Source organism: Domibacillus sp. PGB-M46, assembly GCF_022668875.1.
Taxonomy (GTDB): domain Bacteria; phylum Bacillota; class Bacilli; order Bacillales; family Domibacillaceae; genus Domibacillus.
Map to the genome: position 1 here is coordinate 1 of NZ_JAKGCR010000012.1, position 57,671 is coordinate 57,671.

At 40.9% G+C, this 57,671-nt stretch carries 50 protein-coding genes and 2 pseudogenes; 28 read left to right on the forward strand and 24 right to left on the reverse strand.

The window, feature by feature from the left end:
- Nucleotides 1–155: 155 nt before the first annotated feature.
- From L2D08_RS14310 to L2D08_RS14325, 4 genes are all read left to right on the forward strand, one after another.
- Nucleotides 156–1,283: a tyrosine-type recombinase/integrase gene (locus L2D08_RS14310; protein ID WP_242234536.1), complete on the forward strand. Its 1,128-nt coding sequence runs from the start codon at nt 156–158 to the stop codon at nt 1,281–1,283.
- Nucleotides 1,284–1,340: 57 nt separating this feature from the next.
- A complete protein-coding gene (locus tag L2D08_RS14315) occupies nt 1,341–1,685 on the forward strand; it encodes a hypothetical protein (protein WP_242234696.1) in 345 nt (114 codons plus the stop codon).
- Nucleotides 1,686–2,867: 1,182 nt separating this feature from the next.
- A complete protein-coding gene (locus L2D08_RS14320) occupies nt 2,868–4,577 on the forward strand; it encodes a methyl-accepting chemotaxis protein (RefSeq protein WP_242234537.1) in 1,710 nt (569 codons plus the stop codon).
- 250 nt (nt 4,578–4,827) lie between these two features.
- Nucleotides 4,828–5,907 carry an RNA-guided endonuclease InsQ/TnpB family protein gene (locus L2D08_RS14325; RefSeq protein ID WP_242234538.1) on the forward strand — a complete coding sequence of 360 codons (1,080 nt, stop codon included), beginning with the start codon at nt 4,828–4,830 and terminating at the stop codon, nt 5,905–5,907.
- Nucleotides 5,908–6,213: 306 nt separating this feature from the next.
- Here L2D08_RS14325 and L2D08_RS14330 read toward each other — a convergent pair whose 3' ends face one another.
- The 3 genes from L2D08_RS14330 to L2D08_RS14340 all read right to left on the reverse strand — a co-directional run bounded on the left by L2D08_RS14330 (nt 6,214) and on the right by L2D08_RS14340 (nt 7,647).
- Nucleotides 6,214–6,852 carry a hypothetical protein gene (locus tag L2D08_RS14330; protein ID WP_242234539.1) on the reverse strand — a complete coding sequence of 213 codons (639 nt, stop codon included), beginning with the start codon at nt 6,850–6,852 and terminating at the stop codon, nt 6,214–6,216.
- A 187-nt stretch (nt 6,853–7,039) separates the two neighbouring features.
- The gene (locus L2D08_RS14335) at nt 7,040–7,270 is read right to left on the reverse strand and encodes a hypothetical protein (RefSeq protein ID WP_242234540.1); all 231 of its coding nucleotides are present in this window, start codon (nt 7,268–7,270) and stop codon (nt 7,040–7,042) included.
- A gap of 35 nt (nt 7,271–7,305) precedes the next feature.
- Complete coding sequence (locus L2D08_RS14340; RefSeq protein WP_242234541.1) at nt 7,306–7,647, reverse strand: hypothetical protein; 342 nt, start codon at nt 7,645–7,647, stop codon at nt 7,306–7,308.
- Nucleotides 7,648–8,423: 776 nt separating this feature from the next.
- Here L2D08_RS14340 and L2D08_RS14350 point away from each other — a divergent pair.
- The 5 genes from L2D08_RS14350 (at nt 8,424) to L2D08_RS14370 (ending at nt 15,562) form a co-directional block, all read left to right on the forward strand.
- Nucleotides 8,424–10,115, forward strand: coding sequence for a methyl-accepting chemotaxis protein (locus L2D08_RS14350; protein WP_242234542.1), 1,692 nt, complete (start codon nt 8,424–8,426; stop codon nt 10,113–10,115).
- Nucleotides 10,116–10,477: 362 nt separating this feature from the next.
- A complete protein-coding gene (locus L2D08_RS14355) occupies nt 10,478–10,699 on the forward strand; it encodes a hypothetical protein (RefSeq protein WP_242234545.1) in 222 nt (73 codons plus the stop codon).
- An 88-nt stretch (nt 10,700–10,787) separates the two neighbouring features.
- A complete protein-coding gene (locus L2D08_RS14360; protein WP_242234547.1) occupies nt 10,788–10,985 on the forward strand; it encodes a hypothetical protein in 198 nt (65 codons plus the stop codon).
- A 141-nt stretch (nt 10,986–11,126) separates the two neighbouring features.
- The gene (locus L2D08_RS14365) at nt 11,127–13,175 is read left to right on the forward strand and encodes a PAS domain S-box protein (protein ID WP_242234549.1); all 2,049 of its coding nucleotides are present in this window, start codon (nt 11,127–11,129) and stop codon (nt 13,173–13,175) included.
- 488 nt (nt 13,176–13,663) lie between these two features.
- Entirely contained in the window at nt 13,664–15,562 is a 1,899-nt protein-coding gene (locus L2D08_RS14370; RefSeq protein ID WP_242234551.1) for a putative bifunctional diguanylate cyclase/phosphodiesterase, read from the forward strand.
- An 89-nt stretch (nt 15,563–15,651) separates the two neighbouring features.
- On the opposite strand, the gene L2D08_RS14375 is transcribed toward L2D08_RS14370, so the two are convergent.
- Complete coding sequence (locus L2D08_RS14375) at nt 15,652–16,554, reverse strand: AraC family transcriptional regulator (protein ID WP_242234554.1); 903 nt, start codon at nt 16,552–16,554, stop codon at nt 15,652–15,654.
- Nucleotides 16,555–16,744: 190 nt separating this feature from the next.
- Here L2D08_RS14375 and L2D08_RS14380 point away from each other — a divergent pair, with 190 nt between their 5' ends.
- Nucleotides 16,745–17,725 (forward strand): aldo/keto reductase, encoded by a 981-nt coding sequence (locus L2D08_RS14380; RefSeq protein WP_242234555.1) that lies wholly within the window; start codon nt 16,745–16,747, stop codon nt 17,723–17,725.
- Nucleotides 17,726–18,232: 507 nt separating this feature from the next.
- Nucleotides 18,233–19,918: a methyl-accepting chemotaxis protein gene (locus tag L2D08_RS14385; RefSeq protein ID WP_242234557.1), complete on the forward strand. Its 1,686-nt coding sequence runs from the start codon at nt 18,233–18,235 to the stop codon at nt 19,916–19,918.
- 144 nt (nt 19,919–20,062) lie between these two features.
- Here L2D08_RS14385 and L2D08_RS14390 read toward each other — a convergent pair whose 3' ends face one another.
- On the reverse strand, nt 20,063–20,311 hold the full coding sequence (locus L2D08_RS14390) for a diguanylate cyclase (RefSeq protein ID WP_255821975.1): 249 nt from the start codon (nt 20,309–20,311) through the stop codon (nt 20,063–20,065).
- Nucleotides 20,312–20,336: 25 nt separating this feature from the next.
- Nucleotides 20,337–21,209 carry a hypothetical protein gene (locus tag L2D08_RS14395; protein ID WP_242234560.1) on the reverse strand — a complete coding sequence of 291 codons (873 nt, stop codon included), beginning with the start codon at nt 21,207–21,209 and terminating at the stop codon, nt 20,337–20,339.
- Between the two features lie 323 nt (nt 21,210–21,532).
- Between L2D08_RS14395 and L2D08_RS14400 the strand changes: the two genes are divergently transcribed.
- A complete protein-coding gene (locus L2D08_RS14400; protein ID WP_242234561.1) occupies nt 21,533–22,096 on the forward strand; it encodes a hypothetical protein in 564 nt (187 codons plus the stop codon).
- Nucleotides 22,097–22,178: 82 nt separating this feature from the next.
- Here L2D08_RS14400 and L2D08_RS14405 read toward each other — a convergent pair whose 3' ends face one another.
- From L2D08_RS14405 to L2D08_RS14420, 4 genes and pseudogenes are all read right to left on the reverse strand, one after another.
- Nucleotides 22,179–25,832 carry a multicopper oxidase domain-containing protein gene (locus L2D08_RS14405; RefSeq protein ID WP_242234563.1) on the reverse strand — a complete coding sequence of 1,218 codons (3,654 nt, stop codon included), beginning with the start codon at nt 25,830–25,832 and terminating at the stop codon, nt 22,179–22,181.
- 14 nt (nt 25,833–25,846) lie between these two features.
- Complete coding sequence (locus tag L2D08_RS14410; protein WP_242234565.1) at nt 25,847–26,143, reverse strand: hypothetical protein; 297 nt, start codon at nt 26,141–26,143, stop codon at nt 25,847–25,849.
- 26 nt (nt 26,144–26,169) lie between these two features.
- Complete coding sequence (locus L2D08_RS24285; protein ID WP_309241363.1) at nt 26,170–26,607, reverse strand: hypothetical protein; 438 nt, start codon at nt 26,605–26,607, stop codon at nt 26,170–26,172.
- A gap of 808 nt (nt 26,608–27,415) precedes the next feature.
- Nucleotides 27,416–27,766: pseudogene (locus L2D08_RS14420) on the reverse strand (undecaprenyl-phosphate alpha-N-acetylglucosaminyl 1-phosphate transferase); the annotation flags it as partial.
- 506 nt (nt 27,767–28,272) lie between these two features.
- Between L2D08_RS14420 and L2D08_RS14425 the strand changes: the two are divergent.
- Entirely contained in the window at nt 28,273–29,628 is a 1,356-nt protein-coding gene (locus L2D08_RS14425; protein ID WP_242234567.1) for an arsenic transporter, read from the forward strand.
- Between the two features lie 181 nt (nt 29,629–29,809).
- On the opposite strand, the gene L2D08_RS14430 is transcribed toward L2D08_RS14425, so the two are convergent.
- Nucleotides 29,810–30,073, reverse strand: coding sequence for a zinc ribbon domain-containing protein (locus L2D08_RS14430; RefSeq protein WP_309241366.1), 264 nt, complete (start codon nt 30,071–30,073; stop codon nt 29,810–29,812).
- Between L2D08_RS14430 and L2D08_RS14435 the strand changes: the two genes are divergently transcribed.
- The 4 genes from L2D08_RS14435 to L2D08_RS14450 all read left to right on the forward strand — a co-directional run bounded on the left by L2D08_RS14435 (nt 30,017) and on the right by L2D08_RS14450 (nt 33,962).
- The gene (locus L2D08_RS14435; RefSeq protein ID WP_255821976.1) at nt 30,017–30,610 is read left to right on the forward strand and encodes an LLM class flavin-dependent oxidoreductase; all 594 of its coding nucleotides are present in this window, start codon (nt 30,017–30,019) and stop codon (nt 30,608–30,610) included. The genes L2D08_RS14430 and L2D08_RS14435 overlap by 57 nt on opposite strands.
- A 269-nt stretch (nt 30,611–30,879) precedes the next feature.
- Entirely contained in the window at nt 30,880–31,305 is a 426-nt protein-coding gene (locus tag L2D08_RS14440; protein WP_242234570.1) for a MarR family winged helix-turn-helix transcriptional regulator, read from the forward strand.
- Between the two features lie 919 nt (nt 31,306–32,224).
- Nucleotides 32,225–32,422, forward strand: a complete 198-nt coding sequence (locus L2D08_RS14445; RefSeq protein ID WP_242234572.1) for a hypothetical protein — start codon at nt 32,225–32,227, stop codon at nt 32,420–32,422.
- 103 nt (nt 32,423–32,525) lie between these two features.
- Nucleotides 32,526–33,962, forward strand: a complete 1,437-nt coding sequence (locus L2D08_RS14450) for a DHA2 family efflux MFS transporter permease subunit (protein WP_242234574.1) — start codon at nt 32,526–32,528, stop codon at nt 33,960–33,962.
- A gap of 156 nt (nt 33,963–34,118) precedes the next feature.
- Here the strand turns inward: L2D08_RS14450 and L2D08_RS24290 are convergent, their stop codons facing one another.
- Nucleotides 34,119–34,301, reverse strand: coding sequence for a LexA family protein (locus tag L2D08_RS24290; RefSeq protein ID WP_242234576.1), 183 nt, complete (start codon nt 34,299–34,301; stop codon nt 34,119–34,121).
- A gap of 1,712 nt (nt 34,302–36,013) precedes the next feature.
- On the opposite strand from L2D08_RS24290, the gene L2D08_RS14460 reads away from it, so the two are divergent.
- Entirely contained in the window at nt 36,014–36,211 is a 198-nt protein-coding gene (locus tag L2D08_RS14460) for a hypothetical protein (RefSeq protein ID WP_242234578.1), read from the forward strand.
- Between the two features lie 147 nt (nt 36,212–36,358).
- Here the strand turns inward: L2D08_RS14460 and L2D08_RS14465 are convergent.
- Nucleotides 36,359–36,568, reverse strand: a pseudogene (locus L2D08_RS14465) (KGG domain-containing protein); the annotation flags it as partial.
- 221 nt (nt 36,569–36,789) lie between these two features.
- Between L2D08_RS14465 and L2D08_RS14470 the strand changes: the two are divergent.
- Nucleotides 36,790–36,927, forward strand: coding sequence for a hypothetical protein (locus L2D08_RS14470; RefSeq protein WP_242234581.1), 138 nt, complete (start codon nt 36,790–36,792; stop codon nt 36,925–36,927).
- Nucleotides 36,928–37,100: 173 nt separating this feature from the next.
- Nucleotides 37,101–37,505, forward strand: coding sequence for a YndM family protein (locus L2D08_RS14475; RefSeq protein WP_242234584.1), 405 nt, complete (start codon nt 37,101–37,103; stop codon nt 37,503–37,505).
- Nucleotides 37,506–37,692: 187 nt separating this feature from the next.
- Here the strand turns inward: L2D08_RS14475 and tnpB (L2D08_RS14480) are convergent, their stop codons facing one another.
- Entirely contained in the window at nt 37,693–38,625 is a 933-nt protein-coding gene (gene tnpB, locus L2D08_RS14480; protein ID WP_242234587.1) for an IS200/IS605 family element RNA-guided endonuclease TnpB, read from the reverse strand.
- Nucleotides 38,603–38,908, reverse strand: a complete 306-nt coding sequence (locus L2D08_RS14485) for a helix-turn-helix domain-containing protein (protein WP_242234589.1) — start codon at nt 38,906–38,908, stop codon at nt 38,603–38,605. The genes tnpB (L2D08_RS14480) and L2D08_RS14485 overlap by 23 nt, the downstream gene beginning before the upstream one ends.
- Nucleotides 38,909–39,180: 272 nt before the next feature.
- Here L2D08_RS14485 and L2D08_RS14490 point away from each other — a divergent pair, with 272 nt between their 5' ends.
- The 3 genes from L2D08_RS14490 to L2D08_RS14500 all read left to right on the forward strand — a co-directional run bounded on the left by L2D08_RS14490 (nt 39,181) and on the right by L2D08_RS14500 (nt 42,411).
- Nucleotides 39,181–39,600, forward strand: a complete 420-nt coding sequence (locus tag L2D08_RS14490; protein WP_242234590.1) for a FixH family protein — start codon at nt 39,181–39,183, stop codon at nt 39,598–39,600.
- A gap of 146 nt (nt 39,601–39,746) precedes the next feature.
- Complete coding sequence (locus L2D08_RS14495) at nt 39,747–40,313, forward strand: hypothetical protein (protein WP_242234592.1); 567 nt, start codon at nt 39,747–39,749, stop codon at nt 40,311–40,313.
- Between the two features lie 1,231 nt (nt 40,314–41,544).
- Nucleotides 41,545–42,411: a cation diffusion facilitator family transporter gene (locus L2D08_RS14500; RefSeq protein WP_242234594.1), complete on the forward strand. Its 867-nt coding sequence runs from the start codon at nt 41,545–41,547 to the stop codon at nt 42,409–42,411.
- 195 nt (nt 42,412–42,606) lie between these two features.
- On the opposite strand, the gene L2D08_RS14505 is transcribed toward L2D08_RS14500, so the two are convergent.
- The 4 genes from L2D08_RS14505 to L2D08_RS14520 form a co-directional block, all read right to left on the reverse strand.
- Nucleotides 42,607–46,254 carry a multicopper oxidase domain-containing protein gene (locus L2D08_RS14505; protein WP_242234595.1) on the reverse strand — a complete coding sequence of 1,216 codons (3,648 nt, stop codon included), beginning with the start codon at nt 46,252–46,254 and terminating at the stop codon, nt 42,607–42,609.
- 15 nt (nt 46,255–46,269) lie between these two features.
- Nucleotides 46,270–46,566, reverse strand: coding sequence for a hypothetical protein (locus L2D08_RS14510; RefSeq protein WP_242234597.1), 297 nt, complete (start codon nt 46,564–46,566; stop codon nt 46,270–46,272).
- 860 nt (nt 46,567–47,426) lie between these two features.
- Entirely contained in the window at nt 47,427–47,678 is a 252-nt protein-coding gene (locus tag L2D08_RS14515) for a LexA family protein (RefSeq protein ID WP_242234599.1), read from the reverse strand.
- Nucleotides 47,671–47,892: a WYL domain-containing protein gene (locus L2D08_RS14520; protein ID WP_242234601.1), complete on the reverse strand. Its 222-nt coding sequence runs from the start codon at nt 47,890–47,892 to the stop codon at nt 47,671–47,673. Before L2D08_RS14520 ends, L2D08_RS14515 begins: the two co-directional genes overlap by 8 nt.
- A 188-nt stretch (nt 47,893–48,080) precedes the next feature.
- On the opposite strand from L2D08_RS14520, the gene L2D08_RS14525 reads away from it, so the two are divergent.
- The gene (locus tag L2D08_RS14525; RefSeq protein ID WP_242234604.1) at nt 48,081–48,452 is read left to right on the forward strand and encodes a YolD-like family protein; all 372 of its coding nucleotides are present in this window, start codon (nt 48,081–48,083) and stop codon (nt 48,450–48,452) included.
- Nucleotides 48,436–49,725, forward strand: coding sequence for a Y-family DNA polymerase (locus L2D08_RS14530; RefSeq protein WP_242234606.1), 1,290 nt, complete (start codon nt 48,436–48,438; stop codon nt 49,723–49,725). The genes L2D08_RS14525 and L2D08_RS14530 overlap by 17 nt, the downstream gene beginning before the upstream one ends.
- A gap of 530 nt (nt 49,726–50,255) precedes the next feature.
- On the opposite strand, the gene L2D08_RS14535 is transcribed toward L2D08_RS14530, so the two are convergent.
- On the reverse strand, nt 50,256–51,347 hold the full coding sequence (locus L2D08_RS14535; RefSeq protein WP_242234608.1) for an NAD(P)/FAD-dependent oxidoreductase: 1,092 nt from the start codon (nt 51,345–51,347) through the stop codon (nt 50,256–50,258).
- Nucleotides 51,348–51,797: 450 nt separating this feature from the next.
- On the opposite strand from L2D08_RS14535, the gene L2D08_RS14540 reads away from it, so the two are divergent.
- Nucleotides 51,798–51,989 carry a hypothetical protein gene (locus L2D08_RS14540; protein ID WP_242234610.1) on the forward strand — a complete coding sequence of 64 codons (192 nt, stop codon included), beginning with the start codon at nt 51,798–51,800 and terminating at the stop codon, nt 51,987–51,989.
- A gap of 205 nt (nt 51,990–52,194) precedes the next feature.
- Nucleotides 52,195–52,470, forward strand: a complete 276-nt coding sequence (locus L2D08_RS14545; protein ID WP_242234612.1) for a DUF1871 family protein — start codon at nt 52,195–52,197, stop codon at nt 52,468–52,470.
- Between the two features lie 78 nt (nt 52,471–52,548).
- Here the strand turns inward: L2D08_RS14545 and L2D08_RS14550 are convergent, their stop codons facing one another.
- Together L2D08_RS14550 and L2D08_RS14555 are read right to left on the reverse strand one after the other, a co-directional pair.
- Nucleotides 52,549–53,337 (reverse strand): PAS domain S-box protein, encoded by a 789-nt coding sequence (locus L2D08_RS14550; protein ID WP_242234614.1) that lies wholly within the window; start codon nt 53,335–53,337, stop codon nt 52,549–52,551.
- Nucleotides 53,338–53,777: 440 nt separating this feature from the next.
- The gene (locus tag L2D08_RS14555; protein ID WP_242234616.1) at nt 53,778–53,978 is read right to left on the reverse strand and encodes a cold-shock protein; all 201 of its coding nucleotides are present in this window, start codon (nt 53,976–53,978) and stop codon (nt 53,778–53,780) included.
- A 394-nt stretch (nt 53,979–54,372) separates the two neighbouring features.
- Between L2D08_RS14555 and sda the strand changes: the two genes are divergently transcribed.
- Nucleotides 54,373–54,468, forward strand: a complete 96-nt coding sequence (gene sda / locus L2D08_RS24485; protein WP_375337588.1) for a sporulation histidine kinase inhibitor Sda — start codon at nt 54,373–54,375, stop codon at nt 54,466–54,468.
- A gap of 298 nt (nt 54,469–54,766) precedes the next feature.
- Here the strand turns inward: sda and tnpB (L2D08_RS14560) are convergent, their stop codons facing one another.
- Both tnpB (L2D08_RS14560) and L2D08_RS14565 read right to left on the reverse strand, forming a co-directional pair.
- Nucleotides 54,767–55,981, reverse strand: coding sequence for an IS200/IS605 family element RNA-guided endonuclease TnpB (tnpB, locus tag L2D08_RS14560; protein WP_242234618.1), 1,215 nt, complete (start codon nt 55,979–55,981; stop codon nt 54,767–54,769).
- Between the two features lie 374 nt (nt 55,982–56,355).
- Nucleotides 56,356–57,444 (reverse strand): GerAB/ArcD/ProY family transporter, encoded by a 1,089-nt coding sequence (locus L2D08_RS14565; RefSeq protein ID WP_242234620.1) that lies wholly within the window; start codon nt 57,442–57,444, stop codon nt 56,356–56,358.
- Nucleotides 57,445–57,671: the final 227 nt, after the last annotated feature.

Below are 57,671 nucleotides of genomic sequence, written 5' to 3' on the forward strand. Positions count from 1 at the left end.
GAATTTAAGTTTTTAAAATAAAGTTTGTATATACATATTATTGAATAATATTGATTTAAATAAAAATGCAAATAAGTGCGGTAAAAGACGCTGTAGAGTTTAAAAAAGAGTAAAAAGAAGAAATACATAAAATGAGGGCAGGGAGGAGAAGCAGTATGTTTGAGCTGACGAAAAACAACCAGCCGCTTTTTCCAGCAAATAAGATGGAGACAGCCGGCCAGCTGCTAGAACGAATCGAACAGGCAGAAAAAGAAAAGGAAGATCCGTTTTTTTATTTTGATGATAGGGATGTGCTTCATTATTACTTATATCGCAGTATCAATTTGAATAAGGAAGCGGAGCGTTCAGACCGGACCATTAAAGAGTATGAAAGGGAGCTGTCCCAGCTGATTGAGAACATGTTGCAGTTTCCAGAGGAAATCGGGCTCGATATAGAGCAGATTGAAGAAGGTTCGTTATTTAAAAGCCTGTCACCAAGGCATTTGCGGCGTTATCAGACCTGGCTTGCCGAAGAGAGCCCGCGGGTGCAAACAAAAGGCCCTTATTCAGCAGCGACTCTTGCGCGTAAAACGACCATCCTTAAGAGTTTCTTTCGTTTTTTGCACGAGAATCGCTATCTCAATCAGCCGATTCACCAAGGACTGCGTCCGGCAACTGTCCGTAAAGATGACCGGCCTAATCGAGACTTAGGCCCAAAGGAAGTCATTCAGCTCCTCGACTACTATAGGGACCGTAATAGGATTATGTTTACTTTGATTCATGTTCTGGTAGGAACCGGTATGCGGAATGATGAATTATGCCAATTGAAGGTATCGGACGTCCGTTTTGATCCAATCCTCGGAGGCTTTTATCTGCATGTAATTGGAAAGGGAAATAAACAGCGGGATATTCCGCTTCGGGAAAAAGTGATGGACAGTATTGTGCTGTACCGGAAAACACGGCTTCTGCCGGCAGACTTCCCAAGCGACAGCGATGAGCCGCTATTCCCGAACAGCCGGTGGAAAGCATTCCGCCCGTCTTACTTTGCGACCATGTTAGGAGACGAAATTGAGAAGGTGCCGATCCTATCCATTCAGGCACGAAAAAAGAGAATTACGCCACACGAATTCAGACATAGCTTTGCGATTATCAGCTATATGAATAACAGCGATGTGTATGCCATTATGCGCGCACTTGGCCACGAGAAAATCGAAACCACGATGATCTATCTTCAAAAGATTATGGAGCGGGAACAGCACGTGGTTCACCAATGGAAAGATGACGCGCTAGGAAAGTATATATAATAGAAGAAACTCGGTAAAAACAGCAAGTATTTTTAATTAAAAGGACGGTAAAAGGTGATGGAATGTTGCTGTGAACAAAATAATACCGACGAGTTGAAAATTGAAGGTGATATGAGTAGCGATCCTTTCTGGTGCAGCCGTTGTGGCTGTAATCTGGATTTAGATGAAATATCTCTTTCAGCTGAGTTAAAAGAAGAACTGTCTGAATGGATGGCTAACTACGGCAGCTGGATTAATTGGAACACTGATAAATTAGTTCCAAATGGAATTGCGCTTGAGGATAAACATAATAAGCAGGGGATGAAGTTGGCTGAGAAAGCAAAGAAAGAGCTTGCAGGAAAATACAAAATCAGGTTCATACCTTCAACATCAGCAAGAATGTATGCTAGATTCGATCGCTAATGGGCTTCAACTTAATTCAGACAATGTGATCTGTTTATAGAAGATTATGGAGCGGGAAAAGCATGTCGTTCACTAATGGAAAGATATGCTTTGGGACGGTATATATAATAGAAGAAACTCGGTAAAAGAGACAGTAGTTTTGTATTTATCCACAGAACGGATCCTCTTTTGTGCGGTATTTTTTCAACCCGGGAAACTATCTCGCTTGGCATAAAATTAGGCATAAAAGCTATAAGTAATCAGCTTGACTACCGTTTTTACAATTATGTCGTATGCCAATACTATTTATACAAAAAGACAATGCTTTAGAATAGTATATATAATAGAAGAAACTCGGCAAATTTGATGCTGATTATAGATTGAAATAGACGATAATTTTGCGGAAATGAATATGCATTACCCCTCTGGTTAAATGGATTATATATTCGTTTTTTTGAGTGCTATAGAAAAAAGCACTAATTTATTACAATTTCTTTGGCTAGTAATAGCATGAAGAAACAGCGTTGTAACTTCATCTGGTCGAACAAGCTGCCAAGTCTCATGCGATGATCGTTGTCATTAGCCATTTATTTAAAGAAATGGCTGTAAACTAAGGCTGCTGTTAAAGTGCGATTCAGTTGAGTTATCTTTTCCCCAATTGTTATTAAAGTAGAATACCTCCTGATCCTATACATTGCATTAAATAAGACTTCTACTTATAAGCAATTTCTACGATTTATTCTGCCAGTGGGCTTAAGAAGCAAAAATTGTATTGATTTACAGCAAACATGGCTTGAATGGTGTCCTGGTTTTTTTACTTTATTGATTTTTTACTTCATTTTATAACATTAAGCAGAACTAAAGTCAGAGAGTACAAATATTCATTTGCAAATGGAAAAGGAAAAACATCGACTGAATTTTCGAGTCGGTGTTTTTCCTTTGTATACAGATATGTATAGTCAAATTGAAAATCCGTCTTCTTGCATGTTAAAAAAATAGAAATGCACAAATTCTAAAAGAGGGAACTAGAAACTATAGGTAAAAACACCTGCTTTTTTTAATAAAAATAGTAGATTTCCTTTTTGAAAATAAGTAAAATGTATATATGTTATAGGTAAATAAGTCCTGGTTAACTTGTTTTTACACGGATTTATTTGTGACAAAAGATATAAGTTAAATTTTTTATAGGGTAAGGAGAAAATAATGTTTAGTAGTCTAAAATGGGAAAACATTAGGATTGGTTGGAAATACGGGATTGCTTTTGGTATAACTCTTCTTTTATTTGTGATATCCGTTTTGATTGTATTCTTTCAACTAGAGGATGTAAGCCACTCTATTGATGATGTGGACAAAGAGGCAACACGTTCAGTTGACTTTACTTTAATGGCGTCTACCATTCGGGGGAAAGATATCCGAATTGCTGATTATATTTATCTGCAAGACGAAAACTCCATCAATGAATTTAAAGATCGAATGGAGCAAGTCACAGAACTGGAGACTAAGTTAGAGCCGCAGCTGTCTACCGATAAACAAAAGGAATTATTTGAAACGGTGAAAGCCAATAACCAGGAAATTAATCAGTTGTTTTTAGAACAAATTGTGCCGGCCATTGAAAAAAAAGAACATCAAAAAGTTAGGGAACTTAGGATTCAAACACAAGGCCTGCTTGATAGCACTGTTGAAGATTTAACAGAAGTCCGGACAGCTTCTTATGAAGAGAGAGTACGTGCAATTAAAAGTGCCAATAATGCTCTCCACAATTCAGTAATAATTTTAATCGTCTCAATTATTGCATCTATCCTTCTAGGCAGTTTTCTGATCATTATAGTGAGCAGAATGATCATTAAGAATCTGAAAAAAGTTGTAAGCCTGGCAACACAAGTCTCTGAAGGAAACTTGAGCGCAGACAATCTGGACTATAAGGGAAATGATGAAATCGGACAACTCAGCACAGCTGTTAATAAAATGAGCAGTAACTTAAGAAACATGGTTAACGAAATGGTACGGGTTTCAGACAGCGTAAGCAGTCAAAGTGAGGAATTATCCCAATCTTCCAAAGAAGTACAGCAGGGCAGCGAGCAGATCGCTTCCACTGTTCAAGAGCTCGCAGCTGGAGCGGAGCAGCAGGCTTCCTCAGTAGGCAGTATTTCTGAAGTGGTAACCAGTCAAAATGAGGATATAAAAAGTGCCAGAACAAGTGGGGAGCAGATAGAACAAAAGTCTTCTGGGGTTTTACGCTTAACCGAAGACGGGGTTGCATTGATGAAAAACTCAATGAACCAAATGAATATGATTGACGGTATTGTAAAAGAGTCCGTAGAAAAGGTAAATGGTCTTGCCAAACGATCACTCGATATATCTAAGCTAGTAGATGTTATTCAGAATGTTGCTAACCAAACGAATTTGCTGGCATTAAATGCGGCTATAGAAGCAGCGAGAGCTGGAGAGCACGGAAAAGGTTTTGCGGTTGTGGCAGATGAAGTTCGTAATCTAGCGGAACAAGTATCGGCTTCCGTAGGAGAAATTACTCAAATTGTAGGGAACATCCAATTAGAATCAAGAACAGTAACCGGTATACTGGAAGAAGGATATGATCAGGTTAGAAACGGAATAGAACAGGTAAATCTTTCAGGTGCAAAATTTAATGAAATTAATGAAGCAGTTCAAATCATGGGCAATGAGATCAGCGCAATTTCTACAGTCTTACAGAGAGTTTCAAATAACAGCATAACTGTCAGCCAGTCAGTAGAAAACATTGCTTCAATTTCCGAGGAAGCAGCGGCAGGACTTGAGCAAACATCCGCTTCCGTACAGCAAAGCAACAGCTCGATGGAGGAGGTTTCAGCAAGTGCAGACCTGCTTGCTCAACATGCTGAAACATTGAATGACTTGGTACGGAAGTTTAAATTATAATCGAACACATATAAGAAAAGGAAGAAGGCATAGTCTTTTTCCTTTTTTATTTTTTGGAATGCCATTTACAGACTTTCCAAGCGGGAAAGCCCACTTCTTCAGAGGTGGGATGAGAGCGGGGTCGAACCAGGCATGTCTTCAGACATGTCAAAGGTTCGATTTTTTATTTTTTCCAATTTTAGCATTTGCATATGGAACATACATTTGGTATGCTTGTTCCATGGAAGGAAATTGGAAAGGAGGCTTAAAAGTGGGAACTATTTCATTAAGATTGGAGCTAATGAAACCAACGGAAACAAAGAAACAGATGTATAAAAAAATGGCCGAATTAAATACTTCTTTTTCAAACTGGCTGCTAAGTTATGAAGAACTGTCTAAAGCAACGTCCAAGGTCTACAAGCTTTTTTCGCAAGAAAAACTGCCTTCGGCAGTAGTGAATCAAACCATCCGTGAAGTGAAATCCAAGAAAAAGAATCAAAAAGCAAAAACGTTTCGCCGTTTCTGGTGCGGTTTTAACAATCAAAACCTCGCTATCGAAAAGGAAAATGGTTTATATAAGCTGTCTTTCCCTACATTAGAAAAGAGAATTGGTGTGCCGGTTATCGCAGAAGTATATCAGCAGCACTGGCTGGATAAAATTCTTTCCGGGCAGGCAAAACAAGGAGCCGCTGAGCTGTATGAGAAAAAAGGCAAATGGTATATCTCGCTTTCTATTTCGTTTGAGCCAAAACGAGCTGCTTCTTCATCAAAAGTGATGGGCATCGATGTAGGGCTGAACTATTTAGCTGCTGCCTCGGTTGGTACGAAAACACTCTTCTTTCGCGGAAACAAGGCTGCTTTCATTCGAAGAACATTTTCTTCAAGAAGAAAAAAGTTAGGAAAGCGAAAGCTTCTCTCCGTTATTAAAAAATCGAAAAACAAAGAATCTCAGTGGATGAAAAATCTAAATCATAAAATGAGCCGGCAAATCGTGAATTTTGCTGCAGAGAACGGTGTTCGCTGCATTCGAATGGAAGATTTGACGGGTATTCGCCGTAAAGCAAAATCAAAAAAAGACGCAGGCAGGAATCTGCATTCCTGGGCACATTATCAGCTTCAGCAGTTTATTGAATACAAAGCCAAAATGGCTGGTATTCAAATTGAATATGTGAATCCACATCATACCTCTCAAACATGTAAATGTGGCCATGTAGACAAAAAGAATCGAAAAAGACACACGTTTGCGTGTGCCAAATGTCAGTATACACTTCAAGCCGATGTGAATGCGGCCATTAATATTTCGAAAGCCATCAGCGGCCTTTCAAAAAAGAAAAACAAGCAAGCAGCTTAACCTATTCCTGTGGTAACAGCAGGACCGCCTGTAAGGTACATGTATGCCGAAGGCATATAAAACGAAGCAGGACGGGCTGATGACACCGCCCTTAACTGAAGGCGAGTTCTAAACAGAAATGGACTGGGAACGCGTTCGCACTTCAGAATCCCACCCGTTTCACCGCAAGGTGAAGGGCTTGCGGCTTCAGCCGTAGGAGTGTCAAATAGTTGATAAACAGTTCGTCTCTACTGTAAATTAAATGCCCCGGCCGTCAAAGGCAACCGGAGCATTTTCAACGAATATACCCATTAGTATAACAATTTTTTATTCAACGAGCATATAGCCAATTACTTTATTGGTATTGGGATCAATTAGTATTGGAGGTGTACCAATTACAAGATTCTCCTTATCTTCAAAAGAAACTAATAGTACCTTTGTTCCTTCATAAGTGCTATCAAGCAATTCATAGTTATTGTCAGCAATGGTTTTCGTAACGTTTGCACTTTGCCAGTTCTCTTCAGCCCAATCATCCCAACTTTTTTCTTTTACGAAATCCCAAGCAGATTTCCTTGCATCGTCATAACCATCTTTGTTTATAGTACTCGTATCATCTTGATTATTCGATAACTGTTTATCTTTAGCTTCCTCTGCAAGAATTTGATATTTGTTATCATGTTCTTCAATCAAAAAGATATTGTCTTTTTCATTGACAGAATAAACATCGCTGCCTTCTTCATAAGCATTAGAGCTCCAATTTTCTTTCGGCATAGTGTCTATGTCTAATTGCTTTTTAACTTCACCTACTTTTTCTTTCACAGTGAATGTGTTATCTGTCAAAAGCTCTTGTCCAACATATTCTTTCCCATCGATAATGATGATAGATGCGTAGGCTTCCTCACTACTGTTAGAACAGCCAGAAATGAAAAAAAAGGTACAGAAAATGCTTAAAATCATTCTATTCAATGCGATTCTCCTTCCTGGAAAAGGAACTTTACAATATTTTACCATGAAAAAGCAGCCAGAGTTATTTATGGCTGCTTTTTATTGATGAAACATAATAACATTATGTTGTATTCTATTTTGCTGGCCAATAGCAGACCGAAACTGCTGCTTAAATCAAAAAAGCACACAAAAGTGTGCAAAAGAACTCTTATTCATCTTCTGGCATATCAGGAAACACAATTATTTTCTCACTAAAAAGTAGCTTAGGTCTCAAATTGTAATTTGTATGAAGAAAATCAATCTTATCGTCTTCAAATTGAACAATAGCGATTAGGTCATTGTCATAATCAACAACGGCAACTTTGTCTTCATTGAAATAGACATCATTTTTTTTATACATTTCTATATGCCAACCGTTATTTAAATCAAATTTTTTCACGTTTACTCATCCTTTTATTGTTTGGTCTTTTTTGTTTACCACTCTCTCCATTCTTCAGTAATATCTTCTTCAGATTTTAATCCAGCTATTTTCGCACCTTCCTCGATAAACTCAGCTAATTCCTCTCTTTCCATTGTTTCAATAAAGTAATCATATTTGTCGTTTAATTCATTTAGTCTAATAACAACTTCTTTGACACATTCTAGTATAGCTTCCTCTGTTGGAGTATCTCCAAGTTCTTTTAAACTGCTGATGTAAGAATCCAGAACCTCATTAGTTACATTGATATTTTCATCGGTGAAAATATCATCTTCTTCATCCATTCTTTGTTTCCATTCTAACGTTGGCTTGTTTTGTGTAAGTTCTTCAAAAGTCATAATTTCATCCTCCAAGGATAATTAAATATCTTATTAGTTAGTTTACCGCATTTCTCGTTAAAGTAATCTACCTGATTAGTCAACAGTTCGTCCATACTTTACATTAAACGCCCCGGCTGTCAAAGGAAGCCGGGTCGTTTTCAAAGCTCGTCGTTCAGACTTTAGCAAGGCGTGAAACGATTCGATGGAGGCATTGTCGTTGGGTTGTCCCTTTCCGGGGCATGCCCATGATAATGCCTTTTTCTTTTACTGCCTGCTGATACGTATAGGATGTGTAAACAGAGCTCTTGTCGCTGTACAGGATGCAGCCTTCCGACAAGGAGGGGCAGTTGAACAGTGTATGCATACAGTACAAAGTCTGTATTTTGGCGAATAGGCAACAATGGGGCCACATTAAACAGAGTCCGAATACTTGAGAAATATACAAGAGAGAAGTGCCATTATCTAGATTTTGAATTAAAGAAGTAGCAGGGCATCAACAGTTGCAAATATACACAACCCAGAACATATTTAATGATTTGATTAGATGAATTTAACAAAATGTTCTGTAGAATGGTCACATATTCGGCGTATATCGTTAGTGACTTTTTAACTAGTTATGTTACTATATAATCAGTGTTTTCTGGTTTGTCAAACAAGTCTTTGGTCTTAGTTAAGTTGATTGTAATGTTTGGTTAAACAAGGCTTTAAACTTGAAGACCCCGTGATTTCCAAAGATATTCATACACCGGGGGAGATTTACGAGTTGTTTTTAGAAAATAGAATAGGAGAAAAAAATGAATTTAACCATTAAGCAAAAATTAATTAGCAGTTTTGTAATTGTCTCTCTTGTTTTTAGTTTGGCGTCTTTTTTCTCATACAAAAACATGAAAGAAACGGACGAGGCATACAGCTATTTGATTGAGACAGTTACGGAGCTAGAATCTATTTCCCAGGAGATCGAAACAAATATAGCACTTCAGGTCGGTTATTACCGAGCGTTTATGCTATATGACGATCCGAAATACAAGGATCGGATGAATGAAACAAATGAAATCATTAATAGCTGGATTGAAAAAGGAAAAAATTTGGCCACACTGCAGGAAACAAAAGGCCGGCTTGAAGAAATTGAAGAGACTAACGCTCAATTCCACCAGACAGCCAACGATATTATCGAACGAGCTTCTGTAGATAAGAAAAAGGCATTAGCGGCAGGATTGACAGAGGTTGTTCCAATTAGCAACAAGCTGACGGAAGATACCGATTCTCTAAATGAGTGGCTAAGAGAAGATATCCTGTTACCAAAAACAAAAGAAACGCAGGAGGCTGCCCGTTCAGGTACTCTAGAGGTTTTAGTCATTAGTATGATCGCAACTCTTATCGCGGTATCGAGCGGTGTTGTCATTTCTATTTTACTTTCTCGGCCGATCAACCGTCTGGGTGAGAAAGCAAAACAAGTGGCTGCCGGAAACTTGAATGTTGAAAAATTAAGACTCAAAAGCAAAGATGAAATTTACCATTTAAATCAGTCATTTGAACAGATGACCTCGAGCTTGCGCACTATGATCAGCAGCATTGCCATTAATTCGGATCAGGTAGCAGCTTCTGCGGAACAGCTGCAAGCAAGTGCAGAGCAGTCAAACCAGGCAACAGAAACGGTTGCCTCTGCTATTCAGGAAATTGCGGGCGGTGCAAACATGACCAATCATAAACTTGATAGCAACTCCCAGGCTTTACAGAATGTACTGGAAGGGGCAGTTAAAATTTCAACTAGTTCCGCTGATGTACTTGCTTTATCGAGAAAAACAGCCGAAGAAGCAGAAGAAGGCGGCCAGTTTGTTAATGATAGCTTAAACCAGATGAACTTTATTCATGCGTCAGTCAGCCGGTCAAATGAAATGATTACTTCTCTTTTCGTGCGCTCACAGGAAATCGGCAAAATCCTGGATGTTATTAACGGTATTGCTGGCCAAACCAATCTCCTTGCCTTAAACGCCGCTATTGAGGCAGCCCGGGCTGGGGAGCATGGAAAAGGATTTGCTGTAGTGGCTGATGAAGTACGAAAACTAGCTGAACAGTCACAGCAGTCTACCAAAACCATTGCGGATTTAATCACTGTTATTCAAGCAGATACAAAAGATGCCGTTCAGTTAATGAGTGAGGTAATGACCAACGCAGAAAATGGCGTAAAAGTATCAGAGCGGACGTCCAATAAACTTGTTCAAATTTTGACCAGTACTAAAAATATCACTCCGCTGATTGAGGAAGTAAGCATAACTGTTCAGAAGATGACCGCTAATATTGAAGAAGTTTCAACTTCGGCTAATGAAATTGCAGGGCTGGCTCAGGAAAATGCGGCAAGTTCTCAAGAAGTCTCTGCTTCCACTGAAGAACAGCTTGCGTCTATGGAAGAAATCACTGCTTCTGCACAGATGCTCGCGTCTATGGCGGAAGAATTAAAAGAGACGGTTAACCGGTTTAACGTATAATAATAAGCAACTTCTAACGTATGTGTGCAAAAATTAGAAAATTATCCTGATTTATTCAGCCTGCAGACTTGTTTCTCCAAAGAGAGCGTCTGCAGGTTTTTTGTTCTCTCAAGACTTTGGGCGTGTGATGGGCACAGCCCGTCTCTATGAGCTCGATTATATCGTGAGAAGCAGAGATTGAGACAAAGGAAATTCACTACGTAGCAGAATTAGATTTTGCAGTGGGTGGTCTTTTGTCGATAACGAATTTATTAAGCATTTAATTTCATTGGAAGTATTGTGTCTCTTTTCCCTACATTCAACGTCTTTAGCTTTCCATGCTCCCAGGTTACGTATCTGGATGCCTTTAGAAGTTATCTTGGATGAAGAAATTGTATAATGACCGGGGAATGATGAATTGGCAGGGACTCATCCTAGCCGAGCATACTGAAGTGACGGAAAGAGAAAAAAGCAAACCAATGGAAGCGGACATTCTATTTGATGAACAGCGATTGGAGGAATCCGGCCGGATGATTCACTCACCCCACCTTGAAAGAGAAGTTGTACTTAAGATAAATACCTTTGGTGATCATGACCTGTTATAAGTGAACGGGATTGTCGCGGAATTTTACCGGCTGCCCGGCCAGTATCCATTTGTAAAGCTGAAAGGGTACAGTTCCAGGTTTCGATTAGATGAAATGGTGTCTATTTCATTGGCCGCAGGAAACGATGAAGATGGTGAGGCCTATTGATGATGAGCATCAGCCAAGCAGGGATGTATTTTGCATTGATGTGAAATCCTTCTTTGCCAATGTAGGAGCTGTACCCTGCAGGATTCATCCACTGCGTGCCTATATTATTGTAATCAGCGGCCTGGTTCTGGTGTATTAGATAAAACAGCAATTAGAAAACTCTAAAATGGGGTAAAAAATAAAACAGAACAGTACGATAATAAGCGTATTCGATGGTATATTTCAGATTAATATTTGTCGAAACAAGCATTCTATAACAGTCTGTGGCTAGAGGGGAGAAGTGATCCAATTGTTTTTTCAAGGGGTATTGAATCAGCTTTCTGATATGTTGTTTATTGTGGAGATAGAAGAAAGGACCGTTTTGCGCTATGTCTTTGCTAACCAAACGGGCTGTAACCAATTAGGATTATCACTTAAACAAATAGAAGGAAAAACGATAGGAGAAGTTTTTTACGATCAACCGGAAAGAGAAGCATTGATCTCAGAACAATATAAAAGAGTCATTGAAAAAAGGGAATCAGCAATATACAAGGATCAATTTCCTGGGACAGATGGCGAGACAGTTTATTCAGAAACCCGGCTGGATCCTTTGTTCAATGAAAAAGGAGAGCTTGCCCACATTGTCGCTGTTGTCCGGGATATTACAAAATCCGTTCATCAGCAGGAAGAGCTGTTAAAGAAAAATGACCGGCTGCAAGAAGCAGAGCTTCATTGGCAGTCATTAATCGAAAACAATACGGATGGCGTGTTATTTATAAATAAGGAGAGAGAATTAATTCGCGTTAACCAGGTGTTTCGAAACATGCTGGGCGTTTCAGCAGATATGGAAATGAGGGAACTAAAAGAAACGGCGATTCAGATGTTTGACCCGAAAGAACTGGAGAAAATCTATAGCCTGCGGCAGCTTGTTTTGCAAGGCCACCTACAAGAATATGAATCTTATTTTTTTCAACAAGATGGCCGCCGGGTCGATTTGCAGGTAAAAGAGGTGCCTGTGATCATTAAAGGTGAAATGCAGGGACTTTATACATTTGTAAAGGACATTTCAGAACAAAAACGTACGGAAAAAGAACTGCGTGAAAGTGAGGAGCGGTATCGATCGTTATTTGACTATAATCAAGATGCAGTCTGGTCACTGGACTTAGCAGGGAATTTTATCAGTGTAAATCCTGCTTTTGAAAAAATAATGGGGAGAAGCATAGACATTGCAGGAAAACCGAATTTAAGAGATTTTGAAAAAGAGTTTGTTACCCCTTTTGAAGATGTTCTTCAGCACTACGAAGAAGTCAAGCAGGGCAAAAGCGTAGAATATAATGTATCCTTGTACAGCTTGAATAAAGAAGTAATTCATTTGAGTTTCACAAACGTCCCGATTTATGTGGAAGGAAAGATCATAGGGATCTATGGAATAGGCAAAGACGTGACGGAGGAAGTAACCGCAAAAAAAGCGTTACGGGAAAGCGAAAAGAAGTATCGCTTAATTGCAGAAAATATGAATGACCTGATTGTCGTGTTTAATCTTGAAGGCATTGTTACGTACGCATCGCCTTCTTACCAGCCTGTTTTAGGCGTGAAGCCGGAAGAATATGTAGGGCAGCCCGCTGTTTCCCTTGTTCATGAAGAGGATAGGCTGGAAATTGTATCCCGGTTTGCAGAAGCCGTGGAGCATCAGCGCCCTTATACAGTCGAATTCAGGAAAAAAGGGCGCTCAGGAGAGTGGCTGTATTTTGAAACGGTCTGTATGCCGCTATGGAATGAACAAAGCGTGTTAGAAGGCTTTGTCGGCATTTCCCGTAATATTAATGAACGAAAGTATTACGAAGAAAAACTGGAGCACATGGCTTTTTATGACCCGCTGACAGACGTACCGAACCGCCGCTTATTCGAGAACTTAGCCAATCAAGCTATAAAGGAAGCTGCACGAAGCGGGCAGAGGGCCGGTATTATGTATTTAGACTTGGATAAATTTAAAACGATCAACGATACACTTGGCCACGATGTGGGTGATGAACTGCTCAGGCAATTTACAGACCGGCTGAAAGGCAGCCTGCGTAAAATGGATGTCCTGGCACGAATGGGAGGCGATGAGTTTACCATTCTTTTGCCTAACACGTCTGGAGCCGCTGCCGAAGAGGCTGCCGGCAGGATCCTCCAGACGATTGAGCAGCCTTATCAGGTTAAAGGCCATCTATTCACAACAACATCCAGCATCGGGATTGCCTTTTATCCGCAGCATGGTCAAACAGTGGAAGAGCTGATCCAGCAGGCGGATGAGGCGATGTACAGGGCTAAAAAGGGAGGAAGAAACAGCTTTGTATTAGCTGATTGACCCCAGGCTGGCTATGCTGCAGCTTACAGAAGGCTGGTCTGATATAACCGAAACAGAATTCATAGCAGCATCGGCTATCAGACAACTCAGGTTATCGAGGATCAAATTAGAAGACCAGCTTAAGACTTAATTTTTTGTATTACAGATTGCTGACCCAAACTCATGCTGAAAAGGGCCAAAGCGAATGGATAGAAGAGGCAATACAAAAGCGGCCGCCTGTAAGGGAAATGGCTAAAGCATACGGACAACGCATTTCCATAATTAGATATATTATTGAAAAAATTTCAGTTTCATCCGTCTTCCACCGTCTTAGCCTTATGTTTTTAAATCACAAAGCGTGCATCTAGCGCTGTCATTATTTTAAATCTTTTGCACGGGGAAAACATTTTAAAGAAAAAACTCGACAAGATTTTATAAATTAATTTTGGCAGTGCAGGAACAAGAAAAGATAGTAATGAAAGGTATCTTCTAAAGTGAGGTGGCAGTGTATGCAGCTCTTTCGAAATGCAGAAATCCTTAAATACAGTCTGATTCTGGGAGCAATTACGGCCCTGTATAATATACTAACTAATTTGCATCCCTATTTAATTATATCCGCGACAATTGCGGCGGTTTTAGTTGGCGGCTATTTCGGTGCTGTGATCGGCAAAAACAAACAGCTTCTTGCAGAAAATAAAGCAAAGAAGGCAGAAATCCAGGAAAACTTTGACCAGTTAAAACAGCAGCAAGAAGACTTAAATGCCCTTTTCTACAACCACAGTTCATGGATCTGGTTAATAGATGTAGAAAATCAGATGATGAAAGTATCTGCGGGTATTGAAAGAATGCTGGGGTATGATGCGGAAGAGTTTGAAAAGGACTACGAATTTTGGTTGAAAAAGACCTATCCGGCGGATATAGAAATTGTAAATAAGCATTACGAGCGCCTTTTGAATGGCACTCATTCGGAAGCACAGTGGCGCATTTATCATCAGGACGGCAGGATTATCTGGATCAAGGTGATGGGACATCCCATAAAAAGTGAGAATGGGAAAGTGGTTCGGCTTTTAGGAGTGGCCAACGATTTGACGAAAGCCATTGAAATGGAAAAGCAGCTACAGCAAGTATCCCTTACCGATTTTTTAACAGGATTGCCAAATCGGCTATCCTTTAATAAAAGAATGGAAGAATGGCTGAAAGTGCAAACCGGTAAAGACAGCATGGTTATTCTTTATTTGAACATTGACCGCCTGAAAGTGATCAATGACATGCTTGGCTTTAAAGCAGGGGACCTGGTTCTTCAAATTATCGCTCATCGGCTTCAGGCTATCCTCCGGCCATCTGATTACATTGCCCGGTACGGCGGAGATGAATTTATTATCGCACTGCCGTATACGGAAAAAGCGAACGTGGAAACTTTTGTACACAACATGATGGCACAGCTGGCGCTCCCATTTGAACTAGAAAATCAAGAGATGGATGTAACGGTAAGTGCGGGTATGGTGCTTTTTCCAGAGCACGGTACAACTTTAAATAGTTTGATGTCAAAAGCCGGTGTAGCCCTTCGTCAGGCAAAGCAGCGGGGAAAAAACACAGTGCGGTTTTATGAGTCGGAAGACGAGGCGCTCGTAAAAAGAAAACTTTATATTGAATTAGCGTTAAAAAAGGCGATTGATGCAGATGAATTTGAACTTTATTATCAGCCTAAAATTGATTTATCAACAAAAGAAGTGGCGGGGGTAGAGGCTTTACTTCGATGGGAGCACCCTGCTCTCGGCTTCGTATCTCCTGCAGAGTTTATCCCTATTGCAGAGGAGTCTGGCCAAATGCTTGCTATCGGAAAGTGGGTGGTCCAGGAGGCTGTCAGCCAGGCTCGAAAGTGGGAAGAAGAAGGGAAACCCATTAAGGTTGCCATTAATGTATCAAACCTTCAATTTGAGGATCCCGATTTTCTCAATCATCTTCGCTGTACAATCGAACAGCATGGACTTCCGCCGCATTTACTGGGTGTGGAGCTGACAGAGAGCATGCTTCAAAGTATACACACTATTTCACCTATTTTGTTTGAACTACAGCAAATGGGTATCCACACTTATATTGATGATTTCGGCACAGGTTATTCGTCATTAAGCATGCTGAAAACCCTGCCGATCGATTTCATTAAAATAGATAAATCCTTTATTGATGAAATCACTGATCATTCAGGTTATTCAACGCTTGTCAAAACGATTATTGATATGGGGAAAAGCTTGGGATTTGGTCTTGTAGCGGAAGGAATTGAAACCCAGGGGCAAGCAGATTTTCTCCTGAAGAATGGTTGTACGCTGGGACAAGGATACGTTTTTGCCAAACCGATGTCTGTCCAATCGTTTGAGGAATTTTACAAATTAAAGGAGCCTCTCATGTGAATGGGAGGCTTTTTTCTTAATTTAAAACAAGAATTCCTAATGAATGTAAAAAAGAGACTACCCTTTATACAATAATCGATCAAAGTACATTACACGTAGTTCTCTCTTAATCGGTTTATATCTACTCTAGGTGGAAATCCAAACATTCGGGAATATTCTCGACTGAATTGCGATTGACTTTCGTAGCCAACCTTAAATGCGACATTAGCTATATCTGTTGAATCGGATAATAATAATCGCCTAGCTTCCTGTAATCTCAGTTGTTTTTGAAACTGAATAGGACTCATAGCCGTAACCTCTTTAAAATGTCGATGTAGTGATGAAGCACTCATATTCGCTATTTGGGTAAGCTCTTCAATTCGAAAAGGCTCTTCATAATTATTGACGATATGGTCTATAACCCCTCTTATTCTAGAGCCATTGCTGCCTTCTAATGCCATTTGTTCAAGCGCTTCGCCATGAGGACTTTGTAAAATCCAATAAATAATTTCTTTTTTAAATAATGGAGCAAGGACAGGGATATGTTTTGGATTCTTTAACAAACTAGCTAATCTGAGTACGGCATCTAACAAAGATGGCTCTACTTCGCTCACAAACATGGCCCGTTTCGCGTTCTTTCTCTGGTCAGACTGAATATCTGCTTCATTTAAAACTTCTAAAATTTGGCCCGAAGTAAATTCAAGCTTGAGGGCTAAATAAGGAGATTCTGTTGAGGCCTTGATTACTTGTCCCGTAACTGGCAAATCAACAGATGCCACAATATAATGACCGGCACCATATAAAAAGCGTTCCTCTCCCAATAACATCTCCTTCTCGCCTTGGAGGATAATGCAAAAAGATGGCTCGTTAACTCTTGAAATAGGTTCAGTTATAATAGATTCACGGATGAGAAATAAACTTGGAATAGGGGTGGGATGAACACCATCCTGATTTGAAAAGTGCTCAATGAGCCTGGAAATTTCCCGTTGTTGTTTGGAGGTTTTCTCGGACATGACTTTTTCTCCTTTTTCTGCGTCTTCGATTCATTATACCTGGTATTCATAGTTCGAGTAAGAGAGTCTGAAAGAATTAGGCAAAAACTTAGCAGTAATGTGATAAGGGTTTCTTCATTGTTTATGACATAATTAATTGTAAATAGGCCACGATAAACGCGGCTAATCAATGAAAGAGAGGAAGAATCAAATGGAGTATGTGAAACTTGGTAATACAGGCTTAGACGTATCCCGATTTTGTCTTGGATGTATGGGCTTTGGGGACGCTGACAAGTGGCTTCACCAATGGGTACTTAACGAAGAGGACTCTCGACCCGTTATAAAAAAAGCACTTGAGTTAGGTATTAATTTTTTTGATACAGCAAATGTATACTCCCTTGGCACAAGCGAGGAATATCTTGGACGAGCCCTAAAGGATTATGCGAATCGTGATGAAGTTGTAATAGCAACTAAGGTACACGGACAAATGCATAAAGGTCCAAATGGTTCTGGTCTTTCCCGAAAAGCAATTATGAGTGAAATCGATAACAGTCTTAAGCGGTTGGAAACGGATTATGTAGACCTCTATATTATCCATCGCTGGGATTACAATACCCCTATTGAAGAAACGATGGAAGCATTGCATGACGTGGTGAAAGCCGGAAAAGCAAGATACATTGGTGCTTCTGCCATGTATGCTTGGCAGTTTCAAAAGGCATTACATGTGGCAGAAAAAAATGGTTGGACGAAGTTCGTGTCCATGCAGAACCATTTAAACCTAATCTACCGTGAAGAGGAGCGAGAAATGCTGCCTCTCTGTAAGGAAGAGAAAATCGGCGTTACTCCATATAGCCCTCTTGCATCAGGAAGGTTAACGCGTGACTGGTCAGTAACAACGCATCGTTCCGAGACAGATCAAATTCAAAAATCTAAATACGATGCGACTTCGGACGCTGATCGATTGGTTGTGGAGCGGGTAGCATCCATTGCCGAAAAACACGGTGTCCCTCGCACACACATCGCACTTGCCTGGTTACTACAGAAAGAGCCAGTAACAGCTCCTATTATCGGGGCTACAAAAATATCGCATCTTGAAGATGCTGTAGGTGCATTATCAGTCAAGCTAACACCTGCAGAAATTGCATTCCTTGAAGAGCCATACGTGCCGCATCCAATAGTTGGTCATAATTAATTGTTTTGGTGACATACAAATAAACCCAATTTCCTACAAGGAAATTGGGTTTGTTACATATTATGTGCAGGGATTCGTCTTTTTCTGAGCACGGCCGTCCGGTTCTCAAAAGGGCTGTCACTTTTGACAGTATTTTGAGCAAATTTAAGGTTAATTTTCTCAATAGAGATATAAGAGACTCATCATTTCCTTGTTGGTAATCATGACCTTTTTTCCTACTTATTCAAATATTTATTTTTCAACATTAAATAGTAACAACTTGTCCTTTATACAGTGTATCTTTGGAGTTCAGTTCGAACTAAGATCTTACTTTTAATAGAACCGATCTGGAAATATATCGAAGGTTACTCAATCGGGGAAGACGATATACAAAGTAATTTTCTTTTGTAAAATCTATTTTGTGCATGATAATAAAAGGTTTATTCGACATGGTTCTACAATTTTTTTATTCTCAACATGATACTATATGCATGGGTATTTATATTTATAAATAGGAGAATGAATAGGATGAAAAGCATACGAGGGAAATTATTTTTAGGTTTTGGAACTGTGATTATTTTGGTCGTTTTGATGGGATTAATCATACACAATGTAGTGTCAGAGTTGAATGATGATATCGAAGAAGTAACAGGGGACTTTGTGCTCATTACACATATCGAACAAATGAATTCAAATATTTCACAAAGAATGTCATTAGTTAAGAGCTTGATACTTCACAATGATGAATCTTCTTTAGACTTATATGCCGAATACGCTAAAGAAAACAAAGAAATCCAAGATAATATTGAGAAGGTTTCCGATATTTCAAATAAAGAATTTTTAGATGACTTAATTGATCAAAGTACGGTTTGGGGCAGGGAAATTGATAACACCATTATATCTGCTTTCCAAAACGGACAGCAGGAGGAGGCTTTAAACAAGCTTAGGGAATCATCAGAACCAGAAGCACAGGCAATTATAGCAGGTTTCAAAACGTATTCTGAGGAAATTATCAAGGAAACCCAGGCTGATAAAATTGAAATGGAGGGAGATGGGCGTTATATCGAGAAAGTCATTGCTATATCGGTCATGAGCGTTATTATACTGGCGATTTTAATCAGCTACATAATGTCGCAGCTAATTGTGAAGCCTATTCTGCAGGTAGTAAACGTACACCAAGAACTATCTAAAGGAAATCTTAAGGTAGAAAAACTATCAATTAAGAGTCAAGACGAAGTAGGGGTTTTGGTTCGGTCCGTAAATGAGATGGCTGAAAAGCTTCGGTCTTTAATAAAAATTCTAAAGAATTCTTCAGAAGAAATAGCTGCGTCTTCAGAAGAACTTTCGGCGAGTGTAGACAGTGTGGAATCATCGGCAAAAAATATAACAAACTCCACTGAATATATCTCTGATTCTTCGGAAGAACACATGAAGCAAATACAAGAAGTAGCTGCTGCTATTGAGCAAATATCAGCAAATACTCAGCAAATCGCCGGAAATACGATAGAATTAAAAGCCCTGGCATCGAAAGCAACAGGTTCCTCATTAGAAGGTGAACAAACGGTAAATGATCTTGCTGCTAAGATGAATGATATTCATAAAGTGGTCTTAAATATTTCCCAGTCTATTAAAAGGCTCCACACTCGATCAAGCGAAATTGGGAACATTTCAGGAATTATCTCCAGCATTTCTAACCAAACAAACCTGCTTGCTTTAAATGCGGCGATTGAGGCGGCTAGAGCAGGTGAAAGCGGAAAAGGTTTTGCTGTAGTTGCAGATGAGGTACGAAAATTAGCTGCTGAATCTAACCAGTCAGCTGCACAAATATCTGAATTAATAGGCTCTATACAGGAAGAAGTTGACTACGCTAATCAAGTAATTAAGGAAGGTACAAACCAGGTTGAAGATGGGCTGGAAAGAAGCAGAGAAGCTGAATCGAGGTTCATCGATATTAAAGAATCCATTCAGCATGTTTTTGTAAATATTGAAGCTGTTGCTGCAACGATAGAGCAAGTTGCCTCGGGAGGCAATGCGATTGTTTCAACTGTTGATCAAACAAAGGATTCTATTAAAATGAATGTGGAGCAAACTGAAACTAACTTATCTTCTGTTGAAGAACAATTATCCGTAATAAGTGAGTTAAACCTTTCAGCACGATCATTAACGGACTTGGCAGTTGAATTGCAAGATGAAGTAGGGAAATTTACTATATAAATCGCTAGCCAATCCGTTAGTAATTTGATCCAAAGGCTTCTTTGGGGCCCGTATCCTTCAGGAGTTTAGAGAGTAATCAATGCTAGTAGAAAAGTACAAAATGGCGCCCTCTAAATCGAAGAGGGCGCCTTTTATATTTTAAGACTAACTAACAAACCATCTGTTTCTTCCTGTTTCTTTCGCTTGATAGAGCGCTTTGTCCGCTTTTTCCAATACATGTTCTATTGATTCCTGTTTATATTCCTCTAATCCTACAGTAAGGGTCATTGGTATGGATACGAGTGAGGGTGATTCTACCTGCTTGCGAATACGTTTAATTATGATTATTCCATCTTCTAGAGACGTATTGATAAGAGTCAGCATAAACTCCCTACCTCCGACCCGTGCAACCAAGTCCGAAAAAATGATATGTGGGACATTACGTTATGATAGAATATATCGAATGAAAAGGAATTACTTTTATTTCTTTTTTTACTGTGAGAAGGGTTAGTGATTCCTTATCAACTTCTTGAACAATACCCTGCTCTTTTTTTTCTAAAAGCATAACCGTTATTTTTTTGTCTACTAGATGCAATAAAAAAATAGGTAGTGTCATCTTGAAAAAAAGCTGAATTAATTCAGGAGAAGAGGCTACTGTTTCTCCAAAATTAAATGTAATAGACCTTCGCAAGCAGGGATCAATATTCAGCAATCCCGGTTCATTTGTAGGCTGGGTGAAACGGCTAATAGACTTAATGGAATGAACTTTTGAAAGTGGAATGATAATGTCATTTTCTTTTTTCTTTAATAAAACAAAATCACGGCCAACTAAGTGAACACGTCCATAACATTTTCTAACAAGAGCTTTACTTTTAACAACATGCTTGTTTTTTAGAAATTTTTTACTGCGTTTTATCCTGGTGACTAAGTTCCTCATCATCTTTCTCTTCCAGACTGACTTTTTCCTCTTATTAGATACTTTCCTAACCGTCTTCTTCTCTGTGTCCAATTTTTCTCTTCTGTCTATTACTATCTCCACCCATTGACCGGTTAAGCCTTCGAAGGATCTGACCCGCCCTTCCTTTGGCTGCTTATTAGATAAAGCTAAATTCAGCAATAACTCGTTTGCTCTCTCAATCTTTTCCTCAAGTGCTCGCTGCCGTTCTTCTGGAAGACATGTAGAAGGGGAAGGGAATTTAGGCGTATCTAAACGTTTTGGACAGCATTCTTCAGGGATGCAAAAATCATCATGTGTGCCTGGAGGGATAAACCCCGGACAACAAAAATCTTTGGAATTGTTTTTCCTATTCACTCCATCACCTCCTTTCTGACAGATTAAACTTTTCCTCTTAAATATATAACTTTGGTTTATTACTAGTTTATGTGAACGGTTCATAGATGTTACTTTATGGAAGATTAATAGGCAAGCTTTTATTTGAATTTTCGCTCGAAAGGGGCCATTGCTTATTCAGATATATGGAGTCAGCATAAAATGATGGCAAGCTTATAAAAACAGACAGGCTTAATAAAAGATTGTTTAATATTGAGACTTAGCAAGATATTATTAAAATCTTTTTCCTGTCAAACTGATATAGGCTCAATAAAGTTAATCTTAAAACAAAGGAGGGAAAGATAGTGAGCACACAACATTGTGGCTTCAAAGGCGGCTTTAAACACAATGATTTCGGCTTGCATGATCACCACTTTTTTCACCACCAGCACCATTCATGCGGCTGTAAAGGCTTTAAGCACAATGATTTCGGCCTGCATGATCACCACTTTTTTCACCACCAGCACCATTCATGCAGCTGTAAAGGCTTTAAGCACAATGATTTCGGCCTGCATGATCATCAATTTTTTCACCACCAGCACCATTCATGCGGCGGCTGTAAAGACTTTAAGCACAATGATTTTCTCCATGATCATCACTGTCTGTGCGATGACCGTTTCCGCTTTCGCTTGAGCGGGTTAAGAAGCAGCATGGCGTTTCGTTTCCGGCAGCTGATCGGTGAGCGGGTTAAGGTTGCCCTTGAAGAAGAAAAGATTGTTCAGGGAAAAATTATTTTTGTAGGCAACGATTTTATTGAGATTGTTGTAAAAGTGAAAAAAGAGAAACATAAGCATGAATTTAAGAAAAAAGTGTTCCTTGTCCAATTTGATGAAATCAAGTGGGTAGAACGGCTTGACAATTTCTGCTGACAAGCTGTATGGAAAAAGCGGCATTCCGAGGGAATACCGCTTTTTATAAGGGAAAGAAATAAATCGCCTCGTTGGGTAAATATCAATTCGACAAAGGGGGCAAATGGGGCTGTACTTTGCTGTGAACCCGCATAATTCCCCACATCCCCTGTTCGATATCCCAGCGAATGTTGCCGGCCCGGTACATATAATCACCCGGGTAGTTGTATGTTCCTCCAGCGCCGCCGATTAAGTGCAGATCTTCCGTTACACCTACAACCATATGGCCTGTATATGAATCAATACGGGATTCAGTGTCTCTCGGATCGAATTTCCAGTTGTGTCCGTGAATATGGAAGGTGTGCGCTCTTCTGCGTTCGGAAGGGGTGGTAAGCCGGACAACAACGGGATCACCAGGATACGCTTCAAAAACAGGCGTGGCCGGATCACCATGAACCTCTGAACTAAATAAGTCACCTAAAACAGGGTGTTTTCTGAAGCGGTTAATGAGCCGTTCCGTCCGGTAATTAAAGCCGCGTGACCCGAAATCATAGGTGTCTACTTCATCGTCTTCAGGGTCGGGTTCTGGAATCACGCCGTCAAGCGGATCGATAATGACTTTGCCGTGCTTATCTTCTAAACGAACACCGTCATGCATCACCAGCACAAATTCTCTAAATCCGCCTTCGCTAAACGGATTCTTGAGAACGACGTTTGTGCCCGTCTGGACAGGTTCCAGCGTATAAGGATCATGGTATGTTGTAAACCGCGGTTCCGCGATAAAAGCCCCGAACGTTCCAAAGGAGCGGTGGTTGCGCAAATCAGCCATATCCCACATGGCGCAGGTGCCCATGGACTCCTGTACATGCCAGCGGTACGTAATCGTCTCACCAGGCCCGACTGTTTGATCGGGATTAAAACCGACGGTGCCGCCGCTTGAAGTGGTCACATCATAGTCCAGCATATTGACATGAAGGGAAATCCGCAGGGACGGCGGGTAAAAAGCCTGCTCTTTTACCGGCGGATAAGGATGAATGCCATCCGGGAACGGGAATAAGTCAAACTTGAGCCGGCTGGTCAAGGTAACTTCGACTAAATCACCAGAATTACCCCTTAGTACAAGCGGCTCCGGGTTTTTTTTGCCTGACAGAATATCATCCACGTCTTCTTCTAAAGCAAACACGATGCCAAATGGGTCATGGTCTCCAAACGAGTTGTATTTAATCGGCGTTTGAAAAGCAACAACACTATAGCGGCGAATCGGCGCATTATGTGCTGCTTCAGGCGGCAGGGTAGACTGCGGATCGGCAGGGGCTGGCGGTTTTCCTGTTACTTCAGGCAGCGGTTTTGTTCTTGGCGCGGGCAAAGGCCGGTCAGACAGCGGGATTAAATCCTCTACTTCCTGATCGTATGCGCGAACAAGTCCCCACGTGCCGTTCCAGATATCCTCTTCTGTTTCAAAAGCCCACAAATAATCTCCGGCTCTTGGAATATCCATTTCAAACGTAAAAGACTCTGAAATGCCGATATGCTGCTGCGACCGCATCTGGGAATCATTGCTCGGCCTTTCTGATCTCCACCTCAAACCGTGCAGATTAAAGCTGTGCGATTCCTCATGGGCACCCTGCAGAAGCCGAATGCGGATAGAATCTCCTTCATAAGCCCGGAAAACCGGGGTGAGGGGATCTCCATTTACATAAGAGCTGAACGAGTACGCAGGATCACAGTCTTTCCCAAGCCGGAACTGCAGTGGCTCGTTTTTATAATTGACCGCAAAAATACCAGGATCGTCCTGTGAGCCAGGAAACTTCGGTGGCTGAATCGGACAGCCGTCTTTATCAAATAATAAAGCGAAATCCTGGACAAACAGTGCAAAGTCGCGGTAATCAGCGATCAATGGGTGGCGGACGGTAACTTCGGCTCCCTTATCCGTTTCTTCACCTGTTTTAGAATCCAAAAATTGAGAAAAGCGCGGCTGTACAACAATGGTTCCAAAAACGCCATGCTGCTGATGGGAAACAGGGAACAAATGATCATGAACGAAAAAGGCTTTTAATTCCGTATCGGCAAAATATTCATACCGAATCGTTTCATCCGGTAAAATCGAGCTGTCATAATTCCACCCTACGTTAGCGCCATCGCCTACAAGAACATCAAATTTCACAAAATGAATATGGAACCCGGTCTCGTACGCTCGGGTCACCAGCTGAAAAGCATCGCCGTCGAGAATATGAGGGAGGCGATTGGTGAAATTAATCCGAATACACGTACCGGCAGATACATGCAAAACAAGCGGTTCCGGTTCTTTTTTTCCGGACAGCACATCATCTACATCTTCATCCCGTACATAGATTCTTCCTTTTGGGTCATACCAGCCTTGTTTGTTATAAACAATTGGCAATTCAATTATTGAGATATTGAACTCCTCGACAACCGGATTTGTCATGCACGGATCTGTAAAAACAGCCCCCGGTCTGGCATTTGGGACAGCGGCGTTTTTCTCAAGCTCCGTCATGTCCCGGCCGCCGACAATACCGAGAGGCGGCCGTGGCGCCTTGCAGCCGACTTTTCCGGGAATGAAGTTCGGGAATCCCGGCCTTTCTTTTGTCGGGCGCGGCGGGGCAGGGCGGTCCGGCAGCGGCTGAAGCGGTGCGATCGGCGTGCCGTTCGGATAGCACTGGCTCCCGTCCTGCAATGTGTCAAAAATGCGATTCATCCCCCACATCCCGGCTTCGAAGTGTGGATACAAATGACAGTGGATAATCACATCGCCGATTGTACCAGGCAGACTCCCAAGTCCGTACAAAGGCTGAATGCTGTAGTGGGACTGCGGGCTGATCGCCTGCGCATCCACAATCTCAGACTGAATGTTATTTGCGTCTCTAAGCCATTGGTGCGCATGGTAGTGAAAGACGTGTGTTTCTTTGGCAGCTGCATGGATCAGGCGGATCACAGCCGGATCATCCCGGTATCCGCGCAGAATCGGCGTTGCAGGATCGCCAAACACCCAGGAATCATGGTGGACTTCCTCCCCGTCAACTTCGGGAGAGACAACCCCTTCTTCCACCAGCTTTAAGCGGTTATGAAGGGGATCATACCGGTAGTTGACACCGTGAAATGATTCGGCTTCCTGATTGGTCATCGGGTTCAGCGGCCGGTTGCCCGTTAAATCATCCACTTCCATTTCATCATGGAAAAACCATGCATACTCACGGAAGGAGGGAAGGAAAGAATGGTGAATATCCGCAAACACGCCGCTGTTGATCGGTCCGCCCGTAACGGGGTCCGTCCACCAGGAGCCTCTTCTTTCAACAAGCAGTGTGCCGAAAAGGCCCTGGATACTGGAGCCTTCTTCAGTGCTCGATACATTGCCGACATCGGTGAAAAAACAAATGCCTTCAAACGTGGCCTCCAGCCTGTAGAGAAGCTTTTCACCGCATTTGGCCAGTGAGCTTGGATTAAAGCCGACATTGGCTCCGTCCGAGGTCAGTACGTCATAGTCAAGGTCCTGAAAATGCATGCCCGCTGCAAAAGGAAGCTGATTTTCGAAAAGAATTTCAACCGTATCCCCTTCGTTCGCCCTGATCGTCAGCGGCTGCACCAGGTCTACGGGGGTAAAGGGGTTTTTACGGATCAGCTCTTTTACCTTTTCTTCATTTTCCTTCAACACATACATCTGTCCATCCGGGTTATGGTCGCCAAAATTGTTTACCACCATCCGGATGGGAATCGCGACTACATGATAACGACGTATCATCGTTTTCCTCCTCGTTACAGCATGTCATTTAACTCCGGGATGCGCGGATCACCGGGAAACTCGATATAAAACACTTCGATATTGTCAATATGAATGAGCCAGTTCCGGTTTTCAAGCTGGGCAAAATGGGTCGTTTCGACTGCAAGCTCCACCTGGTCTCCTATCAAGGAAACAATTTCACCGATAAACATAAAGGGATAGGAAGGGGTCAATATAAAAGCCCTCTGTCCAATAGAGGCTCTAAAATAATCCACCAGCGCCATATCGTGCATAACATTATGAGAATATGAAGCGGAACGGCTTAGCGTCATTTTTTACACTTCCTTTCTTCCTGATTTTAAATAAGCGGGAACCGCTCACTGCAGTCAAAACAAGGTGTCAGCCGGGCAATTTTTTCAAGTGGAATGGACAGCGGCAGCGGAAACTGGAAAAATGGAGCATTTAAAATTTTAATGGTGACCGGATCAATCGTCAGGTGGCTTCTCTCTACTTCAACAATCGGTCCGCAAAAAATAGGCCTGGATGTCTGGCCGAGCAAATTTAGTTGAGACGCTTCGGTAACAATTAACACACTTTCGCCCATCAAATGAGTTAACTCTTCGAAAAGTTCGTTATCCTGTTCCTCTACATCCTCATCTTCATCATCTATTTCTCCAATCTCTTCCTCGTCTTTTTCCTCATCCTTAGTGTTTTCGTTCTTCAGCACTGCCGTTTCATTTTCCTCGGCAGGTAGGTTTTCCTCTTGTTTTTCTTTTTCATTCCGTCTGTTGCGCATGCTGTCTCTCCTTTACTAAAAAGAACTCGCCGGCAGGACATGTGAAGGGTGAGGCATTGACTGCCACAATTTTCATTATTCTAGGTGTATCAGCGTATCGGGAAAAGAGCAATCATTTAAAAAAATGGTCCAAGAAACTAATTGGTAAATTATTGGATAAGACTAAAGAAGCGTATGCAGCAGGCTGATGTAATATTCTGGATTTTCAATTCATTTTCCTCATTATTCGAGCGAAACTAAACAACCAGCCGCCGACTGCGTAGCGGAATTTGGCTCGTTAAAAGGTGTTTTTAGCCCTGTCCCAAAAGTTCCTCAGCCTATATTTCCATTATCCCAGGTGCCGTAACGGAAAGAATGTATGAGCCCGGTTCATTATCGGACTTATGCCCGGAAAGTTTCTTAATAGTTGTGTCCAGCTCTTTGTGTCGGGATAGATCCTTTATGTACGAGAAGAAGTAAGGGCTAACCTGCTTACTTCTTCTTAAAGCAATGTATGTGTCGACTGGGTTCTTGATACAAAAAACAGCCAGGCTAAGCCCGGCTGCAACAAATGATTTTGATGCTGACGGTCATGCGATTTTCAAAGAGAGAATAGGTCATTGTCGACGGTGGAGGCAAGCCAGCCTCCCGGGTTTGCTTGTTCCGAAGAAAGCCTCAAGATCGGGAGCGGCCAGCAAGTCGCGGTAATAAAATATAAAACAGGGAGAGTGGAGTCGGAGGGCAGACATTATTAAGTAAACATCTTTAGGAGAGAAACAAGTAAAAAAGCCTAATCTCTATTAATTTAGAAATTAGGCTTTTTTGTTTTTTAACGGCTGCCCGTCAACCTTCTATACAACGTTAAAATAGGTTTATATTGTCTATGTACAATCCCTATAAGTTCAGCGGAAATTTCAATTACTATTAAAAGGCCAAAAATAATCAAGACTGAACCCCAAAGAGTCGCCCCTGACAGCAGTATGGCACTTATACTAAATAGAATGCCAAATGTATAAATCGCTAATACTATATTACGATGGGAAAGACCAAGCGTTAGCAGTCTATGGTGCAGATGAGCTTTATCAGGTGCTAATATTGGCTTTTTATTGACAATGCGCCTAATAATCGCAAAAGCTGTATCAAAGACCGGAAACCCAAAATAAGAGAGGAATATTAGAAATAACGGAAAGAGATCCTTTTATTCGGAATCCATTAATTTTGTATATCATTACATAATAAAAAGCTTCGAAAACAAAGTGAACAGCACGGTTTTACTAATTCTCAAGAAAGAGTAATAGCTGGCTTGGAGATATTTTTTAGTGTTTGGATCGCCTCAAAAACGATCGTTTTTGAGATGTTTTTATAAACAGCTTCTTTTAGCCAAAATCCTATGCCTTTTGCGTCACAGAACATTGCTCAAAATCTATGTGTCATTAATCACCTATTATGTACAGAAACTTATGAATAATTCAACACAAATGGAATTAAATGGTATTTGAAAACCCCGGCTTTTTAGAATCTGGGGCTTTTTTTTGACTGCTTATGCTTTCAATATATGTTAACTTTTTTTCTAAGTTTAGAGATTAGCGGCATTGTACAGTTTCATTTTAATGGAGGTGAATAAAATATAAAAAACGGAGAAAAAGAGGTTTGGTTTATGGCTTTTTCAAGAAGGAGAAGGAAATAATGAGCTTTGAAATTGGATTGACTGTTTTAGTATTTACTATGACAATGCTTGGCATATTTTTAAGGCCAGGCGGCATTAGTGAAACATGGCCAGCATCGATCGGGGCAGGAACTATTTTACTAATGGGAATTGTATCATATGGAGATGTTATGGACATTATTGATAAGATAGGTGGCGCATCTATTACAATTATAGCGACGATCGTCATGGCTGTTACATTAGAAAGTTTTGGTTTTTTTCACTGGGCAGCTGCGAGGCTTGCAAAGCTAGCTAAAGGCTCGGGCTATCGTCTCTACTGGTACATTCAGCTTTTATGTTTCTTGATGACCCTTTTATTTAACAATGATGGCAGTATCTTAATTACGACTCCCATATTAATTTTACTTCTTAAAAACCTTCAAATGAAACCAAATGAACAGCTTCCATACCTCCTAAGCGGAGCTCTAATTGCGACCGCTTCCAGTGCGCCGATTGGTGTAAGCAATATTGTCAATTTAATTGCATTGGAAATTGTTCATATGACCCTCTACATGCATACTGCCATGATGTTTGTACCTGCAACACTTGGATTATTTTTCATGTCCTTTTTAATGTTTATTGTTGTGAAGAAGAAGTTGCCAAAGACGCTGCCCGCTTCTTTAAATGACATAGAAGAAAATTTTTTCGTCAAAAATTTTCATCCATTAAAAGGGGCATTGTCTTTTGATACAAAACAGAAACGCACGAAATTTATGTTAAGACTTTTATTATTTGTCTTTATGATACGCTGCCTGCTTTTTGTGGCATCCTATTTCTCCATTCCAATTGAATTGGTGGCAGTACTTGGATCACTCGTATTGCTTGCATGGAGATGGTATCATTTGCGAACAAACCCGGTAGATATTTTGAAAAAGACCCCTTGGCACATTTTAATTTTTGCTTTCTCAATGTATGTCATTATTTATGGGCTTCACAATGCGGGTTTAACAGCCATGCTTGTAAAGGCATGTGAACCTATCGTTAATCAGGGCTTGCTGCAAGCGAGCTTTATCATGGGCGCGTTAGTTTCAGTTTTATCCAACTTTTTCAATAATCATCCTGCCTTAATGATTGGAACCATTACCTTAACAGAAATGGGGATAGATCCTCTCACTTTAAAGACGATTTATCTTGCAAATATTATTGGCAGTGATATGGGCTCTTTGTTATTGCCAATTGGAACGCTTGCCTCTCTTATTTGGATGGATATTTTAAGGAAGAATCAGATTTATGTTACTTGGAAATATTATCTAAGTGTGTCATTGACTGTCATACCCTTTACAACCATTGTAACATTATTCTTGTTATTCTATTGGGTGCAGATGGTTTTTGCCTGATGTTTGATTTCTCCACAGGAAAAGGAACAAAAAATAAAGATTCTCAACATAAGAAAGCCTTTGAACTACCACCCACTTACCTGACGGTTGAAGTGGGGGATTCCTGGGCAAGGAGATCTTCGACCCACAGTAATCAGGCTAACCCCGTATTCCAACGGTTTTATGACCAAGCTTAACTAGACTAAAGTGAAAGAAGCCAAAGGGCTTCTTTTTTAATATTCAGGCTCGTCAGGTGCCGGTCGTGATGCACGCCGCAGGATGGACACTCCCACACCCGGACAGCGAGATTTTTCACATCCTTATGCTGATGCCTGCACCTTGAGCAGAGCTGGCTTGATGGGAAGAACGGATCGACTTTTATGATCGTCCGTCCGTACCACTTCGCTTTTTGTTTTGGACGAGCGAAATAGAATACCGGCCGGGAGGAAATTATTTTTTCGTGGATGGCCCTTTAAATATTAGCCGTTCTAAACAAGGAAGACCGGTTATCTTCCAAGCCGGCACCTCTTCAGATTTCAAGAATATTGCCTCGAAGCATGCCGACGGTGTATTTCTCCCGGCCGGTAATTTAGAAGATATAAAAGCTTTTAGTCAAGAGTTAAAGAGGAGAGAGGGGTTGGAAGGGCGCTCGTTTGATGATTTCCTACTTACGATCTCACATAATCCGATTGTGGGAAGAACAGAGAGAGAAGCTGAAGGAAAATTCCAGGAACTGCAAGCGCTTATGCCGATTTACCGTATACCAAAACCGAAATTTTTTGGCTTGGCAGAAAAAGCAGCAGATGAAATTCAACACTGGTATGAGGCAGGGGCGATGGATCTATTGCTGATAAGACAGGAGTATCCTTTAGGATTTAATGACTTTATTGATTTAGTCGTTCCTATTTTGCAAGAAAAGGGAATATTCGGTAAGGAATATGAATTAAACACGTTACGTGGCAATTTGGGTTTACCCTATCCGGAAAATAGATATTCGATTTAAAACCATCTTTAAAGAATTTAAACATCTTTAACCTCTTTCCTAATGTTAGGTACAAGAAATAGTACTATGGCCATTAAAGTTGTCCTCTTCCATAATAAGAGCAACGATTTTATTATTGTCTATACAGGTATACTTATTATTCACAAATAGTTCCAACTATACTTAATGAGTATGACTAAGTGAGTAGGTTCTTAAGATAAGTTGACACTTGAATTTCACCGTGATATAGTTAGTCCGCTAAATATATTTTGACTAGTTGAGGGGAAGCTATGAACGATAAGGTTGGATGCGATATTCGTGAGTCGTTAGATAAAATTTCATCCCAAATGCGTCGAGATTATAGCGAAAGTCTAAGAGAACTTAATCTTCATGTAGGCCAGGATAAACTACTCGCTCGTTTGTGGTTAGGTGATGGAATAACACAAATGCAGCTATGTGAACATTTAAAATGCGAGCCGCCTACGGTAACAAATATGGTTAAATCACTGGAGCAAAATGGGTTCATATACCGTAAACGTGATGAGCAAGATGCAAGGGTTATGCGGATTTTTCTAACAGACAAAGGCAAAGAATTAGAGAAGCCGGTTGATTGCAAATGGAAGCAGCAGCAGGAAAAATTACTGCATTCCATGTCACCGGAAGATCTCTTACTGTTAAGGCAACTAATGAAGCGACTGGAGAAAAACTTATTTTAAGCTTTCTCTAAGTTTATAATTAGTAGGCTAAATAACTATTTAGCACCGGAATTAAATACTTCTATGTTTTTTATTTACTGAGAAGAGGGTTATGGGAATCCAATGAAGACGATGTGTCCAGCCGAAACAATGATAACCGTATGGCTAAAACGCATTTACTTCATTTAAGAGGAGAATATTTTTCTAAAGACGTACCTCGAATAATAGCCGTTCTCAGCAAGGAAGGCCCTGATATTTCGAAAGCAGAAACCCAGGATTTTAACGAGCCATTGCATTAGCCTTTTACAGCGAAGACGTACTTAACCCTAGAGGATATGAGTATTACACGCGGCAACTTAGTAAGAAAATCAAAAGAAGTCGGTCTTTTCCAGGTAATCACCAGCAGATTAGTTAGCAGACTAAACATTATTTTGTGTTTTTCAGATCTACTGAAATGCAATAGAAATAATTTACTACAGCTCTTTTGCTTACTTGGAGCCTATTTAAAGTAAAGGCGGAGAGATAGATGGAAAAAAAGAAAAGAGATGCAACTAGCACTACAAATGATTTCTGGTTGCGGATCTGAATTCAGCGCTACCGACCCAGCAGCTTATACAAATATGGATAGTTATGTGGAGCGGGCTAAATTAGCTGAAAAAGGAAAATCTCAAATGATCTTCATCGCGGATACTCCGGCATTAACTGTCAACTTAGGTCCTTAGATTCCTATGTTTCCTATAGACCCTATGTTAGCACTCATGGCTGTAGCCGGAGAAACGAAACATATTGGGCTTGTTGTTACCTTCTCAACGACATTCAATTATCCATCAGAGCTTTAAAACTGCTGAAACAAGGGCTGTCCATTCGAGATGTTCTTTCCCGTGGGGTCATTAACTATCATCCAGTAGTGGCAGGCACCCCCGTACAAGTGGCTGACTTCTTGGAAGAATGGTTTTTAGCCGGCGTATGTGACGGCTTCTCGGTCGTTCCGGATATATCCTATGATGGAGCTGCTGATTTTGTGGACCTGGTTATCCCCATTTTGCAGGACCGCGGTTTGTTCCACAGAGAATATGAAGGGCAAACATTGCGTGAGAATATGGGAGTTCTTTATCAATACGGAAGGCTGGAATATTGAAAATTTAATAACAAGAACTTTATTCAACATTCATTTTGTTTTGGTGATAAGATAAACAGTGGATTATTAATTAAATTTATTTACAAGGAGATATAACATAGAGATGAAGAAAGAATACAATACACGTGCCATCTTGGCATCGCTGCTTATCTGCGGTTTTGTCGGCATGTTTAGCGAGACGGCTCTAAACATTGCAATGACTAATTTAATGGACGTGTTCCAAATTTCAGCCGCAACCGCACAGTGGTTAACAACCGGTTTCCTGCTGACTCTTGGCATTTTAATGCCGATGAGCGGGCTGCTGCTGCAGAGGTTTACAACGAGACAGCTGTTCACAGGTTCGCTCGTAAGCTTAATTCTAGGTACACTCATTGCGGCGCTCGCGTTCAATTTTGAAATGCTGATGTTCGCTCGCGTTTTACAGGCGGCAGGCATGGGATTATTGCTGCCGCTCATGTTCAATACAATTCTTGTCATATACCCGCCGGAAAAGCGGGGGGCGGCGATGGGCTTCGTTGGACTTGTGATCATGTTTGCGCCAGCAACCGGCCCGACCATAGGCGGTCTATTAATCGAGTATTTAACATGGCATTATATCTTCTGGTTGTCGCTGCCGTTCCTGGTTATTGGGCTGTTGGTAGGGCTGAAGTATTTGGAAAATGTCACTGAGGTCACGAAGCCTCGGATCGATCTGCTGTCTATCGTATTGTCAACGATCGGCTTTGGAGGAGTTGTCTTCGGCTTCAGTAAGGCAGGTGAAGGATCTGAAGGATGGGGCAGTGCAGTAGTGGTCACTTCAATCGTCGTTGGGCTTATCGCGCTGGTGCTGTTCATACTGCGACAGAACGTTATGCACGATCCGATGATGAATCTGAGCGTTTTCAAGTACCCAATGTACGTCGTGGGGCTGCTCCTGGTACTGTCGTGTATGTTGATCATTATGTCGAGCATGATTATCCTGCCGATGTTTCTGCAGACGGGTGCAGGACTGTCCGTGTTCACTACTGGACTCATGCTTTTGCCGGGCAGCGCGCTGAACGGTATCCTCTCTCCGCGTATGGGGCGCTTGTTCGATAAATACGGGCCGAAATGGCTCGTTATTCCCGGACTCGTGATCGTTGCCGTCATGTTATGGTTCTTTACGACCCTGTCTCCTGCTTCTTCAGTGGCCTTTATCGTGGCTTTGCATATCGGGCTCATGGTAGGGGTAGGCATGATATGGATGCCGGCTCAAACGAACGGGCTCAATCAATTGCCGCCGGAGCTATACCCGCACGGCACGGCAGTCATGAACACCCTGCAGCAGGTCGTGGGTGCGATTGGAACAGCGGTCGCCATCAGTATCCTTACGGGCAGTATGGAGAAATACTTGCACGGCTCCTCCGCTCCGGCCAAACAGGCCGAAATGGCAAACGCGATGACGGCTGGATCACAAAACGTGTTCCTGTTCACGATGATCATAGCACTGGTTGGCCTGGTCATAGCATTCTTCATCCGCCGCGTTGTAGGCAGTCGCGAAGCGGTGCATTCGACACATTGATATTTTAAAAAAAGCCAGCGGCTGTCCTCAATGGATAAATAATATATAAAGAATATAAAGTAGTAATGACTATGTCAGTATCACTTTTGGAATATAGAAAGTTTAAAAAAGAAGGGGCAAGAACAGTCTTCATACTGTTCTTGCTCCTTTTGTATATTAAGCGTTTAATTTCATGAGGAATATGGCACTTCTTTTCACCACATTTAATGTCCGCGGCTTCCCCTGTTCCCAGGTTACGTACCCGGATGCTTTTAAACGATCAAGATGACCCTTTACGGTTGAAGAAGGCTTTAACTCAACCGCGTCACCGATTTCACGAATAGACGGGGGATATGGCACTTACATAATCATCTATAAACTGCAGCATTTTTTCCTGGCGTGCAGACGGTTGTCTAAGCATAAACCTTTCTCCTTTGCGGTGCTTTTCCTGCTGCTATACGAGTCCGGAAAATGTTGATATATTTTCTATAAATCATAATTATGTGTCTGCCAAGAATATTTTGAGGGTTTAGTTAAATACTCTGAATTACGAGATGTGTTAATTGCGGTATGTTATGACATGTTCTTATTCAACAAAGGTGAGCTTACTAATTCCTGTCCGATAAATAATTATGGCGTCTAGTGCTAGGAAGATCGGCTGTATTCGGACAGGTTGAAGAAGTAGTTACCATTATTCCTGCAAACATTAAAATCGATTTACCGCACGATTAGAAAACGACTACATTTGCTTCACTCAGTAAATACATTAGCTACGTTGCTATCAATAATGTGGAGACGAAATCGCCGGCAGGCTTCGCACAGGTTTGTCATAAGGTAACACATGGGTTAATGAAACGTTTAATCAAAAACGGAACGCCGGTCAATGGGCTAAAAATACGCGCGTGAACATCTGTGAAAGGTATTGAATTGTGGGAAAACCGGCGCTAAAATGATTTGTGTCATAGAGGCAATTGAGTTTTTGTAAGTAGATTCGATCGAGAGTCGTCTGTAATAGCGCGCAAAAAAGGCTGCGGATGTGACTCCGCAGCAAACAAGACGAACTATGTAGAGTTCAGGAGATGTGGCGGGTGTATGCCACATGATAACGTTTACCCGCTTCGATGCGAAGATAAACCGAATACACAAAAAAAGGCCGCGGGAGGCTCCGCGGCAATAAACGATGATAGATACGCGAGTGGTGCAATGTCGCCATGTTTAATCGGTACTCAGGTATAAACCGCCGTATGCGTTGACCACTCGCTAGTTGCTGGAGGTTCAACATAGACATCACTACCGCCCGTTAAATTTATCGTATGCCTCGTATTAAAAACGTTGTAGGCCGGCTGCCTCAATGTTCAGCAATCCGTATAAAAAAGGCGTGGGAATAGCACCACGACAATAGATAAGATATAGGGTAGGTGGTTTAACGTGAAACCTTATTCTGCCTTATTTTCCTGTTGTTATGGGAACGTAAACCAACACGGTATTAAATCCGTGCTGCAGGACGGTAGCAGGCCGATTACAAGTGCAGTGAGGGCCTGAGCCGTTGACGCTTAAAAAAGCCGAAGGTGTGCTACAGTTTTCCGAAAATGAGGCTGTTTTCCGGCAGTACGATTATATAGCATTTGCCCGTCTGATCGCACATCCGGCTACACGCAGTTGTCCGCGCCATCAAACACGAATATACATAGCCAAATGCAGACGCAACAACAGCTGAAGGCGTGTCCTGCATAAACAAAATGCCTTTTAATTCAGCCGGATTTGGAGCCAACATAAGATCAATTATGAGTCAATCTTGTCAAGAGACCGGCTAAAAATGTATGCCTTATTCATTTTAACATGTAGAAATGTTCGATGTTCTGCTTACTGAACGGAGAATAGCCAAAGGGGAACCACGTCTTATCCCCCTGCAACATAAATGATATTATGTTGTATTGGGAATCCTTAAAAAGCCCCCCTAGTATAGGGGCGCTTTTTAGGGGAGATTGGCCTAGTACATGTACTGACTTACTAAAAAGAACAAAACGCTTTTATTGAGCTGAAAATAAGAAAAAGGATTGGAGATGTTGAAAATGAAATTTGGAGTGACCTATCAAACATCAGAACGAGTGGGGATGTTGTACATGCCTGTTGGACCAGAAAAATACGACATTGTAGAAATAGACGTCAGTATCGGCAAAGCACCAGATGAATTAATAAAAAAAGAAATAGGCCTTAAAGTAGAAAGTAATCCTGAAAGTATTTACGTATACGCAATTGAGGTAGTATAAACTTAGAGATAAGGACATTATAGCTTTTAAACTTTTCTAAATGCCACCTAAATGAAACTATGTTGTATCTGAGCAGTATAATTGTAAAGCAGTTCAACCTAAAAGAAGAGAATGCGAATTCGCATTCTCTTCTTTTAGGTTTCTTTAGCGACGGCTCTTTTCTCCGCCTTTACGTCCTGCTTCTTCACGGCTCATTTTGCCATCGTTGTCATTATTGTCGGAATTACGGCTTCTGGCTTCTCCGCCTTTTTGTCCGATTTCCTGGTAGAATTCTTTATCATGATTTTTTGCTGTTGCTTCTCCGCCTTTACGTCCTGCTTCTTCACGGCTCATTTTATCGTTATTATTATTTGCCATCGAAAATTCCTCCTCAGTAAATTGGGATTTTGCTATTGTCACAGTGTTTATATTACCCGGCTGTTTGTCAGCAAAACAGGAATTTAAAGAATTGAATCGAAAGAACTGTTATTATATCTGGAAAGTAAAAAGATAAAAGAAACTGGATTTATCTTTGATTTTTCGGGGTATATCATTAATAAAGTAATAAAAGAATATAATATTTGGGTAGGATGGCAAGGGTGGCCATCAAGGTATCTGGCGTAGGTGGGGCCAATACAAGAGAAGAGCAAGAAATTATATTGTTTTATTACTTTAAAAAAAGAATAGAATTCGTTCTTGTCTGGAACGAAACCCCTTTTTTAATGCAACATAAATAAAATGTTGTATTAAGAAAGGTTTCAGACCCTAAGGTCTGAAACCTTTCTATTTATTGCTCTTTGCTATTTGTTTCTTTAATAATTTTAGCTGCAACTAAAAATGAAAAAGAAAGTGTTTATTGCTTTTTATAGGGGTATACATTGAAAGACTAAAGCTAAAGGAGGAATACACCTTGGAACATGTAAAAGCACTTTTTATTAAATTTGTCATGATTGCCGTTGTCTTGGGTATTGTCCTCACCGGCATATATGATGTGGAATTCGGGGATGCAATGCTTATTAGTGTGGTCCTCACAGTTGTGGCATATATCCTTGGCGATTTGCTTGTTTTCCGTAAAGCCGGTGATGATTATGAGCGTAATGCAGATCATGCAAAGAGAAACATGATTGCGACCGTTTCTGATGCCATTTTAACTTTTTTAGTAGTCTGGCTTATGGGAAAAGCACTTTTTGCTAATGATAGCGATCTGCTGCAGGCTGCATTTCTTTCAGCTCTTATTATTGCAGCAGGCGAATGGTTTTTTCATAAATATCTGGATAACCGGGTGTTTGACGAAAAACATCATCATACAACATAAAAATGTTTTCTGCTAAAAGCCCTCTATGAGGGCTTTTTTATGTTTGAAACCTTATTTTCTTGTGAAGTAACAGATTTGAACTACCACCCACTTACCTGACGGTTGAAGTGGGGGATTCCTGGGCAAGAGGATCTCCGACCCCCAGTAATCAGGCTAACCCCGTATTCCAACGGTTTTATGACAAAGCTTAAATAGACTGAAGTGAAAGAAGCCGAAGGGCTTCTTTTTTAATATTCAGGCTCGCATTTAGGTCCCGGTCGTGACACACACCGCAGGAAGGACATTCCCACACCCGGACAGCGAGACTTTTTACATCCTTATGCTGGTGGCCACACCCGGAACAGAGCTGGCTTGATGGGAAGAACGGATCGACTTTTATGATCGTCCGTCCATACCACTTCGCTTTGTATGCGAGCATTTCGTTGAATCTCGACCATGACGCATCGTGAATCCCCTTGCTTAGTTTTTTGTTTTGGACAAGATTCTTCACCGACAAATTCTCCACTGCGATCACTTGGTTTTCATGAACGAGCCTGGTCGTCAGCTTGTGAAGAAAATCGTCTCTTGTGTGTTTGATCTTTTCGTGCAGTTTAGCAATCTGGGCTTTATTTTTTTCCCACGATTTCGACCCTTCTTTTTTACGTGCAAACGCACGCTGAAGAAAGGCTAATCGCTTTTCGTATTTTTGATAGTATTTCGGGTTGGCAATGGATTCACCGTTGGAGAGCACGGCAAACTCTTTTAAACCCAGGTCAATGCCAACGGCATCGTTGGTGCTTGGTTTGTACGGGGAATAAGACATCTCGCAAATGACCGAAATAGAATACCGGCCGGTACTGCTGCGACGCACGGTGACACGCTTAATGTCGCCTTCGATGTTTCGGGACTTGGAGAAACGAATCCAGCCGAGTTTCGGCAGCTGAATGTGGTGGTCTATCATTTTAATATTGTTGTTTGTCATTTTGGTTGTGTAGCTTTGGACCGGGTTTTTCTTACTTTTGAATGTTGGATGGCCCTTAAGATCATACGCCGTTGGCGTATAGCCTTCTGTACATTTTTTTGCGGCTCGTTTTTTTAATTCCTTTTTTGGATGGTTCTTATATTTTTTTGAATCCTTCATATTGATATTCGATGCTTGCCTGAAGAGCAATACTATCAGGATCAGACAACCATTTGAATATTTCCTTTAGACCAGGGAGGAGCTTTTTGGCAGCTGTTTCTGTATACCGTTTTTTTGTTTTTTCGAAACTCTTGATGTTTTCATTCAATATATAATTGTAGACAAACCGGCAGCAACCGATTGTTTGGTTAATCAGTTGTTTTTGCTCGTCACTTGGATGGATTTTAAACCGAAAGGCTTTAAAATGAAGACTATTTTTTTCATCTTTTTTAGCTTTTATCATTTTCCTCACCCCCTGAACATTTGTTCTATACCTAATTATACCATTTTGACACTGGAGCGTTCAAGGAAAAAGAATGACTGAAAAAGCAGCGATTCATCCCCCACTTAGCAAGCTTGAAGTAGGGGTGTTCTCACCGAAAATGATAAAAGAAGGAACGTGAAAAAATGGGACGTTTTCATTCATATAATCACGGCCGTCATCAAAAAAAGCAGCTATAGTGCTGCTTTTTTTGATAAAGCCTTTAATTCAACGAAGGAAGGATATGAGATTTTATGAAACGTTTTTTTGTTTCTGCCCTCAAAAACCCGGCAGGTGTTCTCTTTTTTCTCCTTTTTATTTTAAGTGCCTGCAGCCAAGAAGAACAAAGTGTTCAATCTAATCAAGCGCCGAAGCTGGTGGAAGTGGAAATCAAATTAAATCCAAAAGAAGCTAAATTAAACCAAGAGGTAGAAATCCAAGCCATTGTCACGCAAGACAACGAGCCGGTAGAGGATGCGGACGATGTGAAATTTGAAATATGGAAAGAGGAGGGCGGCGATCAGCATGACACCCTGGAAGCCACACATATAGGAAATGGAGTCTATGCAATCAATATCAAATTTCATAATGACGGTCTTTATTATATTATTGCACACACAAATGCAAGGGATTTGCACACCATGCCAAAAATACAGGTGATTGTTGGCAAATAGAAATACCAGCGTATTGAACAATGTTCTGGTTTTCAATCGAACACTGATAGGCATGAGAAGCCTGCAGTTATCGACATAGAAATAAGCCAGTTCTTTTTTGTTAAAAGAATCTTATCTATGTATAAAGACAAAGTTGAGGTGATGTAATGGGGGCTCCAAAATGGCATGAGAAAAACAGCAATGTGCTCCATTGGCATATACCAGGAGAAGAAACGCCGATCCCTGCAGTAAAGAAAAAAACATCGTTTATCCATCCAGCAGTTGTAACGGGTATTGTGTCTTTAGCGATTGGTGTCGGTACGTTTTTTAGCGTAATAATGATCAATGCTGTGGATATAGAGAAGGAACAAAAACAACAGGCTGTTAACGGGAATGAAAGATCTGTTCAGGAAACTAAGCCAACCGATGTAAAAGATGTGACGGTTGCCCTCATTCAAGGAGGTATATTCTCAACAGCAGAAGCTGCCGAAAAAGCCAAACCTAAAAATGTTCCGACGGCAGTCATTCCCTCAGAAGGACAGTTTCTCTTGCTGTTAGGAGCTGCTTCAACAATGGAAGAGGCAAAAGAATTAGCTGAGCCGATTGAGCAAAAAGGAATGGAAGTGTATGTTAAAGAATTATCCATCCCGATGACTAATGATATTAAAAAACAGCTTTTGTCAGAGAAAGATCAGCAAAACATACTTGATCTGTTAAAAACGGTACTTTCCTAACCTGCTGCGCATAACAGATTTACGATGTAGAGTCGCTTTATAGTGTAGCAAAATAAACATAACGACTCGTCAATAAAAAAAGAAGGCTGGAAATTCAGCCTTCTTTTTTACTTTATAATGCTTTTTTACTGCAGATTTTCTGCAGCCTTTTTTTATGTATTCGGTTTAACTTCGGGTCACAGAGGGTAAAGAAACAATAGTGGTAAAATACCACCTCCTGATGACTTTTTGTTTGCTACATACTGATTACTAGTTGTTCTTTGCTGCGGATCTTTCTGCGGCCTTTTTTGTGCGTAATTTCAATAATTTGGCCAAAAGTTAGATTGGTTAATAGTAGACCTAAACTGTTAAGCAAAAACCCTCAGAAAAATCTCTGAGGGTCTAATAAAAACAACTATCCATTTATAAATCTTTCAATGATAGATGCGGCTTCTTCTACATCTTTGTATTCTTCAAGGGTTTGGCTTTCAATAAATGTTATTTGTAGGATTTCGGAGTTTTCTATACAAGAAACTGTTAGCACCGGCTTCTTATCTTTGCTAAAGGTATGAGTAATTTCAACATTATAGTAGTAACAGAGGGTTTCCAGCATTTCTTTTATATGAGCAAAAGACCCTTTATAGTCTCCTTTCCAACAGTGGAAAGTGACTAAGAACAGTCCGAAAGAATCCAGTGTTTATATTTAGCCTTTACTATAACATTGGCTTTTAAGTTACTCAATAGTACGTCCAAAAAGTTGAATAACTTTTATTGTTTATTCGGAAATTTTATAGTTCCCCAACAAAAGTCAGCTTTTAGAAAATCTTAAGGGTTTATTTTTAATATATCACCTGGCTTAAAAACGATGTTTTTTGTGTTTCAAAATCTATGTTTCATTAATCACCTATTATGTGCAGAAACTGGTCCTTTTCTGAACACAGCCGTCCGGTTCTCAAAAGGGCGCTTTTTATTGCTTTTTCTGTAACAAAACTCTGTTCATTATTTTGTGTTCGATAATTTGTATTTTAATGGGGTTATGAAATTACTGAAAAGCTAATAAAGTTCTAAAAAATAAAGCAGCTAATTCTATTGTAGCTGCTTTATTTTTTTAGTGTGATTTTTTAGATTGTTTACTTAGAGAAACATTATTTGTACAGACTTATTTTTGTTAAATGAGGCAAAAAGATTGCTGTAGACCCACTCAAATTTGATCTGGTAGTATGTGAAAGAAGTAAATGCCGGAGGAACGAACATGGATCAGAAATATCTTGATTTAAAGATGGGGGAACGGGGAGCCATTCTCAGCATCTTTGTATATATCTGCTTATCTGCTTTTAAATTAACAGTTGGTTATCTGGCGGACTCAGAAGCCTTGAAAGCGGACGGTTTAAACAACACGACCGATATTATCGCCTCTGTTGCAGTGTTAATTGGATTGAAAATTTCTCAAAGACCTGCAGATAATGACCATCCTTATGGACACTGGAAAGCTGAGCCTGTCGCTTCACTGGTGGCCGCATTTATTATGGTTGCAGTAGGCCTGCAAGTCTTATATACAGCTGCTTTGTCTGTTTTTGACCACACAACAGAAGCACCTGACCAAATCGCGGCCTGGACAGGCCTTTTTTGCGCGGCTGTTATATATGGCGTATACCGGTACAACCGAAGATTAGCACAAAAAATCAAAAGCCAGTCTGTAATGGCAGCAGCGAAAGACAACTTATCCGATGCCTGGGTCAGCATTGGAACAGCGGTTGGTATTTTTGGGGCTCAGTTTGGCCTTCCCTGGCTGGACCCTGTTGCAGCCGTTGTCGTCGGCCTGCTGATCTGTAAAACAGGATGGGAAATCTTTAGAGAGGCTTCTCATGATTTAACGGACGGCTATGACGAAGATCAGCTCGAAGTCTACAAAAAATCGATTTTTGACATTTCCGGCGTGAAGGGGATCAAAACGATAAGAGCAAGAAAGTATGGGAGCAGCTCTGTGGTCGATGTTGTCATTCTAGTTAAGTCCACTCTAGGGATCGGGGCAGCCCATGATATCTCGATGGAAGTGGAAGACGCTCTGATGAAGGAACATGATGTAATTGAAGTCCATGTCCATGTAGAGCCGAGCTAATACATTTAGTGAAGTAGGAATGAAAACGAAGGAACCCCCCAGAGTGGCCTTTGGGGGGAGTGGAAAGACAAGAAAGAAACAGGATTTCTATTCCGTCACTTATTTTATTTTTGCCCGCATGGGCGTAAACCTAAACGTTTCTATATCAATTTATTTTGGACTGTCTTTGACCGTCCTTTTTTTATTGCTCCTATGTCATTTATCTAGTAAAGGTAGATGAGGCTGGGTTTTATCATGGACCCGAATAATCCCCCACATTCCCTGCTCGATATCCCAGCGTATGTTGCCGGCTCGGTACATATAATCTCCTGGGTAGTTATACGTTCCTCCAGCACCTCCAATTAAAAGTAGATCTTCTGTGACGCCGGTAACCATGTGGCCGGTGTATGAATCAATACGGGAATCAATATCTCTCGGATCGAATTTCCAATTATGACCGTGCAGATGGAATGTATGAGATCTTCTACGTTCTGACGGTGTCGTAAGCCGAATAACGACAGGGTCACCAGGATACGCTTCAAAAACAGGTGTGGCCGGATCATCGTGAACCTCTGAACTAAATAAGTCACCTAAAACAGGATGTTTTCTAAAGCGGTTAATCAACCGTTCTGACCGGTAGTTAAAGCCGCGTGAGCCAAAATCATATGTGTCTACTTCATCGTCAGGGTCCGCTTTTGGAATCACACCGTCAAGTGGATCGATAATGACCTTACCGTGCTTATTCTCGAGTCGGACACCGTCATGCATCACCAGCACAAATTCCCTATAGTCTCCGTTAAGCGGGTGTTTGAGAATTACATTTGTGCCCGTTTGGGCAGGCTCCAGTGTATGAGGATCATGGTACGTTGTAAACCGCGGCTCAGCGATAAACGCACCGAACGCTCCAAAGGAGCGGTGATTCCGTAAATCGGCCATATCCCACATCGCGCAGGTGCCCATGCTGTCCTGCACATGCCAGCGGTACGTAATGGTTTCCCCAGGCCCCACTGTTTGATCAGGGTTGAATCCAACCGTATCACCACTTGAAGTGGTCACATCATAATTCAGCATATTGACATGTAATGAAATCCGCAGAGACGGCGGATAAAAGGCCTGTTCTTTTACTGGCGGATAAGGGTAAATGCCATTAGGGAATGGGAATAAATCGGGTTTCAGACGGCTCGTCAGCGTGACTTCTACAAGATCACCAGCGTTTCCTCTAAGCACAAGCGGCTCTGGCTTTTTTTTGCCGCGCCGAATATCCTTCACATCTTCCTCTAAAGCAAAGACGATGCCATACGGATCATGGTCTCCAAACGAGTTGTATATGATAGGGGTTTGAAATGCGACAACCCTATACTTTCGGACCGGCGGATTATGTGCTGCTTCAGGCGGCAGGCTAGACTGCGGGTCAGCCGGAGCTGGCGGCTTTCCGGTTACTTCAGGCAGCGGTTTTGTTCTTGAATCCGGCAAAGGCCGGTCAGATAAAGGGATCAGGTGGTTCACTTCCTGGTCATATGCACGGATTAATCCCCACGTGCCATTCCACACATCTTCTTCCGTCTCAAAAGCCCACAAATAATCTCCTGCTCTTGGGATCTCCGTTTCAAGTGTAAATGACTCTGAGATGCCGATATGCTGCTGTGAACGGATCTGGGAGTCGTTGCTGGGCCGCTCTGATTTCCATCTTAATCCATGCACATTAAAACTATGGGATTCTTCATGGGCACCCTGCAGCAGCCGGATACGGATTGGATCTCCCTCATATGCCCGCAAAATAGGAGTAACGGGGTCTCCATTCACATAAGAACTGAAAGAGTAAGCGGGATCACAGTCTTTCCCAAGCCGGAACTGCAGCGGTTCATTCTTATAATTGACCGCAAAAATGCCGGGATCCTCCAGTGAACCAGGGAACGGTGGCGGCTGAATCGGACAGCCGTCTCTGTCAAACAACAGAGCAAAATCTTGAACAAATAATGCAAAATCGCGGTAATCCGGAATAATTGGGTGGGCAACAGTAATCTGTGTACCATGATCTGTTTCTTCACCCGTTCTTGAATCCAAAAATTTAGAAAATCGAGGCTGGATGACACACGAACCAAAAATTCCATGCTGCTGATGAGTAGTTGGGAATAAATGATCGTGAAAGAAAAAAGCTTTTAATTCGGTGTCCGCATACCATTCATACCGGCCGGTCTCACCCGGCAAAATGGCACTGTCATAGTTCCAGCCTACATTTGCGCCATCGGACACAAGAACATCAAACTTTACAAAATGGATATGAAAGCCCACCTCATAGGTTCGCGTGACCAGCTGAAAGGCATCTCCATCCAAAATATGAGACAGCCGGTTTGTAAAGTTTATTCTGACACAAGAACCGGCTGGCGCATGCAGAACAAGCGGTTCCGGCTCTTTTTTTCCGGACAGCACATCCTCAAGCTCTTCATCTTTTACATAAATTCTTCCTTTTGGATCGTTCCAGCCTTGTTTGTTATAAACAAGTGGAAGATCAATTACGGACACGTTAAATTCCAGGACAACCGGGTTTCCCAGGCAGGAATCGGCAAAAACGGCCCCCGGCCTTGCATTCGGTACGGCGGCATTTTTTTCGAGTTCCGTCATGCCCCGTCCGCCAACAATGCCAAGCGGTGGTCTTGGCGCTTTGCAGCCAACCTTCCCAGGAATAAAGTTAGGAAACCCTGGTTTTTCCTTTGTTGGCTGCGGCGGGCAGGGACGGTCTGGTAATGGTTGGAGCGGGGCAATGGGTGTGCCGTTTGGATAGCATTGACTTCCGTCCTGCAGGGTATCAAAGATACGGTTCATTCCCCACATGCCGGCTTCAAAATGTGGATAGAGGTGACAATGAATAACCACATCCCCAATCGCGCCCTGCAGGCTGCCAAGTCCATACAAAGGCTGAACGCTATAGTGAGACTGCGGGCTGATCGCCTGGGCATCCACAATCTCTGAATTAATGTTTCCGGGATCTCTCAGCCATTGGTGCACATGATAGTGGAACACATGTGTTTCTTTTGAGCCTGCATGAATCAGGCGGACAACGGCGGGATCGTCCCGGTAGCCACACAAAATTGGGGTGGCAGGGTCGCCAAATACCCATGAGTCATGATGAACTTCCTCGCCTTCAAGCTCGGGAGATACGACGCCTTCTTCAATCAGTTTCAGACGGTTATGAAGCGGTTCGTATCGGTAATTCACGCCATGAAAGGATTCGCCTTCCTGATTGGTCATCGGGTTAAGCGGCGGGTTGCCCGTTAAATCATCCACTTCCATCTCATCATTAAAAAACCAAGCGTATTCACGGAAGGAAGGAAGAAAAGGGTGGTGGATATCTGCGAAAACACCACTGTTGATCGGTCCGCCTGTTACAGGATCTGTCCACCAGGAGCCTCTTTTTTCAACAAGCAGTGTACCAAAGAGACCTTGAATACTGGAGCCCTCTTCGGTGCTCGATACATTGCCGACATCCGTGAAAAAACAAATGCCTTCAAACGTAGCATCCAGTTTATAAAGCAGTTTGTTACCGGACTCGGCCAGTGAGCTTGGATTAAAACCAACGTTGGCTCCGTCTGAGGTCAGCACGTCATAGTCAAGATCCTGAAAATGCATGCCTGCTGCAAAAGGAAGCTGATTTTCAAACAGAATCTCAACCGTGTCTCCTTCATTGGCTCTAATGGTCAGCGGCTGTACGAGTTCAACAGGAGTAAAAGGGTTTTTGCGCACAAGCTCTTTTACTTTCGATTCATTTTCTTTTAACACATACATTTGTCCATTTGGATTATGGTCACCAAAGTTGTTGACGACAATGCGGATCGGAATGGCCACCACATGATAGCGCCTTATCATCGTTTTCCCTCCTTGTTACAGCATGTCATTTAACTCTGGGATGCGCGGATCTCCGGGAAACTCGATATAAAATACTTCGATATTATGGACATGGATCAGCCAGTTTCTCTTTTCAAGCTGGGCAAAATGGGTTGTTTCAGCGAATATCTCGACTTGGTCTCCTACCATGGAAACAATTTCGCCAACAAACATAAATGGATAAGATGGGGTCAGTATAAAGGTCCTCATGCCAATGGCTGCCCTAAAATGCTCTACGAGCGCCATATCGTGCATAACATTCTGATCAATGGAACGTAAACGGTTATGGGTCATTCTGTTACACTTCCTTTCTTCTTGCCCTAAAGTGGGTGGAAACTTGGTGTTACAATGGAAATACAGGATAGGCTTCAAACAATAAAGGAATGTATGTTTTAAATGGATGATATATTCTTCTTGTCTCAGTAAAATATATGCGCAGTGAAATTGTAAGAACCGACTCTATACGCCAATGATTGTTATCCTGGCTTTTTTAATCGATATTGTTTAAGGGTTAATAGAGTGAGCTGTTTATTTACAGGAATATGTTCATCCGTACAGCCATAAGCTTATAAAGCAAGAGTGACGACCACTTTTGCTCATTTTCTTTTAACACATAAATTTGGAAAAAGCAGCCGTCCCCTTGGGAAAGGGACAGCTGCTTTTTCGTTATGAGCCTTTTTCCTAATTTATTAGTCGATATTTGTTCTGAAACTCGTCCTTTTCTGAATACGGCCGCCCGGTTCCTAAAAGGGCGCTTTTTTTTGCTTTTTATGTAACAAAACTCTGTTCAATAATCTATGTTCAGTAACGTGCTCAAGCTTTTTTGTAACATCATAATAGCTTTTAAGCGGCATGGCTATCCATTCAAGACAATGGATTATATAAATAAAGAATCTTGAAAACCTTGTTATGTCAGGCTTTTAAAGCCTAAAAATGTATAAATGAATTTTTATATTATTATATATTTATACAAAAATATCTAACAAGACAGACGCTTTCCACATATGGCCTTGCTTACTTATTTGACGGTCTTTCTATAATTGATCGAAATAATTCATGATTAAGTGAGTGTTAACTTCACTTTTGGGATCTAAAAAGTTTAGAAAAGAAGGAGCAATAACAGGTCTTCATGCTGTTACTGCTCCTTCTGTATATTAAGCATTTAACTTCATTAGCATTGATGCGCTGCTTCTCTTAACCACATTCAATGTCCGCAGCTTTCCTTGTTCCCAGGTTACGTATCCAGACGCCTTTAAACGATCAAGATGGCCCTTTACGGTTGAAGAAGACTTTAATTCAACCGCATCACCGATTTCACGAATAGACGGGGGATAGTTTTTGGCACTTACATAATCATCTATAAACTGCAGCATTTTTTCCTGGCGTGCAGACAGTTGTTTAAGCATAAGCCATTCTCCTTTGCGGTGCTTTTCCTGCTGCTAAAATGCTGGACCGCTTAAATTTCCGCATCTGTTGTCTCTTCAAGCAGTAAGCGTAGATGTGAGTTTTATCTATTTTACGCACAATGACACTTCGGTCTGTAATCGTATGATCATCTGCCATATACATAATTGAGATTGGCTTTTTTTGTTCCAGCGATAGGTTAAACAATCCATTCATTCTAACAGCCTCCTTTTCACAACCTTATTATATCGAACAAATGTTCATGAATCAATAAATAGACGAACATATTTTCGGTAAAAAGAGGAATCATAAAAAAGTTTTCATTGTCGGCAGGAATATTTGTTCTTATACTGAATTATATACTGTATACGAACATATATTCTCATTGAAAGGAGTTATCTTGGATGAAGAAATTGTATAATGACCGGGGAATGATGAAATGGCAGGGACTCATTCTAGCCGAGCATGCTGAAATGATGGAAAGAGAAAAAAGTAAACCGGTGAAAACGGAGATTCTATTTGATGAACAGCAGTTGGAGGAATTCGACCGGATCATCCAAAGTTCATTCCAACTTGAAAGAGAAGTGGTGTTTAAGATGAATACCTTTGGTGATCATGACCTGCTGCAGGTAAACGGGATTGTCTCGGAGTTTTGCCGGCTGCCCGGCCAGCATCCCTATGTAAAGCTGAAAGGGTACAGTTCCAGATTTCGATTAGATGAAATGGTGTCTATTTCATTTGCCGCGGGAGACGAGGAATATGGTGAGGCCTATTGATGACGAATATTTGCCGCGCAGGGATGTATTTTGCATTGACGTGAAATCCTTCTTTGCCAGTGTAGAGGCTGTACGCCGCAGGATTCATCCGCTGCATGCCTATGTGATTGTGATCGCCCATAAAGAACGGTCCGGTTCTGTTGTATTGGCTGCCTCACCGCGGGTAAAAAAAGAATTCGGTATTAAGACAGGGTCACGGAATTATGAAATACCGAAAGATCCACGCTTAATCCTTGTTGAACCCTCTATGGCTCTTTATCTAAAAGTAAATAAAATGATCCTGGATATTTTTCGCCGCTTTGTAGCGGAAGAAGATTTGCACTGTTATTCCATAGATGAAGCATTTCTGGATGTAACGGCCTCAAAAAGGCTCTTTGGCGATACATTCACGATCGCCCGCACCATTCAGCGTACGGTTTGGCAGGAGCTGCGCCTGGTTGTCACCATAGGGATTGGCGACAATCCTCTGCTGGCTAAGCTGGCTCTTGATAATGAGGGGAAGAACGCTCCGAATGGGATTTCTTACTGGTCTTATGAAGATGTCCCAGCGAAGGTTTGGGCGATTGACCCGATAACAGATATGTGGGGAATTTCGAATGGCTACGCCAAGGCTCTTTACAACATAGGGATTGAATCGGTAAAAGATCTTGCTCACGCAGATAAGTGGAAAATAAAGCGAAAATTCGGCGTGATTGGAGAGCAGCTGTTTTACCATGCCTGGGGAATTGATTACAGCGTGATATCTGAGAAGGTGGGAGCACGGGAAAAATCTTTTTCCAAAGGGCAGATCCTGTTAAGGGATTATGACAAGGAAGACGAGATCGTGATTGTCATCAAAGAAATGACCGAGGATGTGGCGATGCGTCTGCGCCAGCATGGGGCTGCAGCAGCAGGGATTGCGCTTGGCATATCTTACAGCCGGGATATTGAGGATCGCGGATTTAAGCATCAAATAGTGCTTCCACGTAGCACAAATAAGACCGCTGAACTTTGTGAGCACTTTGTCCGGCTGTTTAAAAAATATTGGGACGGACAGCCGGTGCGCCAGATTCACGTCGTGTGCAGTAAATTACAGCCTGCAGCACATGAACAAATAGATTTGTTTACGCCCCCTGAACTGGATGAAAGGCGTCATATCCTGGATGAAACGATCGACCAAATACGGGATCGTTTTGGCAAAAAGGCGATTTTTCATGCGTACAGCTTAATGAAAGGCGGTACATATCTTCAACGAGCCGGACACATTGGAGGACATAAAGGGGCTTCTTACTAATTCTATATAAGGGTACTAGCATTTAGCTGGCACCTTTTTTTGTTCGTTACATATGTACAGTTGCATTTGCTATTTAAACGTCTTGTTAAAAATTTGTAGCTGGTAAAATGCATTGAATTTATAAAAAGAGTGAGAAAAAGCATAAGGAAAACGTGCTATCACTTTCAGTGTCAGACTAGGCAAAGCCTAGTGTTTTCGTGATATCATGAAATTTTGATTTTGTCACTCTGTATCACACTAAAAAAAAGGCTATTTGAAACGGTGCATAGCTGTTTTGTCACTTAACGTGACAGTTTAATGATTACAATTCATTTCTTAGGAAATAAAAGGCTAAGCATTCACAAAAACCTTGGCCTTTTCCTTCATGGTAAGCTTTGGAGGTTTATCAAATAGAAGCCCATCACACCAAGGGGCAACAGTTCTATATTCGAAATTATGATAAAAGGGTTTATGAATGGAGTGGAGATACCCGTGCTGAGGAGGTAACAAACGAGTACTCCAATATAATACTTTACTAAGAAGTAGCTTAATCACTTTGTCATTTTTATATACGGCCTTAGTAAATAACTTGCTACTTTCAGTGGATTTATCAAATTGGATTGAAACAGTTTTTCACCAATGGTTCCTTGGAGTGCGTGAACAATTCGATCTAAGCCATTATTGGATAATTGATCCATCGCCCTCCGTAAAACGAGCGAATTATCATAGCCTTGACGAATGGGTTTCATTAACTCTTCATATTTTCCCAAACCGCATAAATCATAAGCAGCATATATTCCACTTAAAATGGAAGCATATTGTCCAAATCCCAAGAAGGGCATCAACGTTCCGAAACAATTTCCAGCGTAAAACGTATTACCAATCCGTGCTGACTGGCAAATACCAAGAGAATAATTAGTTATTTGAAACTGATCGGTTATCGGTAATTCTTGGTTAAGTTGAGATCGGACCTTATCATAAAATTTATCCCATAGATTATTTATTTGAATATCCTTGTTTTTTGGTAAATCTGGAATAGATAAAGAGATGTGTGCCTCTTTTTCTGAATAGGGTATAAGGTAGCAACAGCCAAAAGGTGCCATATCATAATTCAGCCATCCTGTAACAGAATAACGGTCAAACACTCCTTCGACTGTAGCCCCTTTTATGGAAACCGTTAAATCCTCTCTGTAGTTTTTCGTCCTTTTCGCATATTCTCCATCACCCGTTGCCAAAATGACATGGGAATAACTTGATAAGAGTTGTTCATAAGTTTTCTCTGAATTAAAGTGAATGGTTGATTTTGTTTGCTTTTCTAGCTGGGATTCAAACGAATCCTGTTCTCTGCCCCGTATATTGGTAAACCCTAATTGACCTTCGATGACTGCTTTCTCATTTTTCGAAAAAAGTTCCAGCTTATGAATAGGTGAAGCAGGCTTAAGGTAAATCCCAAAATCGTCCGATAATGATGCAATACAATCATGAACTGGTCTATAAAAAATAGATAATAGTACCTCTCCATTAACAAATCTGTCTCCTACTCTGCTGCGCTTTTCAAATATAGTCGGGTATATTCCATTTTTTTCAAGTGTGATGGCGCAAGCTAAGCCGGAAAGACCTGCACCCATAATCGCAACATTCATATACTTCACTCCAAAATACGTATTTATAATCTAAGTGTGCCCCAAAAAAGAAAATCCTTACTTGAAGTTTGTTGAGCATCCAATGGCTTTACCATTAAGGGGGACCTCATATTCCCCCGAATAAGGTAAACACTACTCACCATGTTCCGCAAACATGGCTTAAACGAAACGAAGGATATGAATTCAGATATGATGAAGAGCCTATTCTGCATAACATTTATGAAAAATTAGCATATGAGATTGTCTCCCAGCTGCCTAAAGCAGAGAAATGGCGGAATTCCGATAAAATTGCTCGTATTATTAAGAAAAAGACGAAACGACAAGGTGACATAAATTTTGATTGAACATATCCCCTGTTGTTAAGCTAAAGGGGCAAGGTTGTTGAGGGAGGAGAATGGTTTTTTGTGGTAAAGTAATGAAAGAAATTGGTTATTAGTTTGGAGGGGCATAATGGCATTCGATTCCTTGGTTTTTTCTATTATCCTTTGGATTGTTGGTCTATTTATTTTATATATAGTAATTTCAGCAGCAGTAAAGGATGGTATTAACAAGTCAGTGATTGGTCAATTTATTGAAAAGAAGTATGGGACTGAAGAGGACAAAAAATCTTTTCTGGATAGTGATTTGGATAATGACAAATAAAGAAATCACTAGGTAAAGCAGGTTTTAATTCAATAATAAGACTGTCAATAGACAGTCCTTTTTAATATTGAATGAGCGATCAAGGGGGGGCAAGAGTTTGAGAGCCGGCAGTTGTTTCAGCCAGTCTTTTTTCTTCCTCAACTAACGGGCAGACTAATTTAACAAGATATAGAATTATTATTAATTGATTATAGGGGGGAGTCGGTTGTCGCATAAACACCTTAAAGACAAATTTAAGAAGACATTGCAAGTAGTCGGAAAGATAATTAATGAATGGGATCCTATGGGCTTGCTGGCTCTTGATTGCCCGGATGACGAATACGAATTTGAAATTCATCGAATTGCATCGGCAGCTCTTGAAGTGAATAATGCTGAAGAATTAGCTGAAAGAATCAATAAAGCTTTCGAAGATAACTATAAAAAATCTAAAGATTGCTTAATAATGATTGCTGATAAAATTTTAAAAGAGCTATTGAATTAACGAAGCAGGTTAGTTAAAGAGGCAAATTCAAAATAAAAAAGCAATGTTTTGTCACATTGCTTCCTAAATTCTTTGCTTTTACTTGTTTTCCGTTTGAGTCGGTGAACCCACATTATACTCTACACCTAATAAATGAAGTGCTGCTTTTACAGTTGAAACAGTGGGTGTGGAATTGAAATTTATACCTAGTTGCGTGGCGACTAGAGCTAGTTCGGGTCTTAAACCTGTGATGATAGAACGTACACCAAGCAATGACAATACAGTATTAATTCTGAAAATGTATTCCGCTACAATAGAATCCAGATTATATATAGCAGAGAAATCTATAATTAAACACGTTATGTTTTGTTTCTGTACGTTCACCGGAACTTTTTCTAAAACTTGTATTGCTCGTTCTTCATCAAAAGCACCCAGCAAAGGAAGTACCGCAATCCCGTCCAATAGCGGAACTAGTGTCGATGATAACTCGTTTATTTGTTTTGAAATTTCTGTTTGTTTTCTCTCAGCTGCTTTTCTTTCTGTTATATCTCTTACATATGTCTGGATAGCTTTTGTATTACCCAGTAACACAGGATGACAGTATAGTTCTACATCAACCGTTGTCCCATCCATTCGATATATTGTTTCTTCAATTACATTAGCTGGTCGTTCATAAGCATTTTGTATTCTTTTGTCTATTGATGATTTGGATGACTCCTTAAAAATGTCTAAAGGGCTTGCTCCGATAATTTCTTCTTTTGAAGCCCTAAAGAATATTTCGGCTGCACGATTAACATAGATGATTTTTAGCTGTGAATGAATAATCAGTGGTTCTAAAGCATATTCAATTACTTGTTTGTAATCAATATCTGAAATGTTTTCACCCATAAAAGTCACTCCTGTCGTATGACATCGAAGGTTGCAAAATCCATTATACACTAGTTTTGCGGCAGTCTGTAAAGAATTGTACTGATACTCACATGTATTTTAGTTTGAGAAGATGTATAAAAAATAGACCGATTTTTTCGGTCTTTTTCATTGGTTAAAAATTAACAGAACCTGTTTATTAAATGGGCTTCTTTTCTTAATATTTTTTACGCTGTTTTTGTACAGACTGTGCTATTTCTGTAAAATGTCTAAATAATAATGTCATATGTATGTCATATGCCTTTATAGGAATTTTCATTTTATTGCCCGTATATCCCTATACTACAAGATACAAACCATTTTATTTTGCTTATTACCCTACCTATAAACCAGTAGGGTATTTTTTCTTGTAAGAAGTTAAAAAACAGACCCATTTAGAGTCTGTTTTGATTGGCGGCTAATTATAATTTATGAACATTAACGGCTTGAGGCCCTCTTTGACCTTGTTCAACCTCAAATTCCACTTCTTGTCCTTCATCAAGATTTTTGAAACCTTCACCTTGTATTGCTGAGAAATGTACAAATACATCTTCTCCGCCGTTACGTTCAATAAATCCAAATCCCTTTTCACCATTAAACCACTTAACTTTTCCTTGTTCCATTATTTGTGTGCCTCCTTACATTAGAATCCGTTTTATTATAACCAAATTGAATTGTTTTAAACTTTTTACAAATTAAAAAAACTTCCATAAAGGAACCGATTATTATCATGATGTTTTTATTTTTTACTCTTTTCTTAACGCTGTTTTAGAAAAGAATGTTGCTTTTTGATTTGTTTTAAAGTAACAATCAATGCGAAAACGGTAATTTTTAAGACGAATTTCTTTTCTTTAAACTGAGTGATACAACCACCTGAATTTTTACTATATTTTACCTGCTGGATATTTGTTTTTTAATCACCTTCCTGGGTAGTAATATACCGAATAGGAGGAGTCATGAAAAACCTGCCTTTGTCAGACCAACAATTGCTGAGAGCATATAACCAAGCAAAAAAAAATGAATTTAGATAAAGAATTCATTACTATGCTGAAGAAAGAAATAGAAGTGAGAAAGCTTTCTGTAGATGCAAAAACCCCTGACTCAAAAAAGTGAGGGGGTGTTGCTGCAACACAACAAAATTCCTTTTATGTTGCATTAATGAATTAAATTTTATATTTCACTTTTTAATTAATGCATCCCGTTAGCTGAAGAACAAAAGGCAGTTAAACACTAATACACACTCCATAAGGGAAAAGATATAGAGACATGAAATATTAATTTTCTTAGTAATGTGATTTGTTGAACTACCACCCACTTACCTGACGGTTGAAGTGGGGGATTCCTGGGCAAGAGGATCTCCGACCCCCAGTAATCAGGCTAACCCCGTATTCCAACGGTTTTATGACCAATCTTAACTAGACTGAAGTGAAAGAAGCCGAAGGGCTTCTCTTTTAATATTCAGGCTCGCATTCAGGTCCCGGTCGTGACGCACGCCGCAGGATGGACATTCCCACACCCGGACAGCGAGACTTTTTACATCCTTGTGCTGGTGGCCACACCCGGAACAGAGCTGGCTTGATGGGAAGAACGGATCGACTTTTATGATCGTCCGTCCATGCCACTTCGCTTTGTATGCGAGCATTTCGTTGAATCTCGACCATGACGCATCGTGAATCCCCTTGCTTCGTTTTTTGTTTTGGACGAGATTCTTCACTAACAAATTCTCCACTGCGATCACTTGGTTTTCATGAACGAGCCTGGTCGTCAGCTTGTGAAGAAAATCTTCTCTTGTGTGTTTGATTTTTTCGTGCAGTTTAGCAATCTGGGCTTTATTTTTTTTCCACGATTCCGACCCTTCTTTTTTACGTGCAAATGCACGCTGAAGAAAGGCTAATCGCTTTTCGTATTTTTGATAGTATTTCGGGTTGGCAATGGATTCACCGTTGGATAGCACGGCAAAGTCTTTTAAACCCAGGTCAATGCCAACGGCATCGTTGGTGCTTGGTTTGTACGGGGAATAAGGCATCTCGCAAATGACCGAAATAGAATACCGGCCGGTATTGCTGCGGCGCACGGTGACACGCTTAATGTCGCCTTCGATGTTTCGGGACTTGGAGAAACGAATCCAGCCGAGTTTCGGCAGCTGAATGCGGTTATCTATCATTTTAATATTGTTGTTTGTCATTTTGGTCGTATAGCTCTGGACCGGGTTTTTCTTACTTTTGAATGTTGGATGGCCCTTAAAGTCATACGCCGTTGGCGTATAGCCTTCTGCGCATTTTTTTGCGGCTCTTTTTTTTAATTCTTTTTTTGGCTGATCCTTATATTTTTTGAATCCTTCGTACTGGTATTCGATGCTTGCCTGAAGAGCAATACTGTCAGGACCAGACAACCATTTGAATGTTTCTTTTAGCCCAGGGAGAAGCTTTTTGGCAGCTGTTTCTGTATACCGTTTTTTTGTTTTTTCAAAACTCTTGATGTTTTCGTTTAATATATAATTGTAGACAAACCGGCAGCAGCCGATTGTTTGGTTAATCAGTTGCTTTTGCTCGTCACTTGGATGGATTTTAAACCGAAAGGCTTTAAAATGAAGACTATTTTTTTCATCTTTTTTAGCTTTTATCATATTCCTCACCCCCTGAACATTTGTTCTATACCTAATTATACCATTTTGACATTGGAGCGTTCAAGGAAAAAGAATGACTGAAAAAGCAGCGATTCATCCCCTACTTAGCAAGCTTGAAGTGGGGGTGTTCTCGCCGACAATGATAAAAATTAGCAACGTTTTTTGCAAACATCTACAAAGGGGACGGAAAAATGGACAGTGAACGGTTTCGCACTTCAAAATCCCACCCGCTTCACCGCAAGGTGAAGGGCTTGCGGCTTCAGCCGTGGGAGTGTCAAATATGTACAGTCACCTTTGCTGTAAAAAACCGCCGTAGCTTTTTTCTAAAAAGGTCTGTACAGCAACAATCGAAAACACGACAGTCCACCATTCTCTCACCCCGTACCCTCCCGCTTTCTCCTAATGATGGCGACCACAAGTAAAAATAAAGGAATAATGAACAAAAAGCCAGGATAGACCGAGCTGATGAAGCCCCCAAGCATTTTGATTGACTCAGCATTATTCGTATAAACAGCCACCGGTATGATAAGAAGACTAAGAACATAAACAGCGGTCTTATGATGCTTTGCTTTAGTGATGTTAGCTGCACTCAATGCAGCTAAGTACAAGTTGTTCATAAACGAAGTGATGGAGAAGACCGCCCAAAAAACAAGAAAAATAAGATCCAGCCGTTCTACGATGCCTAATTCAATTGATTTAATCATGTAAATAACCGGTTCTGGGACGTGCATTAGCTTAGTTTCGCTAAAATAGGCAAATGCGCAAAGCGCAAGCAATGTATATATAACCGTTACGGCAAGGCTTGCTCCTGCAGCGGCTTTCCATTTTCCTTTGTTGTTCGCCTGAGTAAAGGGAAAAAGCCAGAGCAGCATTTCGGTTCCACCTAATGAAAAAATGGCTTTTTGGGCGCCTGCTGCTATATCTTGGATACCGGAAGACCCAATGGGCAGTAAATAATAAACATTCAAGTGATTCCACATAAAGAGAAAAATCATGAGCACACCCATCAGAAAAAAGGACATCAGCACATGAAACCGAGCGATGACCCGAATATCCTCTTTAATCAAGTAGACCGTAACAGCTGTAATAATGACTGCGAACACAACGGGTGGTGTGCGGGGAAACGCCCAATCTGCGGTAATCGAAAGAAAAACCGCTAAAATCTGGCTGGTCGTCATGAAAAAAAAGAACATATAAAGCGCTATAATCAGCACACTAATCGCTCGTCCGACAATGAGCGGCAAAAATTCAGGCAATGTTTTATTAGGAAAGCGTGAAGCCAGCAGCCACATCACGACAATCCCTATCTGCATAAAAAAACCCGCCAGCAAGATCGATAACCAGCCGTCTTTCCCCGCAGCTTGATGCACGTCGTATGGAAGAGAGAGAATTCCGACACCAACATGGGTTTGCAGCATAAAGAAAAATAGCTGCCAGGTTGAAATGCTTGCTTCTCTCTTCATGTTTTCACCCACTGTCTTCCTTTTTTTTATCGTTTGCGGCTTGTTCTCATAAGGCTGCCGCTTTGTTAATTCCCAACAAGTCCGCTGATCCATTGCATCTTTTAAATCCTTTCCCTGGAGCGGGGCTAGCGGCGAGAAATATCGCATGCTAAGGAAAGGTCATCTTGCATAAATGAATTAAAAAAATGACTTCCTGAATACAATGTCTTCATCCTGCGGCTAAAATG

Coding starts and splice junctions, on each gene's coding strand:
- L2D08_RS14490 (WP_242234590.1), top strand. CDS start 39,181: ATGAAACGTTTTTTTGTTTCTGCCCTCAAAAACCCGGCAGGTGTTCTC.
- tnpB (WP_242234587.1), bottom strand. CDS start 38,625: ATGAAGGATTCAAAAAAATATAAGAACCATCCAAAAAAGGAATTAAAA.
- L2D08_RS14340 (WP_242234541.1), bottom strand. CDS start 7,647: ATGACTTTTGAAGAACTTACACAAAACAAGCCAACGTTAGAATGGAAA.
- L2D08_RS14450 (WP_242234574.1), top strand. CDS start 32,526: ATGAAGAAAGAATACAATACACGTGCCATCTTGGCATCGCTGCTTATC.
- L2D08_RS14510 (WP_242234597.1), bottom strand. CDS start 46,566: ATGACCCATAACCGTTTACGTTCCATTGATCAGAATGTTATGCACGAT.
- L2D08_RS14520 (WP_242234601.1), bottom strand. CDS start 47,892: ATGAATGGATTGTTTAACCTATCGCTGGAACAAAAAAAGCCAATCTCA.
- L2D08_RS14320 (WP_242234537.1), top strand. CDS start 2,868: ATGTTTAGTAGTCTAAAATGGGAAAACATTAGGATTGGTTGGAAATAC.
- L2D08_RS14535 (WP_242234608.1), bottom strand. CDS start 51,347: ATGAATGTTGCGATTATGGGTGCAGGTCTTTCCGGCTTAGCTTGCGCC.
- L2D08_RS14565 (WP_242234620.1), bottom strand. CDS start 57,444: ATGAAGAGAGAAGCAAGCATTTCAACCTGGCAGCTATTTTTCTTTATG.
- L2D08_RS14495 (WP_242234592.1), top strand. CDS start 39,747: ATGGGGGCTCCAAAATGGCATGAGAAAAACAGCAATGTGCTCCATTGG.
- L2D08_RS14360 (WP_242234547.1), top strand. CDS start 10,788: ATGAAATGGTGTCTATTTCATTGGCCGCAGGAAACGATGAAGATGGTG.
- L2D08_RS14350 (WP_242234542.1), top strand. CDS start 8,424: ATGAATTTAACCATTAAGCAAAAATTAATTAGCAGTTTTGTAATTGTC.
- L2D08_RS24285 (WP_309241363.1), bottom strand. CDS start 26,607: ATGCGCAACAGACGGAATGAAAAAGAAAAACAAGAGGAAAACCTACCT.
- L2D08_RS14310 (WP_242234536.1), top strand. CDS start 156: ATGTTTGAGCTGACGAAAAACAACCAGCCGCTTTTTCCAGCAAATAAG.
- L2D08_RS14375 (WP_242234554.1), bottom strand. CDS start 16,554: ATGTCCGAGAAAACCTCCAAACAACAACGGGAAATTTCCAGGCTCATT.
- L2D08_RS14530 (WP_242234606.1), top strand. CDS start 48,436: ATGGTGAGGCCTATTGATGACGAATATTTGCCGCGCAGGGATGTATTT.
- L2D08_RS14550 (WP_242234614.1), bottom strand. CDS start 53,337: ATGGGTGAAAACATTTCAGATATTGATTACAAACAAGTAATTGAATAT.
- L2D08_RS14440 (WP_242234570.1), top strand. CDS start 30,880: ATGAACGATAAGGTTGGATGCGATATTCGTGAGTCGTTAGATAAAATT.
- L2D08_RS14370 (WP_242234551.1), top strand. CDS start 13,664: ATGCAGCTCTTTCGAAATGCAGAAATCCTTAAATACAGTCTGATTCTG.
- L2D08_RS14460 (WP_242234578.1), top strand. CDS start 36,014: ATGAAATTTGGAGTGACCTATCAAACATCAGAACGAGTGGGGATGTTG.
- L2D08_RS14500 (WP_242234594.1), top strand. CDS start 41,545: ATGGATCAGAAATATCTTGATTTAAAGATGGGGGAACGGGGAGCCATT.
- L2D08_RS14405 (WP_242234563.1), bottom strand. CDS start 25,832: ATGATACGTCGTTATCATGTAGTCGCGATTCCCATCCGGATGGTGGTA.
- L2D08_RS14410 (WP_242234565.1), bottom strand. CDS start 26,143: ATGACGCTAAGCCGTTCCGCTTCATATTCTCATAATGTTATGCACGAT.
- L2D08_RS14425 (WP_242234567.1), top strand. CDS start 28,273: ATGAGCTTTGAAATTGGATTGACTGTTTTAGTATTTACTATGACAATG.
- L2D08_RS14505 (WP_242234595.1), bottom strand. CDS start 46,254: ATGATAAGGCGCTATCATGTGGTGGCCATTCCGATCCGCATTGTCGTC.
- L2D08_RS14540 (WP_242234610.1), top strand. CDS start 51,798: ATGGCATTCGATTCCTTGGTTTTTTCTATTATCCTTTGGATTGTTGGT.
- L2D08_RS14525 (WP_242234604.1), top strand. CDS start 48,081: ATGAAGAAATTGTATAATGACCGGGGAATGATGAAATGGCAGGGACTC.
- L2D08_RS14515 (WP_242234599.1), bottom strand. CDS start 47,678: ATGCTTAAACAACTGTCTGCACGCCAGGAAAAAATGCTGCAGTTTATA.
- L2D08_RS14485 (WP_242234589.1), bottom strand. CDS start 38,908: ATGATAAAAGCTAAAAAAGATGAAAAAAATAGTCTTCATTTTAAAGCC.
- L2D08_RS14385 (WP_242234557.1), top strand. CDS start 18,233: ATGAAAAGCATACGAGGGAAATTATTTTTAGGTTTTGGAACTGTGATT.
- L2D08_RS14380 (WP_242234555.1), top strand. CDS start 16,745: ATGGAGTATGTGAAACTTGGTAATACAGGCTTAGACGTATCCCGATTT.
- L2D08_RS14315 (WP_242234696.1), top strand. CDS start 1,341: ATGGAATGTTGCTGTGAACAAAATAATACCGACGAGTTGAAAATTGAA.
- sda (WP_375337588.1), top strand. CDS start 54,373: ATGAATTTAGATAAAGAATTCATTACTATGCTGAAGAAAGAAATAGAA.
- L2D08_RS14355 (WP_242234545.1), top strand. CDS start 10,478: ATGAAGAAATTGTATAATGACCGGGGAATGATGAATTGGCAGGGACTC.
- L2D08_RS14555 (WP_242234616.1), bottom strand. CDS start 53,978: ATGGAACAAGGAAAAGTTAAGTGGTTTAATGGTGAAAAGGGATTTGGA.
- tnpB (WP_242234618.1), bottom strand. CDS start 55,981: ATGATAAAAGCTAAAAAAGATGAAAAAAATAGTCTTCATTTTAAAGCC.